Origin of the sequence: Shewanella sp. UCD-KL12 (assembly GCF_001957125.1) — a bacterium.
Classification (GTDB): domain Bacteria; phylum Pseudomonadota; class Gammaproteobacteria; order Enterobacterales; family Shewanellaceae; genus Shewanella.
The window spans coordinates 288,358-346,028 of the sequence record NZ_MPHJ01000003.1 but is presented as its reverse complement, the minus strand read 5'-3'; the positions used below and the strand labels follow the sequence as shown (position 1 = coordinate 346,028).

Annotated in this window: 43 protein-coding genes (2 of these 43 only partly in view); 24 read left to right on the top strand and 19 right to left on the bottom strand. The window is 42.9% G+C overall.

What is annotated here, in order from left to right; translation table 11 throughout:
* The 3 genes from tyrR to phhA all read right to left on the bottom strand — a co-directional run.
* On the bottom strand, nucleotides 1-492 hold the 5' end (the start) of the coding sequence (gene tyrR / locus BM736_RS09225) for a transcriptional regulator TyrR (protein ID WP_076411141.1). Its footprint begins 1,047 nt before the window's first position; the window shows 492 of its 1,539 coding nt (coding positions 1-492); its start codon is at nucleotides 490-492; the stop codon falls past the left edge of the window.
* 225 nt (nucleotides 493-717) lie between these two features.
* Entirely contained in the window at nucleotides 718-1,056 is a 339-nt protein-coding gene (locus BM736_RS09220) for a 4a-hydroxytetrahydrobiopterin dehydratase (RefSeq protein WP_076411139.1), read from the bottom strand.
* Nucleotides 1,057-1,126: 70 nt separating this feature from the next.
* Nucleotides 1,127-1,924 (bottom strand): phenylalanine 4-monooxygenase, encoded by a 798-nt coding sequence (gene phhA / locus BM736_RS09215; protein ID WP_076411137.1) that lies wholly within the window; start codon nucleotides 1,922-1,924, stop codon nucleotides 1,127-1,129.
* A gap of 367 nt (nucleotides 1,925-2,291) precedes the next feature.
* Between phhA and galU the strand changes: the two genes are divergently transcribed.
* From galU to BM736_RS09195, 4 genes are all read left to right on the top strand, one after another.
* Complete coding sequence (gene galU / locus BM736_RS09210) at nucleotides 2,292-3,212, top strand: UTP--glucose-1-phosphate uridylyltransferase GalU (RefSeq protein WP_076411135.1); 921 nt, start codon at nucleotides 2,292-2,294, stop codon at nucleotides 3,210-3,212.
* Nucleotides 3,212-4,225: a UDP-glucose 4-epimerase GalE gene (gene galE, locus BM736_RS09205; protein WP_076411132.1), complete on the top strand. Its 1,014-nt coding sequence runs from the start codon at nucleotides 3,212-3,214 to the stop codon at nucleotides 4,223-4,225. The genes galU and galE overlap by 1 nt, the downstream gene beginning before the upstream one ends.
* 44 nt (nucleotides 4,226-4,269) lie before the next feature.
* The gene (gene napF, locus BM736_RS09200; RefSeq protein WP_076411130.1) at nucleotides 4,270-4,752 is read left to right on the top strand and encodes a ferredoxin-type protein NapF; all 483 of its coding nucleotides are present in this window, start codon (nucleotides 4,270-4,272) and stop codon (nucleotides 4,750-4,752) included.
* A 130-nt stretch (nucleotides 4,753-4,882) separates the two neighbouring features.
* On the top strand, nucleotides 4,883-5,314 hold the full coding sequence (locus BM736_RS09195; RefSeq protein ID WP_076411128.1) for a polymer-forming cytoskeletal protein: 432 nt from the start codon (nucleotides 4,883-4,885) through the stop codon (nucleotides 5,312-5,314).
* Nucleotides 5,315-5,449: 135 nt separating this feature from the next.
* Here BM736_RS09195 and BM736_RS09190 read toward each other — a convergent pair whose 3' ends face one another.
* The 5 genes from BM736_RS09190 to BM736_RS09170 form a co-directional block, all read right to left on the bottom strand.
* A complete protein-coding gene (locus tag BM736_RS09190; protein ID WP_076411126.1) occupies nucleotides 5,450-6,124 on the bottom strand; it encodes a DUF2982 domain-containing protein in 675 nt (224 codons plus the stop codon).
* Nucleotides 6,125-6,194: 70 nt separating this feature from the next.
* A complete protein-coding gene (locus tag BM736_RS09185) occupies nucleotides 6,195-6,932 on the bottom strand; it encodes a YdcF family protein (RefSeq protein ID WP_076411124.1) in 738 nt (245 codons plus the stop codon).
* A 76-nt stretch (nucleotides 6,933-7,008) separates the two neighbouring features.
* On the bottom strand, nucleotides 7,009-7,899 hold the full coding sequence (gene mak / locus BM736_RS09180) for a fructokinase (RefSeq protein WP_076411121.1): 891 nt from the start codon (nucleotides 7,897-7,899) through the stop codon (nucleotides 7,009-7,011).
* A gap of 308 nt (nucleotides 7,900-8,207) precedes the next feature.
* Complete coding sequence (locus BM736_RS09175; protein WP_076411118.1) at nucleotides 8,208-10,793, bottom strand: glycoside hydrolase family 3 N-terminal domain-containing protein; 2,586 nt, start codon at nucleotides 10,791-10,793, stop codon at nucleotides 8,208-8,210.
* Complete coding sequence (locus tag BM736_RS09170; RefSeq protein WP_076411115.1) at nucleotides 10,780-12,129, bottom strand: sugar MFS transporter; 1,350 nt, start codon at nucleotides 12,127-12,129, stop codon at nucleotides 10,780-10,782. The genes BM736_RS09175 and BM736_RS09170 overlap by 14 nt, the downstream gene beginning before the upstream one ends.
* 304 nt (nucleotides 12,130-12,433) lie before the next feature.
* Between BM736_RS09170 and BM736_RS09165 the strand changes: the two genes are divergently transcribed.
* From BM736_RS09165 to BM736_RS09130, 8 genes are all read left to right on the top strand, one after another.
* Nucleotides 12,434-13,765, top strand: coding sequence for a GH1 family beta-glucosidase (locus tag BM736_RS09165; protein WP_076411113.1), 1,332 nt, complete (start codon nucleotides 12,434-12,436; stop codon nucleotides 13,763-13,765).
* A 24-nt stretch (nucleotides 13,766-13,789) separates the two neighbouring features.
* Nucleotides 13,790-15,325, top strand: a complete 1,536-nt coding sequence (locus tag BM736_RS09160; RefSeq protein WP_076411111.1) for an MFS transporter — start codon at nucleotides 13,790-13,792, stop codon at nucleotides 15,323-15,325.
* Between the two features lie 29 nt (nucleotides 15,326-15,354).
* A complete protein-coding gene (locus tag BM736_RS09155; protein WP_076411109.1) occupies nucleotides 15,355-16,704 on the top strand; it encodes a glycoside-pentoside-hexuronide (GPH):cation symporter in 1,350 nt (449 codons plus the stop codon).
* Nucleotides 16,705-16,832: 128 nt separating this feature from the next.
* Nucleotides 16,833-17,831: a LacI family DNA-binding transcriptional regulator gene (locus tag BM736_RS09150; protein WP_076411107.1), complete on the top strand. Its 999-nt coding sequence runs from the start codon at nucleotides 16,833-16,835 to the stop codon at nucleotides 17,829-17,831.
* Between the two features lie 596 nt (nucleotides 17,832-18,427).
* On the top strand, nucleotides 18,428-21,397 hold the full coding sequence (locus BM736_RS09145; protein WP_076411104.1) for a TonB-dependent receptor: 2,970 nt from the start codon (nucleotides 18,428-18,430) through the stop codon (nucleotides 21,395-21,397).
* Between the two features lie 168 nt (nucleotides 21,398-21,565).
* A complete protein-coding gene (locus BM736_RS09140) occupies nucleotides 21,566-23,128 on the top strand; it encodes a tryptophan halogenase family protein (protein WP_076411102.1) in 1,563 nt (520 codons plus the stop codon).
* Nucleotides 23,129-23,184: 56 nt separating this feature from the next.
* The gene (locus BM736_RS09135) at nucleotides 23,185-24,696 is read left to right on the top strand and encodes a tryptophan halogenase family protein (protein ID WP_076411100.1); all 1,512 of its coding nucleotides are present in this window, start codon (nucleotides 23,185-23,187) and stop codon (nucleotides 24,694-24,696) included.
* Between the two features lie 284 nt (nucleotides 24,697-24,980).
* Nucleotides 24,981-26,444 (top strand): capsule assembly Wzi family protein, encoded by a 1,464-nt coding sequence (locus BM736_RS09130; RefSeq protein ID WP_076411098.1) that lies wholly within the window; start codon nucleotides 24,981-24,983, stop codon nucleotides 26,442-26,444.
* Nucleotides 26,445-26,519: 75 nt separating this feature from the next.
* On the opposite strand, the gene BM736_RS09125 is transcribed toward BM736_RS09130, so the two are convergent.
* From BM736_RS09125 to BM736_RS09115, 3 genes are all read right to left on the bottom strand, one after another.
* A complete protein-coding gene (locus BM736_RS09125) occupies nucleotides 26,520-28,082 on the bottom strand; it encodes a sigma-54 dependent transcriptional regulator (RefSeq protein WP_076411096.1) in 1,563 nt (520 codons plus the stop codon).
* A 116-nt stretch (nucleotides 28,083-28,198) separates the two neighbouring features.
* The gene (locus BM736_RS09120) at nucleotides 28,199-31,708 is read right to left on the bottom strand and encodes a PAS domain S-box protein (protein ID WP_076411094.1); all 3,510 of its coding nucleotides are present in this window, start codon (nucleotides 31,706-31,708) and stop codon (nucleotides 28,199-28,201) included.
* Between the two features lie 23 nt (nucleotides 31,709-31,731).
* A complete protein-coding gene (locus BM736_RS09115; RefSeq protein WP_076411092.1) occupies nucleotides 31,732-32,610 on the bottom strand; it encodes a PhnD/SsuA/transferrin family substrate-binding protein in 879 nt (292 codons plus the stop codon).
* Nucleotides 32,611-32,992: 382 nt separating this feature from the next.
* Here BM736_RS09115 and BM736_RS09110 point away from each other — a divergent pair, with 382 nt between their 5' ends.
* The 12 genes from BM736_RS09110 to BM736_RS09055 all read left to right on the top strand — a co-directional run bounded on the left by BM736_RS09110 (nucleotide 32,993) and on the right by BM736_RS09055 (nucleotide 48,601).
* Nucleotides 32,993-34,378 carry a PP2C family protein-serine/threonine phosphatase gene (locus BM736_RS09110; protein ID WP_256717767.1) on the top strand — a complete coding sequence of 462 codons (1,386 nt, stop codon included), beginning with the start codon at nucleotides 32,993-32,995 and terminating at the stop codon, nucleotides 34,376-34,378.
* Nucleotides 34,379-34,446: 68 nt separating this feature from the next.
* The gene (locus tag BM736_RS09105) at nucleotides 34,447-34,839 is read left to right on the top strand and encodes an ATP-binding protein (protein WP_076411090.1); all 393 of its coding nucleotides are present in this window, start codon (nucleotides 34,447-34,449) and stop codon (nucleotides 34,837-34,839) included.
* 402 nt (nucleotides 34,840-35,241) lie between these two features.
* Entirely contained in the window at nucleotides 35,242-35,583 is a 342-nt protein-coding gene (locus tag BM736_RS09100) for an STAS domain-containing protein (protein ID WP_076411088.1), read from the top strand.
* A 70-nt stretch (nucleotides 35,584-35,653) separates the two neighbouring features.
* The gene (locus BM736_RS09095) at nucleotides 35,654-36,931 is read left to right on the top strand and encodes a polysaccharide biosynthesis/export family protein (protein WP_076411087.1); all 1,278 of its coding nucleotides are present in this window, start codon (nucleotides 35,654-35,656) and stop codon (nucleotides 36,929-36,931) included.
* A 31-nt stretch (nucleotides 36,932-36,962) separates the two neighbouring features.
* On the top strand, nucleotides 36,963-38,372 hold the full coding sequence (locus tag BM736_RS09090; RefSeq protein ID WP_083700001.1) for an exopolysaccharide biosynthesis protein: 1,410 nt from the start codon (nucleotides 36,963-36,965) through the stop codon (nucleotides 38,370-38,372).
* Between the two features lie 55 nt (nucleotides 38,373-38,427).
* Nucleotides 38,428-39,681 (top strand): O-antigen ligase family protein, encoded by a 1,254-nt coding sequence (locus tag BM736_RS09085; protein WP_076411082.1) that lies wholly within the window; start codon nucleotides 38,428-38,430, stop codon nucleotides 39,679-39,681.
* Nucleotides 39,682-39,916: 235 nt separating this feature from the next.
* Nucleotides 39,917-41,590 carry an oligosaccharide flippase family protein gene (locus BM736_RS09080; RefSeq protein ID WP_076411080.1) on the top strand — a complete coding sequence of 558 codons (1,674 nt, stop codon included), beginning with the start codon at nucleotides 39,917-39,919 and terminating at the stop codon, nucleotides 41,588-41,590.
* On the top strand, nucleotides 41,580-42,623 hold the full coding sequence (locus tag BM736_RS09075; protein ID WP_076411078.1) for a glycosyltransferase family 2 protein: 1,044 nt from the start codon (nucleotides 41,580-41,582) through the stop codon (nucleotides 42,621-42,623). Before BM736_RS09080 ends, BM736_RS09075 begins: the two co-directional genes overlap by 11 nt.
* Before the next feature lie 539 nt (nucleotides 42,624-43,162).
* The gene (locus tag BM736_RS09070) at nucleotides 43,163-45,313 is read left to right on the top strand and encodes a WecB/TagA/CpsF family glycosyltransferase (protein WP_256717766.1); all 2,151 of its coding nucleotides are present in this window, start codon (nucleotides 43,163-43,165) and stop codon (nucleotides 45,311-45,313) included.
* A gap of 69 nt (nucleotides 45,314-45,382) precedes the next feature.
* Complete coding sequence (locus BM736_RS09065; RefSeq protein WP_076411076.1) at nucleotides 45,383-46,837, top strand: NDP-sugar synthase; 1,455 nt, start codon at nucleotides 45,383-45,385, stop codon at nucleotides 46,835-46,837.
* Between the two features lie 10 nt (nucleotides 46,838-46,847).
* Nucleotides 46,848-47,243, top strand: a complete 396-nt coding sequence (tagD, locus tag BM736_RS09060; RefSeq protein ID WP_076411074.1) for a glycerol-3-phosphate cytidylyltransferase — start codon at nucleotides 46,848-46,850, stop codon at nucleotides 47,241-47,243.
* Between the two features lie 26 nt (nucleotides 47,244-47,269).
* On the top strand, nucleotides 47,270-48,601 hold the full coding sequence (locus tag BM736_RS09055) for a CDP-glycerol glycerophosphotransferase family protein (protein WP_076411072.1): 1,332 nt from the start codon (nucleotides 47,270-47,272) through the stop codon (nucleotides 48,599-48,601).
* 103 nt (nucleotides 48,602-48,704) lie between these two features.
* Here BM736_RS09055 and rfbA read toward each other — a convergent pair whose 3' ends face one another.
* From rfbA to BM736_RS09015, 8 genes are all read right to left on the bottom strand, one after another.
* A complete protein-coding gene (rfbA, locus tag BM736_RS09050; RefSeq protein ID WP_076411070.1) occupies nucleotides 48,705-49,571 on the bottom strand; it encodes a glucose-1-phosphate thymidylyltransferase RfbA in 867 nt (288 codons plus the stop codon).
* A gap of 222 nt (nucleotides 49,572-49,793) precedes the next feature.
* Nucleotides 49,794-50,750 (bottom strand): acetyltransferase, encoded by a 957-nt coding sequence (locus tag BM736_RS09045; RefSeq protein ID WP_076411068.1) that lies wholly within the window; start codon nucleotides 50,748-50,750, stop codon nucleotides 49,794-49,796.
* Between the two features lie 169 nt (nucleotides 50,751-50,919).
* Nucleotides 50,920-51,567 (bottom strand): adenylyl-sulfate kinase, encoded by a 648-nt coding sequence (gene cysC / locus BM736_RS09040; RefSeq protein WP_076411066.1) that lies wholly within the window; start codon nucleotides 51,565-51,567, stop codon nucleotides 50,920-50,922.
* Nucleotides 51,568-51,753: 186 nt separating this feature from the next.
* Entirely contained in the window at nucleotides 51,754-53,481 is a 1,728-nt protein-coding gene (locus BM736_RS09035; protein WP_076411064.1) for an SLC13 family permease, read from the bottom strand.
* 215 nt (nucleotides 53,482-53,696) lie between these two features.
* Entirely contained in the window at nucleotides 53,697-55,106 is a 1,410-nt protein-coding gene (gene cysN / locus BM736_RS09030; RefSeq protein ID WP_076411063.1) for a sulfate adenylyltransferase subunit CysN, read from the bottom strand.
* Nucleotides 55,107-55,214: 108 nt separating this feature from the next.
* Complete coding sequence (locus tag BM736_RS09025) at nucleotides 55,215-55,553, bottom strand: four helix bundle protein (protein WP_076411061.1); 339 nt, start codon at nucleotides 55,551-55,553, stop codon at nucleotides 55,215-55,217.
* A gap of 122 nt (nucleotides 55,554-55,675) precedes the next feature.
* On the bottom strand, nucleotides 55,676-56,581 hold the full coding sequence (gene cysD / locus BM736_RS09020) for a sulfate adenylyltransferase subunit CysD (RefSeq protein WP_076411059.1): 906 nt from the start codon (nucleotides 56,579-56,581) through the stop codon (nucleotides 55,676-55,678).
* Between the two features lie 488 nt (nucleotides 56,582-57,069).
* A protein-coding gene (locus BM736_RS09015) for a nucleotide sugar dehydrogenase (protein ID WP_076411057.1) crosses the window boundary here: on the bottom strand, nucleotides 57,070-57,671 show its 3' portion. It continues 565 nt past the right edge of the window; the window shows 602 of its 1,167 coding nt (coding positions 566-1,167); its start codon lies beyond the right edge, outside the window; its stop codon occupies nucleotides 57,070-57,072.

Sequence of the window (57,671 nt, the reverse complement as noted above, 5' to 3'; positions counted from 1 at the left end):
TATTGGCAACATTTCGGCCAAATATTCATTTTGAGCTATGTTAACGCGGGTCGCTTGAGCTAATACTAAGCTTTCACTCAGCCAGCGACTAAAGTTGAATCCTTGTACCCAATGATTTAGCGGTTCATCTATCACTTCATGTTCAGCCATGCCTACGGTCAACAAAGCAGATTCATTAACGATACGAACCCTCCCCTTAACATCAATTGAAAAAACCGAGTCAGGGAGCGTCTTTAGCAATGTTTTTAACGCATAATGTTCTTGCTCAGAAGGCATAAAAGAGACAGTACGTACATCATGCACCCCTTCAACTTTTCGAATCAAAGGTAATAATTCACTGAGCAAATCAAAATTTACTTCAGCAAACTGCAGATAGAGGAAACCTTGATTACTGGCATCGATAGCGATTAGGTTAATGCCATAACCTTCTAAGATCATCAAAATATCTTTGGCTAGACCAACACGGTCTAAACAACATACTTCAAGGCGCATACTGTCAATTTCCCTTTATTAATTAGTATCGTTATTGGGATAAATAGAATCATCAAAGACCTACCATAATGAATGGCTGAGCTTGGCCTTATACTGTCCATTAAAGGCTCATACGTTAAAAGGTTATGATAATTGTGGCAAGTCTTGTTTACAGCATGATGATGGGTTTGGAACAAAAAAAGCAGGTTAACAGTATATAACCTGCTGATTTTTAGGCGTTAAATTTTAATCTAACAACTGGTCTGTTTTGGCCGCCATAATGAAGTCATTCTTATGTAGTCCTTTAATTGAATGGGACCACCATGTCACAGTTACCTTACCCCATTCTGTCAATATTCCTGGATGATGGAACTCTTCTTCAGCAAGCTCTGCAAGCTTATTAGTGAAAGCCATAGCAAGTTTAAAATTCTTAAATTTATATACACGCTCAAGCTGCATAATCCCATCACGCACTTCAACTCCCCAATCTGGGATCATTCTTATTAAATCGGCAAGTTCAGCATCGGATACTTTAGGCGCATCAGCCTGGCAAGCTTCACATTTCATTTCAGATAGCTTTGACATCTCTTCTTCCTTAAGAATTACTATTTTTTGTTTTAATATTGGCAGTAGCTCGCTACTGGCAGAACTTCAATCAACTAGCTTTAGACTTAGGCTCATATAATGGAGCAAACAACCCCAGCTTTTTGGCTTCATCAACGGCTCCCATGATATCCATCTCTGCAATTTCATCAAGATACTCAAGACTACTAATGGCATAATAGACTGGCTGCATGATATCGATGCGATAGGGAGTGCGGAGCACATCAACCAAGTCAAACGGTTTAATTTGTGGCTCATCTCCCATCGCGTAAAGTGTCTCACCTGGAGAGCTCAAAATCCCGCCACCATAGATACGTAAAGACTTATCTTTGTTTTGTATTAAGCCAAACTCCACGGTAAACCAATAAAGCCGAGCCAGAAATACTCTATCTTCTTTACTGGCAGCTAAACCCAATTTTCCATACGCATGAGAAAATTTAGCGAATGAAGGATTGGTCAACAAGGGACAATGACCAAATACTTCATGAAAAATATCTGGCTCTCTTAAATAATCAAACTCATCTTTACTACGGATAAAAGTTGCTACCGGAAACTCTTTATTCGCCAGTAACTCAAAAAAACGTTCGAATGAAATAAGTGCGGGGACAGCAGCGGTTTTCCAACCTGTCATTTTTAACAGCACAGCGTCAATATCTGACAACTGTGGAATTTTACTCCCAGACAAGCCTAAATCTAATAGGCCTTGCTGGTATTCATCGCAAGCATATTTAGGTAAATTACCTAATTGCCTAGCGTATAATGCCTGCCAAGTTTCATGTTCATTTTGCGGATAATCTATATGGCCATTTTCGTCAGGTAATCGAGCCACATACTGCGTATCTTTACTCATATTATGTCATTTATTCATTAATGATTCCCTCCTTCATACTCAATCATACGAGCATTTTTGTTAACTCCCTCACAGTTTATTCTTTGGCTTCAACCTGCCCACCTTTGTAACACTTTCATTACACCTAAATTTAAATATTCGTAATAGACTAATATTTCAGGAATTTATTCGTACCCAATAGTTTACGAAATAGCCAAGCAATACAGAACACCCTCTAAGTGCGCTATACCCATAGCTTTTCCCTTCAAGTCTATTAAAATATCGCCATTAGGCTGTAATTATCACTAACTACTCTCATGATAAACGACTAAACTCAACACGTTAAAGTCGAGTTGCTAGTTACTGACAAGATTGAAAAAGGATAACAATGAAACAAGCTAAAATACGTAAAGCAGTGATCCCTGTCGCAGGGTTAGGAACAAGGATGCTTCCAGCAACAAAGGCCATTCCCAAAGAGATGCTTCCCGTTGTTGATAAACCACTCATTCAATATGTTGTCAATGAAGCAATAGCGGCAGGTATTAACGAGATTGTCCTTGTCACTCACGCCAGTAAAAACCCCATAGAAAATCATTTCGATACCAGTTTTGAGCTTGAGGCTCAGTTGGAGCGAAGAGTAAAAAGACAATTGCTGAATGAAGTACAATCTATCTGTCCTACTGGCGTAACCGTTATCAGTGTGCGTCAGGCACAAGCAAAAGGCTTGGGACATGCCATATTATGCGCTAAACCTGTCGTTGGCGACGCGCCATTCGCTGTACTGTTGCCTGATGTTATTGTCGATGAAGCAAGTTGTGATCTTAAAACCGACAACCTTGCTGAGATGGTTCAGTTATTTAATGAAACGAATGTTGGTCAAATCATGGTAGAGGGCGTTCCTCACGATCAAGTAAACCAGTACGGCATTGCGGATGTGAATGGTAAAAAATTGATCCCTGGGGAATCTGAACCCTTAGCTCAATTAGTAGAAAAACCCAGTATTGATGAAGCACCTTCAAACCTTGCCGTTGTCGGTCGTTATATTTTGCCTGCTGATATCTGGTCTCAACTTGCTAAGACCCCAGCTGGCGCAGGTGATGAGATTCAATTGACAGATGCTATTGCCATGATGATGGAAAAACAGGCCGTCAATGCCTATTACATGAAAGGTAAAAGCCACGATTGCGGTAATAAACTTGGCTATATGCAAGCCAACATAGAGCATGCAATACGCCATAAAGAGATCGGCAGTGAATTCAAACTTTACCTGAAACAACTTGTCGAAGATTTAGATAAGGACGCAGAATAATGACCATCCTTGTTACTGGTGGCACAGGCTATATCGGCACCCATACCGTTATTGAGCTTCTAGAGGCAGGCCAAGAAGTGGTGATCGTCGATAACTTGATTAATTCAAGCATAGAGGCGCTTCACCGTGTAGAAAGTATCAGTGGAAAGTCAGTCAGTTTTTATCAAGGAGATGTGCTAAACAAGGCGTTTCTACAAAAAGTATTTACTGATCATGACATACAATCTGTTATTCATTTCGCGGGCTTAAAAGCCGTTGGCGAATCGGTGGTTCAGCCTTTACGCTATTATGAAAATAATGTCACTGGTACCTTAGTCTTGTGTGAAGTGATGGCTGAAAATGGTGTTAAAAACCTCGTTTTTAGCTCATCTGCAACCGTATATGGCGATCCAGCCAGCCTCCCCATTACTGAAGCATTCCCAACGGCTGCAACAAACCCCTATGGTCAATCTAAACTCATGGTTGAACATATTTTAAAAGATCTCCATCAAGCAGATCCCAGCTGGAATATAGCGAGACTGAGATACTTTAACCCTGTGGGTGCTCACCCAAGTGGCCGTATTGGGGAGGATCCTAACGACATACCTAATAATTTGATGCCATTTATTGCACAAGTTGCCGTAGGAAAAAGAGAAACCCTCAGTATATTTGGTGATGATTATAATACCCATGACGGTACTGGCGTACGTGACTATATCCATGTCGTCGATCTTGCTATAGGTCACCTACGAGCACTCGATAGACTCAGTACAAACCCAGGAATTGTTACCTATAACTTAGGTACAGGCCAAGGCTATAGCGTTATTGACATGGTAAAAGCTTTTGAAAAAGCATCGGGTAAAACCATTAATTATCAGATAGTCGACAGGCGACCTGGTGATATCGCAGCATGCTATGCTGATACCCAAAAAGCACATAATGAACTCAACTGGCGAGCGACTCATGGTATAGATGAGATGGCAAGCAGCAGCTGGCATTGGCAGTCAAGTAACCCTAATGGTTATAGTGATTAAATGTTTATAGAGTCTAATTTCTTCATATTGTTGAGCAGTAGATAATGAGTAATATCAATCAGAGCCGAAGACGCCTTTTCAACCGGAAAAAGTCCTCAGCCATTAGGCCTCCTTGGAGTAAAACAGATATAGAGTTTACCGATATCTGCACCCGATGTGATAAATGCATCAAGGCCTGCGAAACTCAGATCCTCATCAGAGGAGATGGTGGCTTCCCCGAGATCAACTTTGCCAATGACGAATGTACTTTCTGTAAGAAATGCGCAGATATCTGTCCTGAGCCTGTATTCAACAAGACAGAACAAACCCCATGGGAGTCTATTGCTTTAGTACTCGAACCTTGCTTAGCTAACAAAGGGATATGGTGCCAAAGCTGTAAAGATGCCTGTGATGCTCGTGCGATATCCTTTAAGCCCGGTATAGGCCAAGCACCAAAACCGATAATCGACATTGATACCTGTACTGGCTGTGGCGCTTGTGTATCACCTTGCCCGGCTGATGCGATTAAAGTGGGTGAAGTAACTTAATCTATTCACGGAAGTATTAGCACGATGAGCTAAAGCCAAAAAAATGACTTAGCTGCGCCAAATATTAGTGGTTTTGTTACTGTAAAATTAAGGTTAACATCAAGTATCTTTGACCTAAATGTAGAGCATTATGTTCGGAAACAAGAAATCTAATTCAGGCCTAACCTTTGTCGCGCAAGGAACAAAACTCTCAGGCGAAAGTCATTTTGCAGGTGAAGCATTAATTGGCGGCGAGATCTTTGGAAAAATAAGCTCTTCAGGAAAAATAACCATCGAACCTGATGGCTTTGTAGATGGCGAGCTCAGTTGTAATGAGCTTAAAGTGTCTGGCTACTTCAAAGGCAAGCTAAAATGCGACAAGCTAAATATCACAGGTACAGGTACTGTTGAAGGTGAAGTGGCTTGTGAGTCAATGGAGATTTTTGAAGGTGGACAATTTATAGGTATGCGAGTACGTGAGGAAGTTGCATTGCTAAACACCCTCGATGCCTCTAAATCTATTGAACAAAACGCTACCCCCAACAAAAATAGTGACATTGAAGGTGAGTTTCAAGCTAATTAGTCCTGTCTACCACATAAAAAGCACCTTTAACAGGTGCTTTTTATGTTTTGCCTCTATACATCCACAATCTTATCCATAATTTGATATCGATAGTCTTAACATAGATAGGGTGCTAACCATTCACTTTCAGTAAAATTAACTCGCCGTTCTCACATCCTGTAAGTACTTTCTTGCCATAATAGTGAACTCACTGGCATCACTTTCTAAGCAATCCTCAGGGATGTAAATATGAAACCCTAAGTTCTTACTTAGCATCTCACATCTATGGCCAAACATAGCTAAAACACCATGGTAACGCTCTTCATTAATTATAAGCGGCGTAAACTCTGAGTTCATATAGTTCTCTAACTCAATAAGATCTTCATCTAATGTGATGGCAGACATCAATAATGGACGCTGCTCTGTGAGTAACCCTGTTGCAAGCCTTATGGGGATTGAATCTAGTACTGGGTTTACTTGCTTGAGCTTAAAGCCAACAAATGGTAGCTCAATACTATTCATACCATCCAGTCCTTTGGGAATATCAATCCGCTGTACGTTACTCCACTGAATATTTACACTCCCCCGCCTATGATGATAAGTGATGCCAGCACTGTCTAACACCACACTAACCTCTGGCTCTAGCAATTTTGAGACTCCCAATACCAGGGATATCACTCCTAATGCAAAACAGAGAATACCCGGCGCAAACAAAGCTGGAGAAGATAAAAATAACCCTAGGCCTAGTGATAAGCCGAGCACACCAACACAGGTAAGCGTTAATCGATTTCTTTTATTTAACGTGCGTATCTCTATGGTCTCAATGTTCAAAAAACATCCTAATAGTTCTAAACAACTTACTTTGGGCTAAGGTTTTATACATGAAAATTATTTCAAAGATTTAATTTTCATGTTTCAACCTAAACCACAACTTTCCTACATACTCGTGTATCGAGCGCTGTGATGAAAGCAAGTTTTGGGCATTAAGGGACCACCAATAGCCTTCTCGAGTAATAAAATCTGTTGGCGCAGCTTCTGGGCTAAGTTCCAAGTTGAGGAATATTTCCATGGCTCTAGGCATATGTGTTGCAGAAGTCACTAACCTAAATGGGAAATCCCCAACCTCCCACTTCATATATTGAGCTTCATCTAAAGTATCTTTGGCTAAAGGAAATGTAATTATTTTATCAGCTGAAATTCCCAATTCAATAGCAGCTTTAGCCATAACCTGAGCATGTGATTCAGAAGAACTATCCCCGCCCCAACCACTGAATATAAGCTTACAATCCTGACCTAAGTTAAACTGCCTAACTCCTTCACTTAACCTTGATAAAGCTGGAGGAGATAACTTCTGTATCGCCATGCCAGGTACCTTATCGTTATGACCGTTTCCTAGTACTAGAATTAAACACCCTTTACCTATAGGGTTATTATTCACTCGATACTGATCTTCCAAAGGAGAACTAAGAAAATTACTTCCCGTTGAACTGCTCAAAAAAACTAAAATGACAACAGTTACTGAGAGCAAAGCTCTGGTCGAGCGGCTATTTCTAAGCATCACGATACAAAACAGAAGTAATAGCACAACCATAGGAATGGGCATAAAGAGTTGTGAAATAATTTTTTTAACCCAAAACATCGTGTTGAAAGCCCGAATAAACTAGTTTCGGGCTAGTCTAACATAAGTTCTGTCGAACTTGGTTTAGATACTACCTCTACCACAACCAAGCTGCGCCACGTACGCCAGATGAGCAGCCATAGAGGTTTTGCACGACAGGGGTTCGACATTCTCCCCCTAGAACGTATTTTGATAACACTTGGGGTAATTTAGGGTAGATAGCATCCACATTGGACATACCGCCTCCCAACACGACAACATCTGGGTCTAGTGTATTAATAACATGGGCAAGAGAGCGGGCAAGCCTATCTAAATAGCGCTCAAAGGCCTCTGTCGCGCTAACATCCCCAGCATCAACTAGCGCCATAACTTGCGTTCCTTTATTCGCTTGGCCGCCCATTAGATTGTAGTCACGCACAAACCCTGTACCAGATATAAAAGTTTCGATGCAATCATGGTTACCGCAGAAGCATGAAGTGCTATTAAACTCCTCTTTCGACATCCAAGGTAAAGGGTTATGGCCCCACTCGCCACAGATACCATTACCGCCACTGTGCACCCGGCCATTTATCGCGATGCCACCGCCGCACCCTGTACCGATAATCACACCAAACACCACTCCTTTGCCTGCACCAGCGCCGTCAATAGCTTCAGAAACGGCAAAACAATTCGCATCATTCGCCACTCTAATCTCTCGTGATAACCGCTTACCTAAATCAATATCAAGCGGCTTACCATTAATCCATGTAGAGTTAGCATTTTTGACTAATCCAGAAAAGGGAGAAATAACACCTGGGATCCCAACCCCCACACTGCCAGTCATACCTAATGCTGACTCGGCTTCGTTAACCAAACCGACTATAATATCGAGAGTCGCCTCATATTCACGAGGCGTTGGTAAACGTTTTCTAAATAGCTCTTTTCCATCTGTATCTAAGGCTACAAGTTCTATTTTTGTCCCACCAAGATCTACGCCCATTCGCAACATCTGTATTACTCCACTATCGACTCGTTTTGATTTAACTTTTAGTCTATCAACCACTGGCACTTTCTAATCAAGCTACTATGTCAGTATAGAGAGCCCACTTTCTATACTGACTCCCGCTTAAACAAGCTATATGTAAACTAAAGGGCATAACGGCATCTAAATCAAAGAAGCCGCCACACCTGAATAAAAATTAGCACCACTATCTAACGATAACTCCATGTGCTCTAGCTCCAACCTCAAAAGCTGTTAATAAAAAATTCCATTTTTTCAGCACACAAGCAACTCAGAGAAACGTGAGTTACCTCAGTTTAATGACATGAAATATCAGCCCCCTTCCCACTCAACGCTTCAATACTAATATTTGAAAATTCCAAGGTGACTTTTCCTCTACTGGAGATAGAAAATGGCGAAGTGCTGTTCTCAAACTTCATACCGGCCTGCGAGAAACACCTAAGATCAACGGTAAGTGATTGCCACTGACCGACATCCAAGTTAGTTAATGCTGGCGCTAGCTGTATATTGCCCACACAGTTATCCCCACACTCCATAGATAATTGAACTGGAGATGAGATAGGATGACTAAGTTTGAGGGTTAAAGATAACGCTGAGTCTGAACCTTGAAGTTTTTTCATATCAACAGAAGATGGGCTAACAAAGCTGAGCTCGCCTAATCCGGTTCCATTAAAAGATACCAGTCTGGCATCTTCCTGGACCTCTCTATCACTGGTGCGATACGCAACAACACCATTGCTCTGTATGCTGCTTAAAACCGGCTCTCTTTTTCCATTGCTGCCAATCATTAGCTGCCAGGGAGATTTAACTGAACCATCAAAAATAGATAGGCTAGTCACTTGCTCACGACTTCGTTCAACCTTTTCCGATAACGCTGAACCTAACGAATCACTTTGCCCGTAGCTCAAGCCATAACCATAGGCAAATAGAGGTTCATACTTATCATCAAAGCGATTAACTTTGGTTTGTCGCGCGTTTGCAGGCCATGAATAGGATAGCTTTCCAGTTATTGCATAATTCACACTCCCATCAGGCTTGGAGAAAATAACGTCAGCAACGCCATCGCCTTCACTGCCCGGTAGCCAAGCCACAACAAAGGCATCAGAGGCATTAAGCTCCGCATTCACCCACAGCGGTCTCCCCGTTAAAAAGACTGAAACAACAGGAATACCTTGGGCCTTAAACTGTTTAAGCAAAGCTAAATCATGCTTAGTGTTAGCTTGAAACTCTAGGTTTTCAACATCCCCGACGCCCTCTGCATAAGGCTCTTCGCCAAACACCACAATGGCAACATCCGGTTTTTGGCTAAACTCACCAGCTACATTCAACTCAACTTGGCCACCAGCGGCGACAACTGTTTGCTTAATGCCATCATAGATAGAGCTCCCCCCAGGAAAATCAGCATTACTATTGTTGGTCCCTTGCCAAGTAATACTCCAGCCACCAGACTGTTTACCGATATTGTCAGCACCATCACCTGCCACTAACACCTGTAAATTGGGATTAAGAGGCAGTAAATTGTTTTCATTTTTCAACAATACCAGTGACTCTCGCACAGCTTGTTTAGCGATTTCCCTGTGAGCTTTAGCACCAATCAACTCGGTCTTTCCCGATAACACTCGCTTTGCAGGACTTGGCTTATCAAATAAGCCCGCTCTTAATTTTACCCGCAAAATACGGGTAACTGCATCATCGATACGAGACAAAGCTATCTCGCCACTTCTAACCTGAGCCAGTGTATTTTCATACAAAGGTTTCCAAGCAGCAGTCGGCACCATAAAGATATCAAGCCCGGCATTAGCCGCCTTGGCACAACTGGTATTGCTGCAGCCTGTTACTTGCCCGTGACCATTCCAATCACCAACAACTAAACCATCAAAGCCCATTCGCTCTTTCAAGACTTGAGTTAACAGGTAGTGATTGCCATGGTTTTTAACACCGTTCCAGCTGTTAAATGACGCCATTACCGTTTGAGCGCCTACGGTTAAACCACTGACATAACCTTGAGCATGAATATCAAACAGTTGTTGCTCTGTTGAGAGGTTATCTCCCTGATCGACACCAGCTTGCGTGCCACCGTCACCAAGAAAATGTTTAACCGTCGATATGACTCGATTATCACCAAGAAAATCTTTTCCTACGGTTCCTTGTAAGCCTTTAACAATTGCACCTGCGTACTCTTTAACTATTTGGGGATCTTCAGAATAGCCTTCATAGGTTCTTCCCCATCTATCATCTCTCACAACAGCAACTGTTGGTGCAAATACCCAGTCGATACCAGTCACCATCACCTCTGTAGCAGTAATTGCAGCCACCTGCTCGATTAGTACTGGGTTATTAGCCGCACCAAGACCAATATTATGAGGAAACAGTGTCGCGCCAATGACATTATTATGGCCATGTACCGCATCGGTTCCCCACATAGTGGGAATTGAAGAGCCGTCAAGAGAGTCATCAACTGAAGCTTGGTACATCGACTCGGCAAGCTTAATCCAATCGGCAGGAGTCGCATGCTTATTGTTATCAGGAAATGCACCGCCGCCATTAAGGTATGAGCCAAAGCCATATTGACGCATATCATCCACAGTGATATCACGGATCTCAGGTTGGATCATCTGAGCGACTTTCTGCTCTAATGTCATGCCACTGAGTAGTTCGGCTATTCGCTCCTCATCAGCAAGGTTAGCAGGCAATTCCATTGACAACTTGGGCCAGATTTCAATACTGTTTTTTGAGGCAGATTGAAGCTCACCCAGCGCTACAGACACTGATGATGTAGGCAGTTCTGTATCTGGTGCGCTTTTATAGCCACAGCTGCTCAAGCTAACCAATAAGACACCTGTAACAGCCAGCGATATTACTATCTTGTTAAGCTTGCTCATTGTTACCTCCCGGCATTACGCCCGATGCGATACGACTATTAAGCTGACAGCCCACCAAGCCATAGTAGGCGATGTAAACAAAGCAGAGCATAGGTAGCAAGAAGGACAATTGAATACCGGCAACATCAGCAATAAAGCCCTGAGCAACAGGAAGAATAGCCCCGCCAACTATGGCTAAACATAATACGCCAGAGCCTTGGCTGGTATGTTGTTTTAGCCCTCTGAGAGCAAGGGTGAAAATAGTCGGAAACATAATTGAATTACACAGACCCACCAGAATAATTGCCCACAGCGCTATCATGCCTGATGAGAAAGTGGCGACCAGTACTAAAGCCACTGCTAAAATACTGTTAAAACCAAGTACCTTGCCCGCAGAGACTTTCTGCATCACTAATGCTCCGACAAAGCGGCCGACCATAGCTCCGCCCCAGTAGTAAGTGACATATTTCGCAGCTTTTACCTCTTCTAAGCCAGCAATACTCTCCATAGCAGCAAAGTTAATCAATAAACTGCCGATCCCCACCTCAGCGCCGACATAAACGAAGATAGCCAACGCGCCCAGTACCAAATGCCTATATTGCCAAGCACTCCCTTGACTAACAGGTGTACTTTGTAAGTTGCCCAGTGACTTGCCCTCAGCCTTGTACTCTTCAGGCTTAGTTTCAACTTTAGGAAGCTTAAGAAACGCAAAAATCAGCGCCATCACAAATAACGCAGATGCCAATATAAGGTAGGGAGTTTGTACCGCTGTGGCTTGGTTTTGGCTACTCCCATAAGTGGCTTCTGTAACCGATGACAGTATCAGCCAGCCACCAAAAATGGGGGCTAATGTGGCCCCTAGTGAATTAAAGGCTTGTGTCATTGTTAATCTAGATGATGCCGTTTTAGCCTCACCAAGCACACTAACAAACGGGTTTGCAGAGACTTGCAGTAAAGTGATCCCTGCAGCCAGAACGAATAGCGCCGTTAAAAAGGCGAAATATGATCCAGTTGTCGCAACAGGATAGAAAGACAGAGCGCCCACTCCAGCAACCATCAAACCAAAGACTATGCCCTTTTGATAGCCAATTTTGCTCACTAACGCGCCGGCTGGAACTGAAACAATAAAATATGCGCCAAAAAAACAAAACTGAATCAACATAGCTTGAGTGTAGCTAAGGTCAAACATACCTTTGAGGTAGGGAATGAGTATGTCGTTTAAGCTTGTTAGCAAACCCCAAATAAAAAATAGCGAAGTCAGGCAAGCTAATGAAAACCGATAGCCTTGTACTTTTCCGTCACTGCCTTGACTCGTAAGATCACGTTCTTGAGGTGGTGTAGTAGGTATCGCAGCCATAAATCATCCTTATAATTATTAGTTTTACCCGTCATCGAGTATCTGTTTCAGCTTTACAGTGCTCACATACCATCACCGCCGCCAGTTACAACTGATAAACCTGTTAAATAAATCTATTGATCTTTAACATTTAAAGCTCTATGTTTGATGTAAGCGCTTTCATTTATAACACACTCGTAACGAATAGCAATTTTTTTAAGTCGCGATGTAAGCGCTTCCAAATATGAGTATGCAGATACGCATTACACGCCGCAGTGATTAACTACTGCATTACTGATAAATTAACTAAATGTTGATAACTGTGATGAAAATACAACTACCAAAAGACTCTGTAATGCTATCGCCCCAGTTTACTTACGGGGTCGCGACAGCTTCATTTCAAATTGAGGGAAGTGCCACTAATCGACTTCCAAATATCTGGGATAATTTTTGTAAAAAACCTGGCGCTATTGCCGATCAGTCTGATGGATTAACAGCTTGCGATCATGTCAATCTCTGGGATAAGGATCTCGACTTAATCAATAGCTTAAACGTCGATGCCTACCGATTATCAATCTCATGGGGGCGAGTCATAAACCAAGATGGCAGCTTGAACAGTGAGGGAGTCAACTTTTACATTAAACTGTTAGATAAGCTCAAGCAGTTTAATATAAAAGCCTTTGTCACCTTATATCATTGGGACCTTCCCCAACATATTGAGGATAACGGTGGCTGGTTAAATCGTGCCACGCCATACTTGTTTAGTGATTACGCTGACAAGATATCTCAAGCATTTGGCGACAGAGTGGCGTCATATGCTACATTAAATGAACCTTTCTGTAGTGCCTATTTAGGTTATGAAGTGGGTATCCATGCTCCTGGAATTTCTGGCGCTAAACAGGGTAGAACCGCAGCACATCACCTGCTTTTAGCTCACGGCTTAGCCATGAAAGTGTTACAAAAAAATAGCCCGAACTCAGATAATGGAATCGTTCTCAACTTTACGCCATGCTATTCACACAGTGGATCCGCTGACGATGTAGCGGCGACTAAGCACGCCGATGATTATATGAACCAGTGGTATATTAAACCGATTATGGACGGAGCCTATCCAGAACTGCTCAAGTCTCTTCCTGAGGATGTTAGACCTGACATTCATGATGGCGATCTCGATATCATCTCCCAGCCCATCGATTTTCTTGGGGTAAACTATTACACACGCCTTATCTATCAGGCTAATGCGCAAACAATTTTTGAGGAAGTAGCAAACGATACGGCTTTACATACCGATATCGGTTGGGAGATCTATCCCCAAGGATTAACAGAACTACTCACCTCACTGAATGCTTTATACAAGCTGCCTCCTATCTATATAACGGAGAATGGTGCAGCAATGGCTGATAAGCTTATTGATGGTGAAGTAAAAGATTTTGGTAGAGTAGACTACTATCAGGAACACCTCAAAGCCGTTAGCTTTGCCATCGAACAAGGTGTCGATATACGGGGATATTTTGCTTGGAGCTTAATGGATAACTTCGAGTGGGCAGAAGGCTACCTGAAACGATTCGGCATCGTTTATGTCGATTATGAAACACAACAAAGAACGCTAAAAACCAGTGGGATGGCGTATAAAACACTTATAAGCAACCGAAAATAATAATAAAAAATCGTGGAGCGAGTAATGTCTAAACTCTCAGTTAAAGAGAAATTGGGTTATGCCATGGGAGACGCTGCAGCCAACTTAGTTTGGCGTGGCGCCTTGGCTTACCTAGCTGTATTTTACACAGACACCTTTGGGTTAACGGCCAGCGCTGCGGCCTTGCTGTTTCTCGTTGTCCGCTTATCTGATGGCGTCACTGACATCATTATGGGAATGGTTGCCGATAGGACATCAACCCGCTGGGGGAAGTTTCGCCCTTGGATCCTCTGGTCAACCCCCTTTCTCGCCCTCTTCATGGTGCTATGTTTCAGCACGCCTGATTTAAGCGACCAAAATAAACTTATCTATGCCTATGTTACCTACATAGGTCTAACCCTAGCCTACACATTCAATAATGTGCCCTACTCTGCATTAATGGGGGTCATGACGCCCAGTGACACTGAACGAACTAGCCTTTCTGGGTTTAGATTTGCAGGCGCGTTTGGCGGCGGGCTTTTAGTTATGGGTTTTTTACCAGATCTAGTGGCCTTGTTTGGCGCTGGTGATGACGCTAAAGGCTATCAGCACACCATGTACTTATTTGCCGTTATTCTAATGACGTTAATGGTTATCACTTTCATAACGACTAAAGAAAGAGTCACTCCTGCAATAGATGAATCAAGTAAGCTTTCCACTGAGCTTAGGGATCTCAGTAAAAACTTACCTTTCATTATTTTGCCATTGCTGGCAACGACACTCTTCTTTTACTACCGTAATTTATATAGCGGTATTTTCTTTGTCATTGTCATGGCACTCATGTGGCTCGTCATCAAAAGGCTCATCAATCAAGACACAGATAAGATATCCAGAACCCAAAGAGATATGATCGATCTTCTCACCAACAAGCCTTGGTTGATCTTACTTGGAATGGGGTTTCTCACCATGATGTTCAATGGCATTAAATATGGTGTCATTGCCTACTACTTTAAATATCAGGTAGGTGATGAACTGATGGCTGGCAAGTACTTTATCGCCCTGCTTATCGTATCGATACTCGGTGCACTCTCTACCGGTTACCTCGCTAGAAAGTGGGGTAAACAAAAGCTGTTTATCATATCACTGCTGTTAAGCGGGCTATTAACCGCGGCTTTCTACTGGGTACCTAATGGCAACATTTCTGCTATTTTCATTTTGGGTTGCTCTGCCGAATTTTTTGCAGCCATGATGCCAACCCTATTTTTCTCTATGCTGGGTGATTCAGCTGATTATTCCGAATGGAAAAATGGTCGCCGAGCAACAGGCCTCATCTATTCTGCGGGAACCTTTGTACAAAAAACGGGTGGCGGGTTCGCCGGAGCATTGGTGTTAGTTGTACTCGCAGGCTACGGATACGATGGCATGGATAGTTCGACAATTGAAGCTTCGTTACCGGGTATGCAACTGTTAATGAGTTGGATACCGGCAAGTTTTGCCTTTGCTGGGGTTATCTTAATGCTGTTTTACCCACTTGGTTGCAAACAAAACCAACACATAGGTGAGGAGCTTGCAAAACGTAGGGGCGACTTAGCCATGGCTTAATCTAATGATAACTAGGATAACACCTCTATATGATCTCGATTAAGGAAAAGGTGGCTTACGGCCTTGGAGATACGGCCAGTAACATCATATTTCAAACCGTTATGATGTTTCTCCTGCTCTATTATACGGATATCGTAGGCCTATCTCCGGCCGCTGTCGGCACCATGTTTTTAATTGTCCGTGTCTTTGATGCCATAAACGATCCGATAATGGGCGCACTCACAGATAGAACCAGCAGCAGATGGGGGCAGTTCCGCCCCTACCTTCTCTACTTAGCACTGCCATTTGGCGTGATAAGTGTTTTAGCCTTCACCTCACCAGAACTGAGCGACACTAATAAACTCATCTATGCGTTTATTACTTATACCTTGCTTATGGTCTGTTATACCGCCATCAATATTCCCTATTGTGCTTTAGGTGCCGTGCTCACAAGCGATCCTAAACAGCGAGTGTCAGTACAGTCCTTTCGGTTCGTACTCGCCATGTTTGGCGGTGTGCTCGTCGCAGCATTTACCTTACCTTTAGTTGAATGGCTCGGAGATGGAGATGATGCAAAGGGCTACCAGCTGACTATGCTCTTGATGAGTAGCTTTGGTGTCTTACTGTTTTTAATCTGTTTTGCCGGAACTAAAGAGAGAGTCAAAGCTGTAAAACATCAACAATTAAGCTTTAAAACAGCCTTCGAAACATTTTGGCATAACGATCAGGCTCGTATCTTATGTGTCGCAGGCTTATTTCTTCTTACTGGGCAAGTTTTTAAAATGACGCTCGCTGTCTACTACGTAAAATACCTGCTTGGAAGGGAAGATCTGATCACCGCTTTTATGACCATAGGTATGCTAGGCAGTATGTTGGGCTGCGCCATGGCTCAGCTAATCGCTAAACATTTTTGTAAAATCAAAGCCTATATCAGCCTACAGCTGATAGCAGCTATATTCTGTGCAATAGGCTATTTCATAGAGAAGGAGCAACTAGTATTCGCCTTTAGCGCTTTTTTTCTTTGGAAGTTTACACTCGATATGGCCACTCCCCTACTCTGGGCCAAAATGGCTGATAGCATTGATTACGGCCAATGGAAGACGGGGACGCGTATTGCTGGGGTCGTATATGCAACTGTGATATTTTTTATCAAGTTAGGTATTGCGCTCGGTGGCGCATTAGCTGGCTGGGCACTCGCCTATTACGATTATCAAGCCGATGTCGTACAAACTGCCGCCACTCAAACTGGCATATTGCTCTCATTTACCCTCTACCCTGCACTAGGTTCACTGGTTGTTGCAGCGATCATGTTCAGCTATAAGCTCGACGATAATAAAGTCGAACAGATCCGCCGAGCACTCGACGAAGAGACCAATAAGCCAATAGGAGAATGCAATTAAGGTTACAATATATGGCTATTTGGTAATAAAAATAGTTAAAAGCTTTGGTAAATTTATAGCGTAAAGAATAAGATAGCGACAACGATTCATACGTAATAGCAATCGATATAAGCACAATAAGGAAAAGTATGGCAACTATTTATGATGTCTCTGTGCTAGCTGGAGTGTCGTTAGCGACAGTATCCAGAGTGATGAACAAGAACACGAAAGTGAGCGAAAAAACTGAAAAGAAAGTGCTCGATGCCATGGAAGAGCTCGGTTACAGGCCAAACTCTATCGCGCAATCTCTCGCCTCAAATCGCTCAAACAGTGTGGGTGTTCTTGTTTCAGAACTTCACGGCCCCTTCTATGGTGCCATGATGAGTGGAATTGAAGCCGAGCTTAGAACATCAAAAAAACATGTCATCATTGCAGCAGGCCACAGTGATGAACAGAGCGAAAAAGAGGGGATTGAGTTTCTTATTGATCGTCGTTGTGACGCCCTTATTTTACATGTAGAAGCTGTATCTGATGAGTACCTAATTAAGCTCAGTAAAGGTGCCACTCCTATTGTACTTATTAACCGCTATATCCCCGAACTCAAAGATTCCTGTATCTACTTAGACAATCAGCTCGGTGGTTACTTAGCAACCAAAGCGATGCTAGATACAGGACATAAAGAGCTGGCCTATATTTCAGGTCCGGCTTGGAAAGTCGATACTCAAGCTCGACTAGCAGGCCACAAGCAAGCAATTAGAGAAGCGGGATTAACCTATAATCCCGCACTGGTTTTCGAAGGAGATTACTTAGAAACAGGCGGCAGTGAGGGCTTCAATGTGCTGATGCAAGCAAAGGTGAACTTTACGGCGTTGATCTGTGCCAATGATGAGATGGCAGCAGGTGCGATGGACGCAGCCCGGCAGATGCAGGTAGATATCCCTTCCAAAGTTTCAATCATAGGTTTCGATAATATTATCTTAGCGAACTACATTCACCCCAAGCTAACCACAATAGACTATCCTATTGGTGAGATGGGCCATATGGCAGCCCGCTGGATCTTAAAAAACACATACCAGAACAAGCCGCTCGAAATTAAAAACATGTTCGAACCAGCTGTTGTCCATAGAGACTCAATCAGCAAAATATAGCAAGACTTGTCATGGGTATAGTCGGTGTCGATATCGGCTATACCTGCATACCATATCCAGTGAAATATGCCAGTAAAATATAGCGCAGTGACCTACCTAACCCCCTTGAGCGCTCAGCCAACATCCTCCAGACATTTCTAGCCTATAGCAATCCAGAAGCCCCAATAAGAGCAGGTTTCAATTGAGTGAGTATTCGTTATCCTCAAATTGTTAATCGTCCGTCATTTAGCCAGTATCAGCCCAAGATCTATCTTCAGCCCGATAAAACGCCAACAATAAACGTACATCTGACTCATTTTTTAGTATTTACCGCTAAATTATTACAAGTCTCCATGACGAACAACACAAACCAAACCTCTAATAAATCAGTACGATACAAAATTTAACTTCTCTTGTAAAACAACACTTGTTAAAATAAAGTAATATTTATGTTGACTGCGATTATTAATTGACCTAGTTTTGTGTAAGCGCTTACAAATTTGAATTCCTAGAGCTTGCTTTATTTTTTTAAGCTGTTTTGAAAGCGCTTACATCGGGTTTGCAATATTAGATTAACTTACAAAATTACGATTGAATGTTTCCGGGGGGAGATGGAAATGCAACAACAGAAATTTAAAAAAACAGCATTAGCAACAAGCCTTTCACTAGCCTTAAGTGCCACTGCACTTGCGCCTGTGTATGCCGCTGAAGAAGATCAAGATATTGAAGTCATTGCGGTCAAAGGTATTCGCGGCAGCTTGATTAAATCTACCGACCTTAAAAGAAGCGCTACCGGTGTCGTTGACGCTATCACTGCTGAAGATATCGGTAAGTTTCCAGACTCTAACTTAGCTGAGTCTCTACAACGTATCACAGGTGTTGCTATTGACCGTAGTAATGGCGAAGGTAGCCAAGTGACAATTCGTGGTTTTGGCCCTCAGTACAATATGGTCACACTAAACGGCCGTGCTATGCCAGCTGCTGGTGATGGTAGTAGCCGTGCGTTTGATTTTGCCAACCTCGCTTCAGAGAGTGTCAGTGCAGTTGAAGTTTATAAAACAGGCAAAGCCAATATCGCTTCAGGCGGCATTGGCGGTACGATTAATATTGTCACCAATAAACCACTCAACAACCCAGGTTTAAAGGTAAGCATTGGTGCCAAAGCGCTACACGATACCACTAATCGAGTGGGTGATGATGTAACACCTGAGCTTTCAGGCCTTATCAGCTGGACAGATGACAATGAGATGTTTGGTGCATCACTAACAGCCAGCCATCAAGTACGTCATAACGCAGCAGTGGGTGCATTTGTTAATGATTGGCGCACTTCAGCATGGGACGGTACTGTACCTAACTCACCTACAGAGCCTCAAGATGGTGATAAGATTGTGCTAAACAATCCACCAGCTATGGGCCAGCTTCATGCCCTCCCCTCAGATATTCGCTACTCAGTAGCAGATAGAGAGCGTACCCGTGATAACGCTCAACTTACGCTCCAATTTAGACCTGTCGACGCGTTCACGGCGACCTTAGATTACACCTACTCAAGACAAGAAACCTTAGAAAAAAGAGCCGAGCAGTCAATCTGGATGGACTCTTTTAAAACTGACTTTACCTTCGATGATGAGATGATCAAAACACCGATCATCCACAGTGAAGATAGACGCTGGCAAGATCCGCGAGATCTAGGCCTCGCACTCCAAGAAGGTAATACGTTAAATGAGAATAACTCTATTGGCCTAAATCTAAGCTACGATGTCACTGATGACTTTAGTCTGACTTTGGATGCTCATGACTCTAAAGCTGAACGTAGCCCAAATGCTGATTACGGTAGCTGGATCAACGTAGGCCTTGGCGCTAACGTAGTGGCTGGTCAAACTGGTATCTATAATGGCGGCCTACCATTAATGCAGATAGACTTTGATGACTCGACTCGTCCAGGCTTGAACCCTAACGGTATGCTTGATGCGGGTGATGTGGGTACATCCATGTTAGATAGAGATGAGTATTCTCACGAAACTGATATCACTCAAATACGCCTTGATGGTGCCTATGAGTTTGATAATGGCGGCATCGATTTTGGTATCGAGCACCGCTCAATGTCTAGCCATACTGTTCAACGCGATTTGATGAACGAGATGGGTGGCTGGGGGATCTCAAACCCAGGTGAATTACCTGATGGTTTCCTTTCTCCAGTTGATTATGCAGATGAGTTTGACGACTACAGTACTGCAGGAGGCTGGACTCAAGGCTTTACTGGCAGTGCATCTGAAGTAGGTGCTTGGGCGGCAAACAAGTATGGCTTTGGTTTTGCGGGCATTGACTCAGTGTCAACCGATAGCCTCATTGAAGAAGATATTAATGCAGCTTACGTGCAACTTGAACTTACAGGTGAGCTTGGCGAGATGCCATACAATGTCGTTGTCGGCCTTAGATATGAAAAAACCGATATCACCTCAACATCAAGCACAGCCGTTCCAACTGGGGTTCACTGGGACAGTAACAATGACTTTTCTGTGCAACAAGGTTCAATTGCAAACAGTAACCCTGTCTCAATTGATTCAAGTTACAGCCACCTACTGCCAAACTTAGATTTTGATATCGAAGTCGTTGACGATGTCGTGGCACGCTTCTCATACAGTAAGACAATCTCTCGCCCATCATACAATGACTTAAGTGCAGCTGTTATTGGCTTAGGCGGCCCCACCGCACCTACTATTCTAGCGGGTTCACTACCAGGCGGCGCCTCAAGTGGTAACCCAGGACTGGTTCCTTTTGAATCTGATAACTTTGATATTTCAACCGAGTGGTATTTCGACGATGCAAGTTACGCCTCTATCGGTTACTACGAGAAGCGCGTCAGCAACTTCATAGGTAATGAGCCTGAAGTAAAGAGCCAATATGGTTTAAGAGATATCACTAATGGACCAAGAGCAGCTCAAGCCATTGCAGACCTTGAAGCCTTAGGTGAGTCGGTTACCGACACTACGCTATTCTCTATGGTTGCAGCGAATGACTTAGGTGTGGCTTATGGCTCACAAACCCACGAATGGTTTGAAAATAACTACACAGGTATCGCTAATAGTGATGATCCACTCATGGATTTTGAAACCAGCGCGCCAGTTAACAACCAAGACGCTAAAATCAATGGTTTCGAGCTTGCTATTCAACACTTCTTTGGAGATACAGGTTTCGGTGCGCAAGCCAACTACACCACTGTAAGCGGCGATGTAGGCTATGACATAACTGCAGACCCAAGTGAGTCTCAGTTTGCATTGTTTGGTTTAAGTGATACAGCTAACTTAGTCTTGATGTATGAAAACTATGGCTTCCAAACACGTATCGCCTACAACTGGCGAGATGAGTTCCTATCAGGTACTAATGGCCAAGACCCTGTATTTACAGAAGCTCATCAGCAGGTTGATTTGACTATCTCTTACGAGGTGTTTGAAAACTTTAGTGTGTCATTTGATGGCATCAATATCACAGGTGAAGGTTACCGCACTCACGCACGTAGTGAAGCTCAGCTTTGGAATCTTGAGCAAGGCGGCGCACGCTATAGCTTAGGTGCTCGCTACACTTTTTAACCCGTAAGAGCGAAATAAGATATTTATAACTAAGTACTAAATCTATGCCACTGAGTTATTTGACTCAGTGGCATATAATCTTACTTCAACCTCAGTTAATGATTATTTTTAAAAGCGTTTTGGAGATTAAAACGTTTCTAGAAACATTCATCTAAGTAGGCTGGAATTATGATGCATGCCATAAAAAGTATCACCATTGTTGGCGGAGGTACCGCTGGCTGGTTAACCGCTGCACTCATTGCTGCAGAGCACCTTTCACACCTTCCCGATACCATTAATGTGACGCTTATTGAATCACCACAAGTCAGTGCTATCGGCGTTGGTGAAGGCACCTGGCCCTCCATGCGCTCTACACTAGAAAAGATAGGTATTAGCGAAATAGAGTTTGTGAGTTGTTGTGATGCCTCCTTTAAACAAGGCTCGCAATTTATCGATTGGAAAGCCGGGCAAGGCGAGCGTTATTATCACCCATTTATGACCCCTCAAGGCTATGGGCAGGCGAACCTATATCAAGCTTGGAAAACCTATGCGCCTGCTTCAAGTTTTGCTGAAACAAGCTGTATCCAAACAGCAATTTGTGATGCCTCAAGGGCCCCCAAACAAACGGCAACCCCGCAATATGCGGCAGTCACTAACTATGGTTACCACCTAGACGCGACCAAATTTGCAGCGCTATTAACAAGGCATTGCACCGCTAAGCTAGGGGTTCGCCATATTATCGACCATATGACAGATATCATCTCAGCTGAAAATGGGGACATCGCTGAGATCTGTACCAAACAATCAGGCAATATCGGAGGCGATCTCTTCATTGACTGTACAGGCCTTAAATCCCTTTTGCTTGGTAAACATTTTAACGTCCCCTTTATTAAGCAAGATCATATCCTGTTTAATAACACGGCAATGGCACTACAAGTCCCCTACCTTGACGATGAAACAGCAATAAGCTCAACGACACTTTCGACGGCAAAAACCAATGGGTGGATCTGGGATATAGGTTTGCCGACCAGACGTGGTGTAGGCTATACCTATTCAAGCCAGCATAGTGACGATCAACAAGTACAAGATGAACTATGCCAATATGTCGCAAAATCTATTGGTCAGTCGCAAGCTGAGCAGCTTAGTCCTCGAAAAATTTCATTTACTCCAGGTCATAGGAAAGAGTTTTGGCATAAGAACTGTGTCGCTGTTGGGATGGCATCAGGATTTATCGAGCCACTCGAAGCCTCAGCATTAGCCCTTATTGAACTATCAGCAGAATTGATCAGTGAAGAGCTACCAAAAACACGCCAGCAGATGAAGATAACCGCAAAGCGTTACAACGACCGTTTTCTATATCGTTGGTCCCGTGTGATTGACTTTCTGAAGCTGCACTACCTACTAAGTCAGCGCACAGATTCTGATTACTGGCATGATAACCGCTCAGATAAGTCAATACCTGAACGCCTTAATGAGCAACTCACCCTATGGCGACATCAGTCACCTAGTCGTCATGATCTTATACAAAACGAAGAGATATTCCCCTCTGCCAGTTACCAATATATTCTTTATGGAATGGGCTTTAACACTCAAACCTTTCAATTAAAGCAATCCGATAACTTAGACATGGCAAAACAGTTTTTTGATGAGATACAACAAAAAAAATCGCACTATATCCAAGCATTGCCATCAAATAGAACGCTTATCAATTTTATGAAAGCAGCTTATGCGCAAGCGGCTAACAATCAATAAAAATAGACAAAACACAAATAACGATTTCGACCTCAAAAAGAAGTGAAGGAAGAATTATGAACAACATCAGCAATAAGAATAACAAAATTAAAAAAGTCATTATCGCTGGCGGCGGCTCTGCGGGCTGGATGACAGCGGCAGCCCTATCAAAACTACTCGGAAAAAACTTAGATATCAGTTTAATCGAATCCGAAGAGATAGGTCGAATTGGCGTCGGCGAAGCGACTATTCCCCCAATTAGAGTCTTCAACCAACTCTTAGGTATCGATGAGCAGGAGTTTTTACGCACGGTTCAGGGCACTTTCAAACTGGGGATTGAGTTTACCGATTGGGGCAATTTAAATGATAATTATATTCACTCCTTTGGCACCACAGGTAAGGAGTGTTGGGCGGGGGAGTTTCAGCATTTCTGGGTCGGAGGAAAGCAGCGAGGCATAGAGGGGGAATTTGGTGATTATTGCGTAGAGTTGCAAGCTGCAAAACAGGGAAAATTCTTTGGTTCAAAAGACTCACCACTTAATTATGCCTATCATCTCGATGCTGGACTCTATGCAAAGTATCTCTCTGAGTTCTCACAACGCCATGGCGTTAAACATATCGAAGGGATTATTGATGATGTGCTTATCAATGGAAAGACGGGTTTTATTGATGGGCTAAAGCTGCAAAGCGGTGAACTTATCGAAGGCGATCTGTTTATCGATTGCACCGGTTTCAAAGCAAGACTTATTGAGGGAGCGCTCAACACTGGTTTTGAAAATTATGGTCACCTGCTTCCCTGCGATACTGCGGTTGCGGTTCAAACAGAAAAATCTGGAGAGCCTAGACCTTATACACAGTCAATGGCCCGTGAATGCGGCTGGCAATGGCGCATCCCGCTTCAGCACAGGGTAGGTAATGGATTAGTCTACTGTAGTCGATTCACCACCGATGAAGACGCAATTGCGAGCCTTATGAGTAATCTAGAATCAGCCCCAATCACTGAGCCTAAGGTATTTAAATACAAAACAGGCAGACGCTTAAAAGGTTGGAATAAAAACTGTGTCGCTATTGGACTCTCAAGCGGCTTTGTGGAACCAGTGGAGTCCACAGCACTGCATCTCATAATGGCTTCGGTTTTACGGCTAATGAAACTCTTCCCACAAAATGAGATAAGTCAGGCCAATATCAATGAGTATAACAAGCAGACAAAGGAGGAGATGGAGCGTATTCGTGACTTTATCATATTGCACTATAAAGCTACTGAAAGGGACGATACAGCCTTTTGGCGATACTGTCACAATATGCCTATCCCAGACACTTTAGCCCATCGAATCGAGCTGTTTAAAGAGACCGCTAATGTGTGCATAACAGAGACAGAGTTATTCAGAATCGATTCATGGACTCAAGTGATGCTCGGCCAAGGCATTATACCTGAGCATTATCACCAGATTGTTGATAACATGAACGATACTGAGCTATATCGCTTTTTAATCGGACTTAAACAGGTGGTTGATAAGCAGGTATCCCAAATGCCCTCACATCAAACGTTTATCGACCAATACTGTAAATCAGCACCCATCACAGGCTAAATGGCGAAAGTCGCGCTCATTAGCAGCGGTATTGATAAGTATGCCAAATATTGAGTGGCATACTTATCAACACCACTAACTAGTCAACCGCTCGCCCTCTCGACTAGTCACTAGCCTAGTCAACAAGTTAAAAATCAAGCAAGTTCAAAACACTGACTACATAAATCAAATAGATGTAAGGTGACGGGATACATAAGATTAAATTTACCACCAAAATCGTGCTCAATACTGTTATGAACAGCTCAAATCCCTTAGAATCTCCGTCAATGACATAAGGGATCACCATGAAACTCAAAATATTATCTGGATTATTACTTCTTTCATGTGCATCAGCACAGGCCGCTTGGTGGGTTGAGCCTAACGACCTTGCTTTAAGAGCCGATATTCAACTACTCGCGGACACAGGTATTATTCTACAGCCAGTAACAACTTACCCACTAATGTGGGCAGGTTTAAAGCAGGATATGGATAAGGCTGAGATTAAAAACCTATCGGCCATGCAAGCCAGCGCCTATGAGCGAGTGATGACTGCTTATAAAAAAGATCATCAAAGCTTTAGCAGTGAAATAAAAGTCGCTGCAGCCAGTGATACAGCCCGATTTCTGGGGTTTGGCCATGATTACCGAGATAAAGCTGAAACCACGGTCAATGCTGAAGTCACCAAAGAGTGGTTTAGCGGTCGCGTCTCTGCGAGTTACCACTATGATCCCATCGACGGTAACAGTGCTCGTTTAGATAATAGCTTTGCAGCCGTATTGTTAGGGAACTGGATTGTTAGTGCCGGTGCTCAACAAAAGTACTGGGGACCAGGCTGGGATACAGGCCTAATACAAACCACCAACGCCAGACCTATGCCGGGCATCACCTTGAGCCGTAACAATAGTGAAGCCTTTGAAACACCTTGGCTTAGCTGGGCTGGACCTTGGACTTTTACCACCAGTTTTAGCCAGATGGAGAGCGACCGTTACGTGCCTGAAGCTAAACACTGGGGGGCTCGCGGTACACTAAGACCTATCTCTCAGCTTGAAGTCGGCTTTTCATGGACTATGCAATGGGGCGGCGAAGGATATGGCAATAGTTTAAGTGACTGGTGGGATGGACTCTTTAACGGTGGCGGCACTGAAGGCGAGCTAGAAAACGGTCAAGAGAACATGCTAGCTGGCTATGACTTCCGTTGGTCAGATACAGCCTTTGGTATCCCTTATGGGATCTACTATGAACGTATCCATGAAGATTACCACAATGGTAAGAACCAACTGATCAATGCATCAAACATGGGCGGAGTCGATTTTGTATTAAGTAATATCAATACGCGCGTCTTTATTGAATATGCAGACACAGCAGCATCTTGTGGTGTCGATGATAACGTGTATAACTGCATGTATGAGCATGGATTTTACAAAGATGGTTACCGCTACTACGGAAAAAGCTTAGGTAGCACCTATGACAACGACACACGCAGTTTAGTTGTTGGCGGAATAACTCAACTTGGTGGCGGTCAGAGCATCACCAATAAGTTGAGATTACTAAAGCTAAACTTCGATGGCACAGACACATCTGAGCCTGGAGGAAATCCTGTCTCACCTGGTGAATATGAGCGTATGGTTCAGTTTGATACCAGCTATCACAGACCTTTCTATGAAGGGACACTCAAAGTGGGTGGCACCTTAGGATATAGTGAATATATGACAAGTGGTGGCGATGATTGGGATACCAGTGTGTATGCCGCATGGGAGAGACGTTTTTAATCTCGGTTGAAGACTCATATTTTAGGCTCTAAACAAGCGTTTAGAGCCTTAAAGTTAGGGGAATAAAATACCACGTTAAGAACTTACTCCCTCTTTCTCCATCTCTTCCCAGCCTTGGCGCTTTCTATAGATAGTCGATGCGCTAATATCTAGCATAGCTGCAGCTTTAGGCACATTTCCATCACACAGCGCTATCGCCGCTTCTATGGTTTGTTTCTCTGACAACCAGAGTGGAATAATAGCATCAGGCTGAACATGTAAAACTTCACTTGGCGCTGCCTCCGTTTCAATGGCGCCATTAATGATGCCATTACCTGTAGCATCCAGCACTGAGGGAGAGGTTGTAAAGTTTGCACTCTCAACGCTCTGATGAGTGTGAGCACGATTTTTTATAGAGTCGCCTATAGAGGAAAGGGGCGCCGGCACTTTATTCTCACTGCTATTAACACCACCATTTCCGCTTAATACCTGAGCCGGCAACATATCACTCTCAACCATATCTGAGGTGTTTAATACCACAATTTGCCTGATAACATTTTGTAGTTGCCTGACATTACCAGGCCATTGGTAGCTTTGTAATATTTTCTTTGCATCAGCACTAAAGCCTTTAAACTTTTTCCCCTCCTCGGCGTTGTACTCTTTAAGTAATTTATTGGCCAATAGCAGTACATCTTTACCTCTCGATCTCAATGGAGGTAGCTCTATGGGGATAACATGTAGGCGATAGAAAAGATCTTCTCTAAACCTCCCCGCTTTTACCTCTTCCCAAGGGATCCGGTTGGTCGCACTCACAAAACGTACATCCACCTTCTCCTCCTTTGTCCCCCCCACCTTCTGGAATATACCGGTTTGAATAAAGCGAAGAAATTTGCTCTGTAGCTCTAGGTCCATCTCGCAAATTTCATCTAAAAATAGCGTGCCACCATGAGCTCGGGTCGCAGCGCCATCTCGATTAGCAACAGCCCCGGTAAAGGCACCTTTGGTATGACCAAAAATTTCACTTTCAATCAAATCCTTGGGGATTGAAGCACAGTTCAGAGCAATAAACGGCTTATCTTTACGACTCCCTGCATGATGAATGGCCTGAGCACACACCTCTTTGCCCGTTCCACTCTCGCCAACAATAAAAGCCGAGGCTTTACTGTTAGCAACACAATCAATGGTTTTATAAACGGCCTGCATAGATAAAGATTCGCCAATAAACCCCATATAGTTAGCTTTAGGCAAACTCTTTTCATACTTGCTAACAAGGTTAACGAGTTGGTGCTGCTTCAATGCATTACGAACAGTTATTGACAGACGTTTCGCATCAAAGGGTTTAATTATAAAATCAAAAGCCCCTAGCTTCATTGACTCAACAGCAAGGTCAATGGTGCCATGTGCGGTGATCATTATGACGGTCATAGCGGGGTAGTGGGACTGGACTTTTTGAAGTATATCCATGCCAGACATGTCGGGTAATTTGATATCTAGAACAAGCAGATCCGGTTGCCAACTGGTTAACTCAGACAGCGCATCTTCACCATGATTGACATGGGTAACTTTCGCCCCCTCATTGCGAAGGTACTCAGTATATAACGCCCCCAGGGACATGCTATCTTCGACAAGTAAAACGGTAAATGAGTGACTAATTTCCATATATTCTTTACCCTTATTTATCTCTTACAAGCGGCCTTTCTGCTAAGGTAAGCAAGCTTACAAAAAACAGCCTCTAGTGAGAGCGCGATCCTCAAATTGATCGGTGAAGTAATGGCTTACGCTGCAAACCGTTCTTTGAATGCTTTGATTGTTTGCTCGCCTATCTGTTGCACTTCTACCATATAAGATTCAACTTCCTCTTTGTCTTTCTCTCGCGCACTTTTTTCAAGACATTTGGCTACCTCATACAGAGCTTGGGCACCAAAACTCCCCGAACTACTCTTTAACGTATGCGCTTGATCGTCAATCTCATTAAAGTTCATCGAACTCATTAAGGTCTCTAGTATTTTAAGTCGTTCATGGGTCTCTTGCAGGTAGACGGTAAACATCCCCTCCATCGAGTCCTTCCCTAACGCATCAGCCAGTTCAGACAATACCAACTCATCAAATAACGCCTCAAATGGCACACTATTGTCTTCGCTATCTAGGCTATCCTTTTTCAAGTTCATGATATCGTCTATTGTCGGCTCATTACTCAAGCTTAATTCCTCAATCGCATCTATACAACTTTCAACCTGATTTAGCGTCGATTCCTGTATATGTTCACCTTTAAATTCATCAAGCTGCACAACCGGAAGCCATTTATTAATGGCTTTATTTAGCTCAACCTTGTTAACGGGCTTAGGAACAAAGTCTTTCATTCCTGCGGCAAGACAAGACTCCACATCCTCTTTTTGTACATTCGCTGTCATCGCTAAGATTATTGTCTCTGGCTGGCTTAACAAAATTTGTTTTGTCGCCTCCACGCCATCCATCTCAGGCATACGCATATCCATTAAAATCAGCCCATAATCATTCTCGGCTGACATTCTTACCGCTTCTCGACCATTATGGGCGTATTCAACCTCAAACCCAGATTTTGACAACATAGCGCCGGCTATTACTCGGTTTGATGGACTGTCTTCAGCCAGCAGTAAACGCTTATTTTTTGAGGTTAACTCAGGAACGAGTAACTCCTCCTCCTCATCGACTGATTCTTTAGTATCTTCCCCACTGAGTAGACCTAACATCATCTCCCGGCTCAAGGGTTTATTGATCACCTGCTCAAGCCCAATATCGGCCAATAAACCAGACATTTCAGGACGAAGTCCCGACATGAGTGCAGCAATCAAGCCGTCCTCATACAAAAAGTCACGCTTTAACTGCTCGGTAAATTTAAGGTTGAGGTCGGGTAAACTGGTGTCATCGATAAGAATTAAGTTAAACCGCCCTCTAACCAAATCGATATTAAAAATATCCTTAACTTTGCTTACATTGACCGCAGTGACCCCATACTGGCTGTACTGCTTTCTCACTAGGTGACAAAAGGTTTTATCTTGATGAACCACGAGTACTCTCGCGTGCGCAGGTATATGGTAGATGTTGTTTCGTTCGGCTATCTCAATCTGTAATCGAACATTAAACCTGAAACAACTTCCATGGCCTAGGCGGCTAGTTAGCTCAATCTTGCCTCCCATCATAGTGATGAGTTCAGAGCAGATAGCTAACCCAAGTCCAGTTCCCTTGTAGTTAGTATTATGTTGGTCATGAACTTGGCTAAACTCTTTAAATAATTTCTTCTGAGCTGATAGGCTCACACCTATTCCCTCATCTGTCACAGCACAATGCAGTTCAACTTCAGAATGTTGACTATCGGGGATCCATATCTCAACAGAAACACAGCCGCCACTTGAGAACTTGATAGCATTATCAACTAAGTTATGAATAACTTGGCGTAAACGCTGGGCATCACCCTTGACTAAATCTGGTACATTTCGGTTAATAAAGGTCGCTAAATTCACCCCTTTCTCATTGGCTTTAGGCGCAAGTATCTGCATCACTTGCGCTACCACTTTTGCAGGAGAGAAGGCCATATGCTCAAGCACCATCTGGCCAGCCTCAATTTTGGAAAAATCTAAAATATCATTAATCGTGCTCAATAGTGCCGTGCCAGCCTCTTTAGCGGTATGGGCAAAGATGCGCTGATCTTTACTCAGATTTGAATCTAGTATTAGCTCAACCCCTCCGAGTACGGCATTTAAGGGGGAGCGGATCTCATGACTCATTGTCGCTAAGAAACGAGACTTAGCCTTACTACCAAGCTCAGCTTGCTCTTTCGCGACTTTAAGCTTAGTTTCATATTGCATTCGCTCAGAGACATCATGTAAAAATGCCGTTAATAGCACTTCATCACCGAGCTGCACAGGGATCATCTTCATCTCTACGGGAAATTGGCTACCGTCGGCACGAATCGACATCAGCTCAATACTCTTTCTAATCGCCGGCCCTTTGCCGGTTTTACGAAACTTCTCTAACCCTTGCTTAAATGCTTTTCGCTCAATATCTGCAAAAATAAGATCTTCTAAAATTTCCCCTAATGCTTGTTCACGGCTGTGGCCATACAGTTGAATTGCCGCCTCATTGAACTCCTGTACTCTTCCGGTGATATCTATGGTGATCAAGGCATCTTGGCTCGCTTCAAGCGTTGCGAGCAATATCGACTCTGTTCGTTTAGCTTGCTCCTCTTTGAGCTTGATATCACTTAAATCTTGTACTAAACCAAGCAGTAACGTTTCACCATCAATCACCATTTTAGATACCGATAGTTCGATGGGAAATAATTTACCACTTTTATCTTGTGCGACTAACTCTCTCCCTCTGCCCTGCCCCTCTCGCTTGGACTTAACTAAACGCGATAAGAATTCGCTCTCCATATGCCGCTCATGACTTGGCATTAAAATAGATACGCTTTGGCCTAATAACTCCTCTGCCTCATAGCCAAATAGATGACCTACAGCATTGTTGACCTGAACAATCACGCCCTCATCGTCGATGATAATAAACCCATCGACAGCAGCCTCTAATATCGTACTCAAGCGAATGTTGGCACTTTCGAGCTCGCTGGTGTTTTGCTCTATCTTCTCTACCATACGGTTGAAAGCTTGGGTTGTTTGGCCAATTTCATCCTCTGTCGTCACTGGGATCTGCACGCCAGTTTCACCTTTTAGAATACGTTTGGAAGCCCTTTTTAGCTGGCTTAGATTTCGAGTTAAGTAGCTGCCTAATAACCAAGAAAAAAGTGCAACCAAGACCATCTCTAACCCTGCAATGGAGGTGAAACGGGTCATTGCACTCGCTAGGAACTGATCAAACTCATGAATACTGATCCCTAGCTCTACTCGGCCAAAAACAAAGCCAGACTCGACAATGTCAGCTTTAACATCCAGCACGCCATCTTCATCATCAACAAATCTAGATAATTGAGCATCTCCATTTTTATTGATAGCGCGCCCACTTGCGGCATCTCCAGCACTGACAAGCAAATCAGTGCGATCATATATTTCTACATAAAGTATTTGAGAGCTTTCCAACAACTCACTCGCAAGCTCTTGAAGCGTAGAAACATCAGTGCTTATCACAGCATCTTTGGTCGCAGCAGCAAATAACATCACCACTGAATTAGCCCGTTTTTCTATTTCGGCCTGGTTAGAGCTTTTAAGGTAATCAACACTGGTATAAACCAATAGCATCAACAAGACACCCTCAATTAATGCGATGCCTAATACCGTTTTTAACCTAAATGTCATAACCAGCCTCCTTCAAACAAAGGTTACTCATTTACTGTCTCTAGTGGCTTAGCAAATCCCCCTAATCCTAAGGCTCTTACGTCATCCCAATCTTGATTATTCGCCGCCTCAAACGGCTTAAATCCAAGGCTGTTTAGCAACGCAATGCCTTCATCATTAGACGAAAGATGAACAAATTTTTCTGTAAGCTCTTTGACCATCTCGCTGTCAACGCTTGGATGAATGGCAATTGCATGGGGGGTATAACCAGGCGTTTCCCACAATACGCGCAGCTGGCTGGTCACAGCCTTATCCATCGTTTTGAAGGTTCTCTTTACTCCCCCACCACCAGCCACTAGCCCTTGTGCGACAGCAAGATAGACTGAATCATGGGAGCCAACATATTTAATTTCATTTGTTAGTCCTTTAATTTTTAAATTAGCCCTAGGTAACACACTCGCAGCAAAAGCTGCAGGCGCTGGGAATGCAAGCAGCTCACCATCAAGCTCAGCTAAAGATTGCACTTCAGAGTCAGCCTTAACGACTATGATGCCCTGTATTTTCTTATTTTTTTCTTTAGCTACGGCTTGATAACCGGGAGAGTCGTTAAACACTGTGAAATGATAGGGATTCATGTAAGCCACATCATATTCGCCTTTTGCTAAACGCTTCTCAAAAGTAGGAATATCTGGCGCAGTTGCAAAACGCAATTGGAAATTTGCATTTTGCGAAAGAGCGGCGAGTAAAGGCGACCACTTCCTAGCCAGAGTGCTTGCAGCTTGCTGCGGTACTATGCCGAAGGTAAGTACGGTGGGCTGAGTTACATCATCTGCAATTTCATCCACTTGAGCACTTGCAGAAAAACTAAGAAGTGAAATAGTAGCGGCATTTAACGTAAACCTAATCCATTGTGATATTTTCATTTTGCATATCCTTACCAGTAATATTTTCATAGCGTCGTGTTAAAAATACTGGAGCAAAGCTCATGCCAAAGACCAAAAACTTAACGATATCATTCAGCTAACTCATACAAAACAGATAAGTAAAAACATCATCAAGGCTGTTTTATTAATATGAATGACCCTTTTGCATATTGCAATTAAATGCCATTCATTCTTTTATAACCTTTTATGTATTAAAAATATTAGACAGCCTATCAATAACTTAACTGCAGTGTGTTCGTACTGGCTCAAAGATTGCTTTCTCTATAACCACACTGAAAACTGAACGGTCAAAGCTAGCTGTCATCTAGCACGATATTTCAGTCAAAACCTTAACTATAAACAACTGAGAGCGAGCTGACTTATGCTTTTAAATACATCACAGCAGATGCAAGCAAGTTCAATGAACCTTGAGCCACTGGATGCACTTTCAGTCTTGTTAGTTGAAGATACTCAAAGCGAGCGTTTGTTTATCGCTAAGCTGTTGAAGGAGATGGGCTTAAAAGTATCGAGCTGTGCTAGTGGTAGTGAAGCGTTAGCGATTTATCGACAAGAGTTACCAGATATCGTTATCAGTGATTGGCGTATGCCCGCAATGACAGGGCCAGAGCTTTGCCATCACCTCAAACAAGAAGCTATCCCCCCTTACACACTGTTACTTACCGCCAATAATCAAGCTAAACATATGATAGAGGGTATAGAATCCGGAGCCGATGATTTTTTAACTAAACCTTTTATCCCAAGCATTCTAAAGGTCAGACTACTTGCGGCAGCAAGAATTGTAAAAATGCAGCAGTATTTAGCACAGCAAAATACCGCTCTCAATAGCGCCCTATCAAAAGAGCAGGCTTACTTAGCGCAAGTTCAAGATGATTTAGATAGCGCTGCCAAACTACAAGGTTCAATGCTTCCCAGTGCAAGTAATCAAATTAATGATTGGCGCTTAGCTGCAAGGTTTCAACCTGCTCAGGAGCTCGCAGGCGATATTTTTCAATGCTTTTCCATTGACGACTCCCACCTCGGTTTTTACCTTCTTGATGTCACAGGTCATGGCATAGCCGCCTCTATGCAGAGCTTTACCTTGGCACAAAGGTTAAGCTGTAAAAGCTGTAATTGGGATAGTTTAGATCCTGCTCTCATCGTTAATGAGCTCAATGCTGACTTTGATGATCCAGAAAATGCAGGGCGATTTGCCACACTCATCTTGGGTATAGCAAATACAGATAGCGGCCAAGTTAGATTAACAATCGCTGGGCACCCGCAACCTATTTTGATCGACAACCATGGCGCTGAGCTTATGGCGCTAGAGTCAGGAATACCTCTTGGGATCGATAATCACTTTCAATACAGCTACAACTCATTTTTTCTCAACAGCCAGCAGCACCTAATGCTCTACTCCGACGGCGTCTACGAGTGCCATCACCCCGAATTTGGTGAGTTTGGCCAACACAGATTACTCAAAGCATGTTCAGATGCGCATCAACTTCTTCCAGAGTCATTACTGCATCACTTAAGTCATGCGGTTGACCTTTGGCAGGAAAAGTCTGCCCAAGATGATATATCTATGATGATCCTCTCGACGTCCAGCCTTAAGCGTGATGAGGAGATGATTAATCAAGAGACGCTAACACTAGAGAGCTCAGATAAAGTAGAAACATTGCAAGAAACAGAGGCAATAGGAGAGATGAGTCCCCCTTACACAAAAGCAATCCCAAGTCATAACCTGTATCACTTGAAAGCAGGTGCATAAAAATAACAGCTTATATACATCAGCATGAGCGATTTCTAAGCATTCAGCCAATGCTAAATGGAGGCATTATGAATAGTATTCAATTAAACCTATCTCAAAAAATTTGGACCAGTAAATTGCTTTGTTCAGAGCTTGAACAATTTCTACAGCAAAATAGTGTTTGTACGCAGCAGAGGTTCAAAGTCATTACCTGCATCCTTGAAGCCCTATCAAATGTGTTGCAACATACTGACAGTCAACTTGAAGAGGTCGTGGTTATCATTCATTGCGACCTGGAGGTTATTACCATAGACCTACTCGATAATTCCCCTTATACCGAGTTATCAGATCAGATTGACTGCCCATCTCCGTTCTCGCTCTCAGGTAGGGGGCTATGGATTATTCAAAATTGGATGGATCAAATGAAATTTCAGGCATCTGTCGCTGGCACTCATCTCAGGCTAAGCTTGCTGAGAGGTTAAATTTGCTAAGGGGTTAACCATGCATGGACAAACCCAAGCAGAGGGTAACTTAATAAGGAAAGCACTGTACGGCCTTAAGTTGTATCAAGAGCCCTCTAGCTTACTCTCTGTAACTTACCCTCTGTAAATAGCTCCCATGTTTTATGTGCTCCCATGGCTTAATAGCTTCCCGATTAAGTGACAACAAACAGCGATTTCCCTCCCTTATACTTTGACTCTTTTTACCACACAAGCCACTTTCGCAAAATGCATTGCAATAAAAGCGATACGCCTGCCAATCACAATCCAAAAACCAACCCACCTAGATAAAAACATCAAATTCAACAACTTAAAACATGGCCTGCTTTGTGCAATCTATTATTATAACCCAAAGAACAAGCTGATGATTTTAAGGAGCACCATATGAAATTCTCTCCATTAACACTCGATAATGCCTGTTTAGTCACATTACCTAAAGAGATGGTAATGGCACAAACCCCAACACTAAGGGCGGCTATATCGCGTCAAATAGAGTCTGGCAGCAATAAGCTCGTCATGGACCTGCATCAAGTAGAGTTTATCGATTCAAGCGGCCTATCGGTTCTAGTGTCTGCACATAAGCTGACTCAAAAGCGTTCTGGAGAGGTCATTTTACTCTCCCCTTCAGCAGGAGTGCGCTCTCTTATTGAGCTCACAAGGCTTCATCAAGTATTTATCATTTTTGAAGATGAAGATGCTGCAATTGAGCATATCTGTAGCCATTAGCCTTCACGGAATATCAGAACTTAGCGGCTTAATAAATAGGCTATTTACGAGATAGAGCTAGGAGCAAGTTATGGATAAATTAGACAGTAGTACGATGAAAGGACTCAGCGTTTTCCTTATGCTCAATCTTGCAGCTTGTGTGACGCCCTCGCTCATTGAACGTAAAGACGCAGACTTATGTGCTAATACGCATGAAGTTGAATCAAATAACAGTAAAACCTGCCACTACTATGGCAGTAAAACGCCCTATGAAAGAAAAAGATACACAAGTAAACAAGCATCAAATTCGGTCAGCTCTGCTGCAGCGCCTGCAGTTACGACAAACAAGATTAACGCTAGCCATCAGTTATCAAACCAATTAGCAGCAGGCTCATTTGCTGAAATGAAATTATCAGTAGGTGACAAACTTGATATCAGTATTCTCAACGGTGAGGAGTTTAGTGGCGAAGTTGAAGTTAACGCCGACGGTTTTATCTACCTGCCTTACTTAGCAGCAATTAATGCTCAAGGGCTAAATATCGAGCAACTTAAAGTGAGTATTATGCAGCAACTACTCGATGAGGATCTTATGCTTGAAGGTACGATCAGACTCAGTATCACCCCGCTTAGGTGGGCGCCTATTGAAATTACGGTATCTGGGGCTATTTTCGAGCCAGGCCTACACCTGATTAACCGCAAATCAGAGACAGAACTCAAAGATGATGATCACAAACACTCAGGTGATCAAGCCGCTGAGCGTTCAATACCTGCAGCACTTAGAGCTTCTGGAGGCGTAAGCCCTGACGCTGACCTTACAATGATTCGTTTAGTCCGCGGTAAGGAAAGCATTACACTGGATTTGTCTGGCGTGATGACAGGAGCCAAAGTACCTCACTTTACCTTGATGGCCAATGACCATATTCATGTGCCTCAAAAAACAACATTTGATGATGAATTAGCCAGACCCTCGCAAATCACCGCGCCAGGTATAAGAGTATTTATATCAAACTTAACCCAACCTGCGAGCAGTAACTCTCAATCCGCAGTCGATACTGAAGCGACGCGTTTTCCTTACGGCACTCGCCTACTTACTGGAGTGATTGGGGGGAACTGTGTCGGTGGGGCACAAATGACGAATGCAAGTAGACACGTTTTACTCATTACTAAAAACCCCCTTACTAAACAAGTCGATGTAGTTGAGCGTTCAATCGACGGTTTAATAGCAAACTCTTGGCGTCCTCTGATGAACCCTGTTTTGCTCCCTGGTGATGGCATAGCTTGTTATGACTCTACAGTCACTAACATTCGTGAAATCGCCCGTACAGTCACAGAAGTGTTACTACCAGCAACACTTTTAGGCTTACTTTAAGCAGCGCTCAATTAACCAAGGATGACTGATTATGAAAAAAAGTAATGAGCCCAAACAACTTCTTTGGTTAAAGCGAGCTGCTTTAAAGGGCAGTAGCCTACCGGTAAATGCCAGACGTTGGGTGTATATCAAAACTGCTGTCGCTGCTTTAGCGGTTATCTGGACGCTGGTGTTTATCACTTTAGCCGTAACGCCAACTAAGTTTGTCAGTAAGTGGACACTAATTCTTCCCGGTGCTGGCGCTGGTGCATTAGTCAGCCTAGACAGTATTGGTCAAGCAAGTAGCTCAAGTACTTCTCCTTACTTAAGCTCAGCAATCGATCCAAGAGAGAACTATAAAGCACTCTCAATGAGCCAAACTTTAATTGATGCAGCGGCAAAAACAATAAATATCTCATCATCAACTATGACTAAACCTAAACTAAAGTTACCCAATCAAACCGGTATCATGCAGTTTAGCATTAACAGCAAAACAGCCATCGATGCCCAAAATAAAGCATGGGCGCATTACCATAGCTTGCAAGCGCTGCTCTCTCAGCTAAGAGAGGATGAGATCCACCAGCGTGAAAACGGAGTGAAAATGGGCATTGATGGCTTTGCTCAGAAAGTGAGTCAAAGCCAATCAAAAATTCTCGATTTTCAATCACAAATAGGCTTAGTCTCGCTAGATCAATTTAAAGAGGTAGCACTGACATTAGAGAGATTGAGACATAATGAAGTGAATATGACCTCAAAACTACAGGGAGTAATAGCAAGCCAGAAAATGTTGGAGATGCATCTATCATTAAATGCAAGACAGGCTGCGGATCTGCTTAAGCTTAAAAACGATCAGATCTATCAACAACTATTGGTTATCTATACCCAAGCGACAGCCAAGCTCGCTGAGTTTGGTGGGCGCTACGGCAGCAAACACCCACAAGTCGTCACACAGACACAGCAGCAACAGGCACTTTTCAACGCAATGAAAAAGCGTTGCGAAATCTTACTGGGTTATCAGGATGATACACTAATGCTGATGTTGTCAGCTGACGATATTGATGGCCGAGCTCAACTCATGCAGCAACTGCTTAGCCTCACCACTGAAGCTGAGGGGTTAAGCCAAGAGATACGCTCATTAAAAGAGCAGATTGCACAATGGGATATTCGTTTAGCCCACAGCAATGATGACGCTGCGAAGCTTGGAGACCTTCACCGTGAGCACCAGGTCGCAACCGCAGTATTTACTTCAGCTTTAGCCAAGATGGATATAGGAAAAGCTGATATCTACTCCGCCTATCCACTGTTGCAGTTACTCGCGCCACCTTCACTACCAACGAAAGAAAATAAAGTCGCCCAGATCCTAACCTTGCTTGGAGGGGTCGTTGCATCAATCTTCTCCTTGGCTGGCTTGTGCATCATGTGGATCCGTAAACCAATCTTACAGAAAATATTAACGGCTTAAGAGTTAGGTTCTTGCTCCAAGAAGCTCGAATCTCGTCACTCTATCAGGAGGTTTCATGGCTACAGCTCAAGAGATTTTCCCTGAGAACACAGATGAGAAAATTGTCTGGTATAGCATCACCTATACCTACCTCTTCTGGTTCTTGGGTGCCATGTATATCGTAGCGCCTGTTATAGCCTGGATATTGCTGCTTCGTTTGATGAAAAAGTATCTTATCGATCAGGAAGATTTCAACTTCTCACCAGCTCAATTAAGCTGGATAGTGGGTATGTGCATCATGCTTATAGCGTTAGTGATTGCCCACTTAGAACATGAACTGGGCTTACCTAAGTTGATAAAATCATCCATTGGCTGGGCTAAAGGCTGGGCGCTTTTAGCTATATTTCCACTTATTGGCAGCTTATGTATACGTAAAGAGATCATCTACCGTGCATCATGCTTATTAGGTAAGTACACACTGATTATCTTCCCGTTTTGTGTAATGGCTTGGATCTTAGGGCTGCCTAGCACTTTGTATGTCTCTCCACTAAGCATTATTGGCGGACCTGGACCTGAGTTTTTTAGCGTCAGTCTCTACGAGATTGACCCTGGTAGTGGCACACCAAGATGGCGGTTATTTACCCCCTGGGCACCTGCACTGGGAATGATGGGGAATCTGCTGCTTAATTTCGCCATACAGGAGCAAAGCCGAAGGTATAAAACCTACGGCATCATAGCCAGCTTACTGATGGTATTAATCTCTCAATCTCGGCTGGCATTAGTTTGCTATATTATTTTGATCGGATATTTCTCCTTCCTACGTTGGCACCGGTCACCGTGGCTCTATTTTATCGCCAGTCCCTTGGCCCTTTTAACTGGGCTATTCGGAACTCAAGCCATTGAACGAGTAGAGATGAGTATCTCTGCGATAAAATCTGCCCGAGCAGGCTCAACACGAGTCAGAGAGCACCTTGCTAATATCGCCTTAGAAAGGTGGGCCAATGAAGCATTGGTCTGGGGACATGGCATTGTCGAGCGTGGTCCACATATGGTGGAATATATGCCTATAGGCTCACACCATACTTGGTATGGCCTCCTTTTTGTAAAGGGGCTTGTTGGTGCAATTGCCCTTGCACTGCCATTTCTAGTTAGCTTTATAACGTTAATCGGCAAAATATTCACATCTAAAGTAGCGGCATCAGGCTTAGCAATACTCCTGCAGCTGTTTCTTTATACCTTTGGTGAGAATTTAGAGATCTTAGCCTACCTGTTCTGGCCTGGGTTAATCATTCTGGGTATAGCGCACGCTAAAGCTAAGCCAGCAGATTAAGCAATCATTCGCATTTTGCAAAAAACAACTCATTACACGATGAAAGCCATCACCTTTTGCAAACGGCATTGCAAATGCCTGCATCCAGCAGGAAGGCAATGACATCAATGTAAAATATAACCATTAAAAATCATAATATTACCACCAATCCCATACTTGGCATAGATTGTGTAACTTATCTATCTAACACCAAAACTTATCAGCCAGTTTTAGTGATCTTAGATAAGGAAATACGATGCCAACACTCGATAAAGAGCAGCAGAAAACAAGAAGTGCATTTAGTAAGAGCCTATTCTGGTTAGGTTCAGCTCAAGTGCTTGGCCGCATTGTCAGGCTTGCTTGCAGCATCATTATTGCTCGATTGCTCACACCCGAAGTGTTTGGTGAAGTGGCAATCATCCTCACCTGCTTTGAGCTTATCTGCACACCCACGAGACGGATCACCTCTGCATCACTAATAAAAATGGATGATCAAACATTCAACGCCACACTACCGAATGCAAACAAGATTAACTGGATGGCTTCTATCACAGCATTTGTTGCCATGAGCTTACTCAGCTGGCCTCTCGCGATTTACCATCAGGATTTAGCCCTAATCCCGCCGATGATACTCATGGCAACAAGCTACTTACTCTTGCCCTTTGGCATGTTGCATGCTGCAAGTAACTTAAAACAAAATAAAATGCGCATTGTTGGAAGAGCAATTCTTTGGCAAACCATAGGCGATAGCATATTAACAGCAAGCTTAGCACTACTTGGCTTAGGTATTTGGGCCATTATCATCCCCAAAGTCCTAGTGATCCTTATCTGGGTTGGCATTCACAGATACAACAATCCCCTTGGCGATGAAGGCTATGCAAATAAACTCAAAATGATATCTCTTGATAAGCCTAATCAAGCTATCAATTCTCATAAACATGCTCAAACTGGGTTTATCCGTCACCAAATATCGGCTTTTATTGAGCGTGTGCAAGCTCAAAAAGGAAAGCTATTTCAAAATAATGCTAAGCGTCAAGATGATGTAGAACAGACAAAAAAATTAACCAAAAAACTGTCTGTCAGCTCACCATCAACAACTAAGTTACTTAGCTTTGGTTCTCAGGTGGGCTTAAGCGATCTGAGCATCGCGCTGAGACAGAATATCGATTATCTACTAGTAGGCTACTTCTTAGGCATAGAAGCGCTAGGCGTTTACTTCTTTGCCTTCAATGCGAGCCTCGGGATCAGTACCTCAATTGTTCAGGGCTTCGGGACAGCACTGTATTCACACTTGTGTACACCTAAAAACCCTCATTCAGATAGCCAAGATAAGCAATCTCAAGCAGATAAAAAGCTTAATAAAACGGACGCAGACAAGGATGATAATGAAACGGTGAGTTCGTCAATTCCAGTCTCATCAGAGATAAAGAGTCGTTACACTAACTCACTATCACTTATTCTAAAACTCACAGTACCGATTGTGCTGCTACAAGCTGCGTTATCTCCATTTTACTTACCTTTTGTCTATGGTGAGCAATGGATCTCAGCAGGCGCCCTTCCCGTATTTATTCTTCTCTGTTTAAGCGGGCTCGTAAGACCCTTAGGAGAAGCTGTCAGTCAATTGCTGATCAGCATCAATAAACAGCAACTCAACTTAAAACTCAACTTTGGTTTCACCATATTGCTTGTGACCACTATCTGTATTTTCAGTCAGTGGGGACTGCAAGGTGTTGCCTTAGGGATCTTAATTATCCACCTAGTCGCTATGCCTGCTGTGAGCATCTATGTTCACCTATTCATCCTAAATAGCTCAACTCATAAGGCTGCAAGCAGCGTCAAAGCATGCACTAAATCAAATAGCAAAATGAACAATAAAATTAATAACTCATCTTCAAAAGCATTTAACCAGGAGGTTTCCCATGATGCCTAAAGTCTCTGTTGTTATGCCCGTCTATAACGTGCAGCGCTTTGTAAAAAGCGCCATCCATTCAGTCTTGATGCAGACATTTACTGATTTTGAGCTCATTATTGTCAACGACTGTGCTACCGATAACAGTTTAGCCCTTTGCCAATCGATTCAAGATCACCGTATCCGTATCGTTAATCATAAAGAAAATAAAGGTTTAGCCGCTGCAAGAAATACTGGTATACGTCATGCTATCGGCCGTTATATCGCATTCATCGACTCAGATGATATGTGGCACCCAGCTAAGCTCAAGATGCATGTTGAACACCTAAACCAGTCACCAGAAGTTGGGATCAGCTTCTCTCGCTCAAGCTTTATGAGCCATAAAGGAAAGTTAATTCATTTTTACCAGATGCCGCAACTTACCGGGATCACTGCCGCCCACCTACTATGTCGAAATCCAGTAGGCAATGGCTCTGCACCTGTGATCCGCCGTGAAACGTTGAATGACATCCGCTTTCAGGCAATGAACCATACGGAAGACTACACTTGCTACTTTGACGAACGATTCCGCCAATCTGAGGACATTGAGTGCTGGCTCAGAATTGTCGCTACCACGGATTGGAAAATGGAGGGGATCCCTGCGCCATTAACCTTCTATCGACTCAACCAGGAGGGGCTATCTGCCAATATAATGAAGCAGCTGCAATCTTGGGAGATGATGATAGACAAGGCAAAGCAGTTCGCTCCTAAGCTATTGAAACAAAATGAACAAAATGCCCGAGCCTATCAGCTCAGATACCTAGCAAGGCAAGCTATTCGAAATGGTCAGGGTAAGAATGCAATCAAACTGATCAATAGAGCCTTAAGCGTATCACCAAGAATATTGGTAGATGAAACGGGTAGAACCTGTGTCACTCTATCTGCAGCATACCTACTCTGGCTGCTCCCCTCTCGGTGTTACAAAGTATTTGAAAATATTGGTCAATTCATTATGGGCCATATGCAAAAGTCTAGAATTAGCAGAGATGGGGTTAAATCCTCACTTATCTCTTAGCTCTTAGCTCTTAGCTCTTAGCTCTTAGCTCTTAGCTCTTAAGTCATCTAAAGCCGCTTTAGTCCCGTGCTGTGAGTAACTGACAAATATAAACAGTTACTCGCGGTACTGGACCAGCTCTTTTTACGGTTAATTAGCTTTACCCTATTCAAATACGGAGGCTGATTTCAGGTCATGGTACTAATGCTTTAGGTACTGAAGTTTTAGATACTAAGGTTTTAGTACCAATGTAAACATATCCTCTTTCACACTGCTTTTAGCTTTTCACCTTGCTATGCAAACTGCAACATCACTCTTTCTTAAATTGCTAAATGTACAAACCAAAACGCAACCAACTGTAATAAAAGGGTTTTAACACTTGGCCTGTACTATGCATAAGTACTAAGCATGAGTACTAAGAATAAGTACCTTGTAAAAGAGCTTTGTATAAAAGATTTGTATAAGAGCTTCGTATAAAGAAAGTACTGAACATGAATCAAGAGTAAAACGACGTAAAAAGTAAACATAGCGTGCGGCGCCAATGCTCAAGAAAGAGAGTAATGGCAAACATGGAAAATTCAGCAATCATGCTTAAGGTAGGAATTATGCTAACTGAAACACAAATAGAAGCATCAAGCAGCAATGACTACTGTGTTCGCGCAATCGACTGTTTAACGGCTATCTTACTCATTGTTGGGGCTAGTCCCGTTTTAGTACTCAAATATCTATATCGAAAGTGCCGTTATGGCTTAGCCATTGAGCGAGTAAACATAGTTGGAGTCAATGGTAAAAAAGTCGGCTTATATCAATTTACGGGCGAAGGAGTATGTTGCCAGTGGCCGCATCTTTTTAACCTTCTTAAAGGGGATTTGTCACTTGTAGGCCTTGAGAATACTTTCTATCTGCCACACATGCAGCAAGGTTTTAGCGCCAATAATAATCAGCAAAATACTCATACTCAAACAGACAAATTGCTGTTTAAGCCTGGGCTACTCACTTTCAAACAGATGCACCAGAGAGTTGGTCTTAATTTTGAGCATAACCTGGCTCAAGAGCAGGTTGAAATTTGCCAAGCTCAAAAAGGTGCTACCTCTTATTTAATGGCTGCATGTCGAATTGTTTTCACCTCAATATTCTCTAATAAAGCCATCACAAACAGCTCTCCAGTCATTGAGCTATTTAAACTTAAACTGAGTAACCTCACCATGGATGAAATGCTGAAAAATATCATTCAGCAAAGCAAGACTTATAGCAGCCAACGCCATCAAGGTGAGGGGCTTCTATCGGTGGAGGCACAGCAATCCATGGTTCAATACGCCTTTGTTAATGCCGACTGCCTCAACCTTACCTATAAACATGCAGATTATCTAAGCTGCTTACAAACAAGTTGCAAGAGTGTGTTTGCCGATGGCTCAGGGATCCGCCTAGCAAGTCAGTGGAAAGGCTACTGCCCAAAGGACAACCTTAATGGCACTGACATGTTTCCAAGGTTATGCGAACAGCTCCAATTGCACAATATGTCGGTTTTCCTCCTAGGAGGTGAGCCAGGTATCGCAGATACCACCGCAGAAAATATGCTAAAGCGATATCCAAGATTAAAAATAGCCGGTACTCACCATGGCTTTTTAACCACTGAAGAGCTAAATCAATCAGCAATTGATTTAATCAATCAATCTAATACCGACGTATTACTGGTTGCTATGGGCGCCCCCAAACAGGAGCTTTGGTTAGAGAAGCATCAAGCACAACTTAATGTCGCCGTAGGGATTGGCGTCGGTGGTTTATTTGATTTTTACTCCGAAAAAATTATACGTGCACCGCTCTGGGTCAGACAGTTAGGTATGGAGTGGGTTTGTCGATTGGCTGAAGAGCCCAAGCGTATGTGGAAACGATACATCATAGGTAACCCACTGTTCCTGTTACGCGTGCTGCGTGAGATAGCCCAAGAAAACCAGCAGCGCCATGGCGACAACAAGCGTAATACCAAAAGCAATCCGGTTAAAAGTGAAGATAAGGCGTTAACCTGTAAGTTACTGAACGCCACTGAGCCTCATATAAATAACAGCCGAGCACTCATACGTTGCAAGCGCCAACTTGCCATCAGCAAACTCAACATCAAATTAAAGCGCATGCTTGATATTGTTTGTGCAAGTAGCTTGCTTGTTTTACTTGCACCGCTTTTTATCACTGTTGCAATACTCATACGACTCGAGTCAAAAGGTGCAGTGCTATTTAGCCAACAAAGAGCTGGGAAAGACAATACGCCATTTACTATGTGGAAGTTTCGCTCTATGTATCAAGATGCAGAGCAGCGCCTTAGTAAGCTTCAAGCAACCAATGAGATGCAAGGCGGCGTGCTGTTTAAAATGAAAAAAGATCCCAGGATCACCCTTATTGGTAAGGTGATAAGAAAAGCCTCTATCGATGAACTCCCTCAACTTTGGAATGTGCTATGTGGAGAGATGTCACTCGTCGGCCCGAGACCCGCCCTTTTATCTGAAGTGAAGCAATATAGTCTTGAAGATAGAAGAAGGCTGGCTGTAAAGCCTGGTATTACATGTATCTGGCAAGTCACTGGTCGCTCAAACATTCCTTTCGATAAACAGGTCGAATTAGATGTTGATTACATCTACCAGCAATCTCTTATAACCGATATCTGGTTACTCATTAAAACTATCCCAGCAGTCATTTTTGCTCGGGGTGCATATTAAGTGTGGCAAGAATAAAGCGTTAAAACAGGCTTCACACAGATATTAACGACCTTTACATGGAGAAAGCGCATGCAAGCAATCATTTTTGCAAACAGAACAGGCGATGAGTTAGCCCCTCTAAATAGCCATTACTGCCCAGCTTTACTGCCTGTCGGTAATAAAGCTGTCATAGAGTACACCTTAGAGGATGTCGTTAAAGCAGGGATCACACAGATAAAGTTAATCATCTCATCTCAAGCACAAGAGATTGAAGCGCAACTGGGTAATGGGGAAAAATGGGGGTTAGACATTGAGTACTTCTTAAGTAAACCACAAGAGGAAACAAGCTCAATCCTAAGCCGCCTTGCTCTGGACCCAAAGGAAAGCTTATTACTCACTCGAGGAGATATTTTTCGCACCCCCTCAATTGCACAATTTATCACTTTTGCTGCGGATTTTTCAGATGATTTCGTGCAAGCAAAAATGGAAAGTAAAAATGCCGGAATGATTTTACTGCCAGCAGCCCTACCCTATATCGCCGATATCGACTGGCCTCTGTCTTCTCACTCCGACACCAGCAGTGTGGTGACCTTAGTGCTGCACGGCCGCAGCTTCATGTTAGATAGCTTCGACTCATATATGGATGCAAACCTAAGTTTGGCAGGTAATCAACTTCCAACGCTTACGCCTTCAAACCGTAAGTTTAATTCTGCCAATCCCCTACGCTCGTTCTATGTCGGAGCTAAATCAGATAGCGGTAACTTATCAGAACAAAATGGCTGGGGCGTCATTGGAGAAGGAAGTCGCATTGAGCAAACAGTTGCATTGAACGAGTGCGTAGTGATTGGAAAAGATTGCTTAATCGATAGAGAGTCCGTATTAGAGAACTGCGTAGTACTCCCCAATACCTATGTTGGAGAAAAGTTAGAGGTCAAAAATAGCATTTTAAGTAAGGATTTACTCATCAATATCGAAAACGGTGGCGTGATCCAAGTTAACGACCTGTCATTAATTGGCACAAATGAGCGCATTGCCAAACCGTGTGGACGCAAAACCAGTAAGTTAACCCGCAGTGCTCTATTAATCTTTTTCATTTTGACCTTGCCATTATGGCCATTTATTTGCCTTTACTTATCATTGAGAAGTGTATGTATTCAGGAGGCTGCACACTTCACAGTTACAGATACTTTCATCGATAATTTAGGCCACAAGTTTCAAGCATGGCGCTGGAATATTCCCGGCACGATAATCGCTCGTTTGCCACAGCTTTATCATGTATTAACAGGACGACTAGATCTGTTTGGTGACTCCCCAGAAGCGAGATATGCCGCGGGAAAAGAACTTCGTCGCTTGGGCGTGTTAGGACCAGTGCAACTGCTGTTAGACCGCTCAGCCCCCGAAGAGGAGCGCATGTTACTCGAACTTGAGTTTGATGCGGACTTACGTTCAACAAAGTATCTGCACTTGCTCTGGCGTGCTTTACAGCCACAGCTTATAACACCCAGCTCTAGGTCTAAGCTCGCGCGCTTCGCAGCCCGTAAATAGGAGAATCATTATGACTACAGTAATCACCTATGGCACCTTCGATCTCTTTCATTATGGCCACGTTCGCTTATTTAAACGACTCAAGACGATGGGCGATAGGCTCATAGTGGCCGTATCGACAGATGAGTTTAATGCTCTAAAGGGCAAGGCCGCCTTTTTTAGTTACCAGCAGCGAGTAGAAATTGTCGCTTCATGTCGCTATGTCGATCTCGTTATTCCAGAAACGAACTGGAAGCAAAAATCGCAAGATATTATCAATCTCAACATAGATCTCTTTGGCATGGGGAGTGATTGGCAAGGAGAGTTTGACGAATTAACCAGCCTTTGCAAGGTGATCTATTTAGATAGAACAGACCAAATATCGACTACAGAGATAAAAAATAGCTTATCTGTATCAACGAATTAAGAACCAGCACCGGTGAGGAAGCAGTCATGTTCTATTTTATTCTGTTAGGTTTAAGAAAAGTTATCTACCACTGCTCCGCATTTTCGCCACGAGTTAAAAAAGCGGTGATGGGCAGCTATAAAAACCAATTTTCTGATAATGCTAAGTACCTCTACCTACACTGGCAACAAACTCACTTTATTCGCGCTATATGGATCAGCGGCGACCCACAACTTGTCTCAGCGTTAAAGAAGAGAGGCTTTGAGGCATATCACCGTAGAAGTTTGCTCGGACTGTTTCACTGCCTAACAGCTAAGTTTTACTTCTATAACAGCTATATAGGAGACATTAACCAGTACCTTGCTAAAGGCGCTGTTAAGGTTAACCTTTGGCATGGCTCGCCCCTTAAAAAGATTGAATTTGATATTGAGTCAGGCCCGCTAAGTAACACATACAAAACTGATAGTTGGAGTGAAAACCTCAAATGTTCACTCAAGTTCCACCAGCAATATATCAAGCCAGATTTGATGCTTTCACCAAGCCCTCTTATGGATCAACTCTTCTCTAGCGCTTTTAGGCTTCAAGCCTCAGCGCTATACCGCAGTGGTAACCCAAGAACCGATTACTATCGCCGCTACCCAACACAAAGAACAAGCATTCAAAAGATGATGAAGCATAAATTCAGCAAAGTCATAGTGTATGCACCCACATGGAGTGATACTCTAGCCTACGCTGAAGGGAAGGAGGTCAATCGGTATGAGCAGGCATTCGACTGGGAGATGCTATCACAGCACCTTCAGGTCAATAATCAGCTGTTCCTCATTAGACTTCATCCAAACGAAGCCCATCTAGCGGGGAAGTTTGACCAATATAGCAATATTCTAGATATCTCACATTGGCAAGATATCTACTCAACGATGCATGAGATAGACCTGCTCATCACCGATCAATCCTCGCTGTGTATAGACTTTCTCACTTACCAAACACCGACACTTTTTTATGTTCCAGAGCAAGCAACAGCGTCCGTTGCTGATGATATAACAGAGGCACAAGGAGAAAATAAACAAAATATACAGTCGCAAAGAGAGATGTATGACTATGTCGATGCCCTACCAATATTTGGCAATGACAGCTCAGCAAAAGTATTTAGCTTTGAAGCTTTACTTATGAAGCTCGAAGAAAGTGATAGTTTTTATGTTTCGGCTAAGCATAGTGAGCAATACAAGCAGTTATCTAACCTATTTTGGTCCGAAGGTGACAATGATTGTCATTACAGTGATGCATTTGAGGTAATAGAAAAACAGATAAACCACCTTTCGGGTAACACTGACATAGGCGAATTACCCCAACATAGTGCAGTAAAGTCTCATATACCGTAGAAGCGTGCTTTAGCCGCGCAGCCTTTTCAGCACTACGCCAGAAAGGTCGGTGGAACACTCACAGGCCTCTCAGCCCTAAAAGCCATCCTACAATAAAATTCGCCTATATGATTAGCTTTAATAGATACTCACCATACCCACTTTTTAATAATGGCTGAGCTAGTCGCTTGAGCTGATTGTCGTCAATCCAACCTTGATGGAATGCAATCTCTTCAGGGCAGTTAATTTTTAACCCCTGCCTTTTTTCAATTGCTGAGATAAATTGTGTTGCTTCAGATAGCGCATCTGGAGTGCCAGTGTCTAACCAAGCTGTTCCTCTTCCTAATTTTGCTACCTTAAGAGATTTATCATCCAGATATCGATTTACAACATCAACAATCTCTAGCTCGCCACGGCTTGAAGGGATGACATCTTTAGCAAAGGCGCAAGCACGTTCATCAAAAAAATACAGTCCTGGCATCGCATATTGAGATTCAGGCGTTACTGGTTTCTCATAAATTGCAGAAGCCCCTCCGGCATCATCGAAGGTGATCACGCCATAATCTTGAGGGTTTGAAACATGATAGCCAAAAACAAAACAGCCTTCTGTAGTTGAGCAGAGCTGAGTAAACAAGGCGGGAAGAGAGTCGCCATAAAAAATATTATCTCCTAAGATTAAAGCACTTAAACCACCATCAATAAAACCTTCGGCAATTATCAGTGCTTGAGCTAAACCCTTAGGCTCAACTTGCTCAGCATATTTCAGCGATATCCCCCACTGAGAACCATCTTTGAGTAAAGCTTTAAATAAGGGGAGATCATTGGGTGTGCAGATAAGCAAAACCTCTTTGATCCCCGCTTGCATCAAAGTGGAAAGAGGATAGTAGATCATCGGCTTATCATAGATAGGAAGTAGTTGTTTACTCACAACTTGAGTCATGGGAAATAACCTAGAACCAGTGCCACCAGCTAGAATAATGCCTTTTCTCATCTTAGGTTTACATCTCAACAATTAACAGCTCAGAACAGGGTACATCATATCACACTCTGTAAAATCGACTTTGCCAAACAGCCACTAACGAATCTAAACAAACAACTAATAGGCGCGTACTTTTGCCGCGATGACGATGACTCTCCCTTTAACTCTAGTGGCTAATCTAGGGGAGCTAAAGCCCCCTTCGATGTATAGATAGAAAGGTAGAATCCGCTACGACTATAGATAATAGCGCTCAACAGATTCAATAAATTGGGATAGTTCTGATTTTGGTAACGCGTTTATTCCTGCAGCTGCAGCTCGGCCCCCACCAGTAGCAAACTGGGTACAGATGTCACCCGCTCCATGCTTTTTGTTTAAAGGAGCTCGCAAAGAGACAGTATAAGTACCATCATTATTATCAGTTAGTACCGCATGAGCAGAAGCCGCTTGCTGGTTTGCAAGCTGGTTACCGTAAACACCGCTCACCCTTCTCGCCCAGTCTGCGTCAGGTAACTCGAAAACAGATAAAAAAGCACTCTGGTATGTTGCTGCAACGGCTAATGCTCTATCCATATCTTGCTGATATGCGGCTTTAAGCAGATAGAAAGGTGAAGTTTTATCGGCAATGACATCAAAAGGGCTGGGATACTTTCGCAGCGCTAGGTATAGATCAGCAGGATGAAAATGAAGCTCAGCTATTGTGCTACCGTAACCATTATAGTTAATCAAGGTACCCAGCTCTTTCAATTGCTCAGCTTGATGAATCGACAACCCTGCCTCTGACGCTAACTGATCAGCCCTCTTGATAAGGTTATCCCCATAAGCAGCTGTTATTGCCCAAAGATGAAACTTTCCATTTAATAAATGATCAACAATGAGCGCAGTACAGGTATTAGCATCAAGATTGATATTCGACTCTAGGTTTTTGTGCGCTGGAATATCACCACAGCGGTGATGGTCGACATAAAACACACTTGCCCCTGCATCGAGTACATTCAGCAGTGCAGTATGATTCTTCTCCATTGAAATATCTAAAACAGTGATAGCGTCACCGGAATTAGCAGACACTTGGCTTAAAAGTTGAATATCGCGCTTAACGCCTGTAACCAACTCACTTTCTATTGGGTTAGCGAGCCTAAGCTGTAACAAGGCTATGATGCCATCTGCATCACCATTAAAAATATCGTAATTCATGTATACTCTAAGGTTATGTTTGAGCTACGAGCTACGAGCTACGAATGATAAAGAAACATAAGATTAAACATCAACAACAATTCTTATGTTTTTTAATCTTTTACTCGCAACTCGAGACTTTCTCAGCTTTTTCCTGTATTCGAAAGTTTTTTTAAGAAACTTTTTTAGCCTATATTGAGCTCAAGGCAGCTTTTAAGTAACCTTTATCCTGCAAGTATTGTACAACCTGCATTGCACAAGCTTCTACAGATTGCTCAGCCGTTTTTACATGCACTTCAGGTTGCGACGGCAGCTCATAGGCTGAATCAATTCCAGTGAAATTTTTAATCTCTCCAGCACGCGCTTTTTTATAGAGGCCTTTAGGATCTCTTTGCTCACAAACTTCAATAGGCGTATCAATAAAAACTTCAATAAACTGCTCAGCGGTTAACTGAGATCTCACCATCTCTCTATCGGCAGCGAATGGTGAAATAAAGGCGGTAGAAACCAACAAGCCAGCATCGACAAACAGCTTTGAGACTTCACCGATACGGCGGATATTCTCGACCCTATCACTGTCTGAAAATCCGAGATCACCATTCAGACCATGACGAACATTATCTCCATCGAGCAGGTAGGTTTTACAGCCTAAATCATGCAACATTTTATCGACGGCATTTGCTACCGTTGACTTACCTGAACCACTAAGGCCTGTAAACCAAAGTACAGCAGGACGGTGATCATGAGCCTTGACTCTGTCATTGTGAGAAACACTCGCTTGATGCCAAACAACATCTGAAGACTTATCTTCTGTCTCTACGGCTTTATAAGGTGACATTAACAATCCTTGAAATTAATTTGAAGCTACGCGCTACGCATGATAAAGAACTGAAAAAATTAATATCAACCAGGAATTTAAATTTTGTTCTTTTACTCGCAACTCGAGGCTTTCTCTGCTCTGTCTTGTAATCGATACTTTTATAGATACTTTCTTTGCTCTATCTTGTACTCGATACTTCTTCCACTAAAACGGGAAAAACACTGGTACGGCGGTTAAAACAATAAGGGCATAAACTAGGCTTACCGGTAATCCGACTTTAACAAAGTCACCAATTCGATATTGACCTGCGTTATACACCATTAAATTTGTCTGATAACCATAAGGGCTGATAAAGCTGCCACTTGCAGCAAAAGCAACGGTCATAACAAAGGGTAATATATCTACACCAAAACCTAGCCCTATGCTATAAGCGATAGGAAACATCAGTGCTGCTGCTGCATTATTAGTAATAAGCTCAGTCATCAACCAAGTCGCCACATAAATGATGATTAGCGCCAGATACAGATGATCTCTATTAGTACTCTCTTGTACTAATTCAGCAATGAGATCAACCACACCTGTGTTAACTAAAGCTTGTGAAAGCAATATAGCAGAAGATACGATTAACCAGATATCGACGGGAAAGCGGCGGACAACCTCATTGACGTTGAGACACTTACTAAAAATAAGCACACCAAGCAGTAATAGCATGCCTTGTAGGAGTTCAATAACACCTGTTGCCGCTAATGCGATAGTCAAAGCGAAACCACCGATTGACACCCAGGCCTTAACACCATTAATACGAACTTCTGGCTCAACACCACTGATAACAATAAAGTTCTTGCTAATATTTCTTCGTGTTTTAAAGTCTTCACCGACAGCTAAAACTAAGAAGTCTCCCGCTTTAATGACCACTTCACCCAGTTTTCCAGAGATCTCTTCACCATCACGACGAATGGCTACAGCGGCCGCATCAAACAGTGCTCTAAAGCCTGCCCCCTTCAATGTTTTATTAATGAGAATACTTTCTTGTTTAACGACGACTTCAGTCAGGTTTGAGTCAAGTAGGCCATTTTTCTCTGCAAACAATTCTAAGCCAGAAAACTGGCTAAGTTGCATCACTTTAGTAATATCACCACTAAATATGAGCCTATCATTGAGCTGAAGCACTTCGGTGGGCGTTACAGGGCTTATTAAGCGGCCATCACGTACAACCTCAACCAGAAATAGCGACTCTAGATGCCTAAGTCCATTGCCTTCTACAGAACGACCGATTAGCTCTGAGCCCTCAATCACCTTAGCATCAATGAAATAACCTTTTGAGCAGGTATGTTTTTGTTCAATATTAGGTAACCAGCGAGAGACAAGCCTCAGCACCAAACCACAGCCAAGCACTAACAAGCTACCGACAGCTGTAAATGAAAAGAAGTTAAGCGAGTGCCCTTCTGAATCAATATATAAACTATTAACAATAAGGTTAGTCGATGTGCCTATGAGCGTGAGTGTTCCCCCTAGAATGGCGGCATAAGAGAGAGGCAATAGTAATTTACTGGCGAAATGATGTGGGTTATTTCGAATGGGTGATAGTAAAGTTGCCACTACAGCCGTATTGTTCAGCATGGCAGAGCTCAGCGCAGTAATGCCAAACAGCCTCATCCAAGTGGAGTTATAGCTTTTTACAATAACTTTGGAGGCTATCACTCTGAGCAAGCGCGTCTTCTCAAGAGCAAAAGAGCATAAGATTAATAAAACCAGCGTCACTAAGCCGGGATTAGACATGCTGGACAGCAGTTGATCCCGTGATACTAAGTTCAGTCCAACCATGACTAATAGAGCAACACCAAATACAACCGCGGGTCTACTCTGAAAGCGGATAAGCCCAGCTATGGTCGCAAAGAATAGCCCTATGGTTAAATATGCATCTAGAGACATAACATCCTAATATTTTTACTGAGCTACGAGCTACGAGCTACGAGCTACGAGCTACGAGCTACGAGCTACGAGCTACGAGCTACGAGCTACGAGCTACGAGCTACGCATGATAAAGAAACATAAAATTAGACATCAACAGCAACTCTTATGTTTTTAAATCTTTTACTCGTAACTCGAGACTTTCTTAGCTCTATAGCTGACTCGTAACTTCCTATCTATCCCTTAGAGATATCCTTGGTTCCCCAATGAGGGAAGTGTTTGCGCACTAGTGCATTCATCTCTAGCTCAAATTCAGAATAACTATGTTGTTTCACAGATTTGGCTTCAAGGGAGTTACGGATCATCCCAGCTCCTACCGTGACATTGGTTAGGCGATCGATAATGATGAAAGCTCCCGTAGCACGGTTATTATCATAGGCATCAAATTGCACAGGCGCAGTAACCGCAAAATGACAATTACCGATCTCATTGAGTGCTAACTGCTGCGCAGCTTGCTTCTCCAGAGTATTCACATCAACTTTATGATTGATAGCATCGGCATAACCATAAACTGATTTGCTGCCCACCTTGATAGCATATTCTCTATCAAGACAAAGAGGCTCCTCAGTCATCCAGACAACATCAGCTTCAAAGTTACTTGTTGAAAATGGCTTGTCATGAGGGCGCACCAACATATCGCCACGACTTACATCAATCTCATCTTCAAGGGTTAAGGTGACAGCCTCACCCGCTGAAGCCTTTTGCAGTTCACCATCAAATGTCACAATTGACTTAATACGTGATTCTTTATTTGAAGGCAGAGCAACAACAGTGTCTCCGACCCTAACCTCACCCGATCCAATTGTGCCGCAAAAGCCACGAAAATCTAAGTTGGGACGGTTAACGTACTGGACTTGAAAACGCAGTGATTCGCTTTTATCTTGCTCAACCGACACAGTATTAAGCAGCTTTAAAAGAGTAGAGCCTGGGTACCAAGTCATATTGGCACTTTCGTTCACTACGTTATCGCCTTTCAGCGCTGAGATAGGTACAAAACGAATATCAGAAAATGATAAGTCTTCGGCAAACTCGCGATACTCTTTTTTGATGCTTTGGTATGTCGCTTGATCGTAATCCACCGCATCCATCTTATTAATCGCGATAATTACATGTTTAATACCAAGCTGTGAACAGATAAAGCTATGGCGACGAGTCTGAACTTGTACACCATGGCGAGCATCAATCAAAATAATAGCCAAATCACAGGTCGAAGCCCCTGTTGCCATATTACGGGTGTACTGCTCATGGCCTGGGGTATCAGCAATAATAAACTTACGCTGCTCTGTGGCGAAATAGCGATAAGCCACGTCAATGGTGATCCCTTGTTCACGCTCAGATTGAAGACCATCAACCAAAAGAGCCAAGTCAAACGCTTCATCGGTAGTATTAAAGCGCTTCGAATCTTTCTCAATCGCCGCCATCTGATCTTCAAAGATCATTTTACTATCAAAAAGCAAACGACCAATTAAAGTCGACTTACCATCATCTACGCTGCCACAAGTTAGCACTCGCAACATATCTTTGTTTTCGTGAACTTTCAGATACGCTTCTATATCTGAAGCAATCAAATTCGAACTTGTGGTCATACATACTCCATAGCAAAGACAAAGTTAATCTTGTTAAGTTGTAAGTGGTAAGTTTTAAGTCATAAGTAAAAGCTGACTAAATTTAATCCACTTCAAAATTGATTTGTCTTATTTAATTTTGTTTTTCAAACTATTAATCATGGCTGATAACTCTCTTGTCTCAACAAGCCACTCACTGCCTTGCTGCTTATGGAGATAACCAATTTCAATACCGATATAAATTTGTGTTCTGGCTTCAGAAAGTGAAGATCTTGCTATATCCAAAAAGCGTTTTTGCTCTTTGATACTTTCTCTCGTCATCCCCTCAGCAATGTTGCTCGGTACAGACAAGCCAGAACGTGTTAACTGATCTCTAAAGCCAAAATCTGTTAGCGTCGAGGTTGCTTTATAAATCTCAGCCGAAAGACGCGCAGAACGTTTCCATACATCTAAATTCTCGAAGTTCATAATACATCCTTGTATTTTCACTACTCGCAATGACTTACGGCTAAAATCTATATTTAATTGCTTTTATCTTCGCTTTACTTACCGCTTAAAACTTATGGCTTACAACTACTTTTAAGCTCCGCTTAAAAGTACCCTTCCATCTTCTTCTTTTCCATCGATCCTGCAGAGTCATTATCTATAACTCGGCCCTGACGCTCCGAAGTGGTACAGAGCAGCATCTCTTGAATAATCTCTGGTAGAGTTTGCGCCTCAGATTCAACCGCCCCAGTCAATGGATAACAGCCTAATGTTCTAAAGCGAACCATTTTGGTTTGTACATCTTCACCCTCTTCTATTGGCATACGTTCATCATCAACCATGATTAAGGTGCCATCACGCTCAACGACTGGACGCTCCGCCGCAAGATAAAGCGAAGGGATCTCAATACCTTCTAAATAGATATACTGCCAGATGTCCAGCTCGGTCCAATTTGATAACGGGAATACACGAATGCTTTCGCCCTTATCAACTTTACCGTTATAGATGTTCCAAAGTTCAGGGCGCTGGTTTTTAGGATCCCACCTATGTTTGCTATCACGGAATGAATAAACACGTTCTTTAGCGCGAGATTTCTCTTCATCTCTGCGAGCACCACCAAAAGCGGCATCGAATCCATGCATATCAAGTGCTTGCTTTAGCCCTTCAGTCTTCATGATATCGGTATGCTTAGCGCTACCATGGGTAAATGGACCGACACCCATTTCAATACCACGAGGATTTTTATGAACAATTAAGTCAAAACCATATTTCTTCGCCATCTGATCACGAAATTCAATCATCTCCTTGAACTTCCAGTTGGTATCAACATGCATTAACGGAAACGGTATCTTGCCAGGGTAAAAGGCTTTACGTGCTAAGTGCAGCAGGACTGAGGAGTCTTTACCAACCGAGTAAAGCATGACAGGGTTATCAAATTCAGCGGCCACTTCACGCATAATTTGAATCGATTCAGCTTCAAGCTGTTTAAGATGAGTTAGATGTGTAGACATATCGACTTCCGCGTAAACGTGATCAAATCTAAGTAACAACAACTTTTAATACTTATCCCTAAGTATAGTTATCATTAATTAACGAAATTAACTGTTGAGATAATAGCAGCACACGAAAGGAATAAAAGTTATAAACAACTTTTATCTATAACAAAATGAAATATGAAGTGCAGAAATGATTTTTAATAGAGGAACTCCAGAATGCTCCTATATTGGGCTTAAAGGGTTTTAAAAGCTAGGCCAAGGCCAAACCTGAAAACTAAGGTCGCTATAGGCTGTTGAAGATAAAATGGCTTAATAGCAGAAGTACAGATTGGGTTTAAAATGCAACTACACAAGATAACAACTCACAGCCATTCATTGTAGAAACGAAGCTCAATTGATTGTAAGTGATTCTTATATAGTGGAGAGCAGGTATAAGAGGCACTCCCCCTCAGAAAAGAGGAAGTCCAGATTGAAGGTTCAGTCTAAGAGACTTAGCGGCAAAGTTAATCATTACCAAACAGATCGCGTGTATAGACTTTACCAACAACGTCCTCTATTTCTGTAACCATTCGGTTAGATACAATCACATCCGATACTTGTTTAAACTCTTCAAGATTTGAAATTACTTTAGAGCCAAAAAACTCACACGAGTCAAGCACTGGTTCATACACGACAACCTCGACTCCTTTTGCTTTAATACGCTTCATGATCCCCTGTATTGCCGATGCTCTAAAGTTGTCAGAGCCACTCTTCATTATCAAACGGTAAATCCCAACAACCTTAGGGGATTTACTCATGATTGATTCAGCGATGAAATCTTTCCGGGTAGCATTTGCATCAACAATAGCCCGGATCATGTTATTCGGCACATCTCGATAGTTAGCAAGCAACTGCTTTGTATCTTTTGGTAGACAGTAACCACCAAACCCGAATGAAGGGTTGTTATAGTGTGTACCAATTCTAGGATCAAGCCCTACGCCCTCTATGATCTGGCGCGAATCTAACCCATGAGCTTCAGCGTAGCTGTCGAGCTCATTAAAGTAAGCCACGCGCATAGCCAAATATGTGTTAGAGAAAAGCTTAACAGCCTCAGCCTCAGTCGAAT

Bases quoted from the DNA above. Each gene is read 5' to 3' on its own strand.
- BM736_RS09165 (WP_076411113.1), top strand. From the start codon at position 12,434: ATGAAAATACAACTACCAAAAGACTCTGTAATGCTATCGCCCCAGTTT.
- BM736_RS09195 (WP_076411128.1), top strand. From the start codon at position 4,883: ATGTTCGGAAACAAGAAATCTAATTCAGGCCTAACCTTTGTCGCGCAA.
- BM736_RS09125 (WP_076411096.1), bottom strand. From the start codon at position 28,082: ATGGAAATTAGTCACTCATTTACCGTTTTACTTGTCGAAGATAGCATG.
- rfbA (WP_076411070.1), bottom strand. From the start codon at position 49,571: ATGAGAAAAGGCATTATTCTAGCTGGTGGCACTGGTTCTAGGTTATTT.
- BM736_RS09090 (WP_083700001.1), top strand. From the start codon at position 36,963: ATGAAAAAAAGTAATGAGCCCAAACAACTTCTTTGGTTAAAGCGAGCT.
- BM736_RS09115 (WP_076411092.1), bottom strand. From the start codon at position 32,610: ATGAAAATATCACAATGGATTAGGTTTACGTTAAATGCCGCTACTATT.
- BM736_RS09055 (WP_076411072.1), top strand. From the start codon at position 47,270: ATGTTCTATTTTATTCTGTTAGGTTTAAGAAAAGTTATCTACCACTGC.
- BM736_RS09135 (WP_076411100.1), top strand. From the start codon at position 23,185: ATGAACAACATCAGCAATAAGAATAACAAAATTAAAAAAGTCATTATC.
- BM736_RS09185 (WP_076411124.1), bottom strand. From the start codon at position 6,932: ATGTTTTGGGTTAAAAAAATTATTTCACAACTCTTTATGCCCATTCCT.
- galU (WP_076411135.1), top strand. From the start codon at position 2,292: ATGAAACAAGCTAAAATACGTAAAGCAGTGATCCCTGTCGCAGGGTTA.
- BM736_RS09145 (WP_076411104.1), top strand. From the start codon at position 18,428: ATGCAACAACAGAAATTTAAAAAAACAGCATTAGCAACAAGCCTTTCA.
- BM736_RS09170 (WP_076411115.1), bottom strand. From the start codon at position 12,129: ATGGCTGCGATACCTACTACACCACCTCAAGAACGTGATCTTACGAGT.
- BM736_RS09120 (WP_076411094.1), bottom strand. From the start codon at position 31,708: ATGACATTTAGGTTAAAAACGGTATTAGGCATCGCATTAATTGAGGGT.
- BM736_RS09095 (WP_076411087.1), top strand. From the start codon at position 35,654: ATGGATAAATTAGACAGTAGTACGATGAAAGGACTCAGCGTTTTCCTT.
- cysN (WP_076411063.1), bottom strand. From the start codon at position 55,106: ATGACCACAAGTTCGAATTTGATTGCTTCAGATATAGAAGCGTATCTG.
- BM736_RS09065 (WP_076411076.1), top strand. From the start codon at position 45,383: ATGCAAGCAATCATTTTTGCAAACAGAACAGGCGATGAGTTAGCCCCT.
- BM736_RS09025 (WP_076411061.1), bottom strand. From the start codon at position 55,553: ATGAACTTCGAGAATTTAGATGTATGGAAACGTTCTGCGCGTCTTTCG.
- BM736_RS09175 (WP_076411118.1), bottom strand. From the start codon at position 10,793: ATGAGCAAGCTTAACAAGATAGTAATATCGCTGGCTGTTACAGGTGTC.
- BM736_RS09155 (WP_076411109.1), top strand. From the start codon at position 15,355: ATGATCTCGATTAAGGAAAAGGTGGCTTACGGCCTTGGAGATACGGCC.
- BM736_RS09130 (WP_076411098.1), top strand. From the start codon at position 24,981: ATGAAACTCAAAATATTATCTGGATTATTACTTCTTTCATGTGCATCA.
- cysC (WP_076411066.1), bottom strand. From the start codon at position 51,567: ATGTCACCTTATAAAGCCGTAGAGACAGAAGATAAGTCTTCAGATGTT.
- BM736_RS09070 (WP_256717766.1), top strand. From the start codon at position 43,163: ATGGCAAACATGGAAAATTCAGCAATCATGCTTAAGGTAGGAATTATG.
- BM736_RS09160 (WP_076411111.1), top strand. From the start codon at position 13,790: ATGTCTAAACTCTCAGTTAAAGAGAAATTGGGTTATGCCATGGGAGAC.
- BM736_RS09085 (WP_076411082.1), top strand. From the start codon at position 38,428: ATGGCTACAGCTCAAGAGATTTTCCCTGAGAACACAGATGAGAAAATT.
- BM736_RS09100 (WP_076411088.1), top strand. From the start codon at position 35,242: ATGAAATTCTCTCCATTAACACTCGATAATGCCTGTTTAGTCACATTA.
- BM736_RS09080 (WP_076411080.1), top strand. From the start codon at position 39,917: ATGCCAACACTCGATAAAGAGCAGCAGAAAACAAGAAGTGCATTTAGT.
- napF (WP_076411130.1), top strand. From the start codon at position 4,270: ATGAGTAATATCAATCAGAGCCGAAGACGCCTTTTCAACCGGAAAAAG.
- BM736_RS09045 (WP_076411068.1), bottom strand. From the start codon at position 50,750: ATGAATTACGATATTTTTAATGGTGATGCAGATGGCATCATAGCCTTG.
- BM736_RS09220 (WP_076411139.1), bottom strand. From the start codon at position 1,056: ATGTCAAAGCTATCTGAAATGAAATGTGAAGCTTGCCAGGCTGATGCG.
- BM736_RS09035 (WP_076411064.1), bottom strand. From the start codon at position 53,481: ATGTCTCTAGATGCATATTTAACCATAGGGCTATTCTTTGCGACCATA.
- BM736_RS09110 (WP_256717767.1), top strand. From the start codon at position 32,993: ATGCTTTTAAATACATCACAGCAGATGCAAGCAAGTTCAATGAACCTT.
- mak (WP_076411121.1), bottom strand. From the start codon at position 7,899: ATGTTGCGAATGGGCGTAGATCTTGGTGGGACAAAAATAGAACTTGTA.
- BM736_RS09150 (WP_076411107.1), top strand. From the start codon at position 16,833: ATGGCAACTATTTATGATGTCTCTGTGCTAGCTGGAGTGTCGTTAGCG.
- cysD (WP_076411059.1), bottom strand. From the start codon at position 56,581: ATGTCTACACATCTAACTCATCTTAAACAGCTTGAAGCTGAATCGATT.
- BM736_RS09140 (WP_076411102.1), top strand. From the start codon at position 21,566: ATGATGCATGCCATAAAAAGTATCACCATTGTTGGCGGAGGTACCGCT.
- BM736_RS09105 (WP_076411090.1), top strand. From the start codon at position 34,447: ATGAATAGTATTCAATTAAACCTATCTCAAAAAATTTGGACCAGTAAA.
- tagD (WP_076411074.1), top strand. From the start codon at position 46,848: ATGACTACAGTAATCACCTATGGCACCTTCGATCTCTTTCATTATGGC.
- BM736_RS09075 (WP_076411078.1), top strand. From the start codon at position 41,580: ATGATGCCTAAAGTCTCTGTTGTTATGCCCGTCTATAACGTGCAGCGC.
- phhA (WP_076411137.1), bottom strand. From the start codon at position 1,924: ATGAGTAAAGATACGCAGTATGTGGCTCGATTACCTGACGAAAATGGC.
- galE (WP_076411132.1), top strand. From the start codon at position 3,212: ATGACCATCCTTGTTACTGGTGGCACAGGCTATATCGGCACCCATACC.